We start from the raw sequence: 57,671 nt of genomic DNA on the forward strand, positions 1-57,671 counted from the left end.
CCAGGCCATTTGTATCAGACAGTATACTATGCCGGGACAGATCCCGACCCGTTAAGAAGCATTTTTAATTTTGGCGGATACGTGGAAGGATGGGCAACTTATGCGGAAATGTGCAGCTATTACCTGTCCTCACTGAGTAAAGAGCAGGCTACACTGCTGCAGAAAAACAGCTCCATTGTACTCGGGCTCTACGCACTTGCGGATATGGGGATTCACTACGACGGGTGGAGCAGGATTGACACGGTGGCATTTTTCAAAAATTATGGGATCAAAGACGCGAAAACAATAGAACGTATTTATGAACTTATTATAGGTTCGCCGGGAAATTATCTAAAGTATTATATCGGTTATGTAGAATTTTTGGAACTGAAAAAAGAATGGGCCGCAAAAAAGGGGAATCATTTTTCACAGAAAGAATTCCACGAGGCAGTGCTGTCTGTAGGACCGGCTCCTTTTGCTCTCGTGGAAGAATATATGTGGAAAATGCCTGTTGATTAGAGGAACAGCCGGAAACCACGGTGATTCATTATCTGAAAATCATGGAAGAATATGATAGAACGCATACTGATTCTTGCCATTTTGCTTTGAAAGGTACAGCGCTTCATCCGCGTGCTTAAACAGCTCCCTGAAAGTGCATCCGTCTTCCGGGGCCAGAGCGATGCCTATGCTGGCTCCTATTAGGGGGAGTTCCCTGTCAGCCGCAGTGTTTATCGCATTGATTGCTTCAAGAAACTGTACAATACGGTCCCGGGGGACGTCGTCACTTGAACAGTCGGGGAGAAAAATTAAAAACTCATCGCCTCCGATGCGCCCAATAATATCCGAAGAGCGGAACGTTTCCTGCAGTACGGCCCCTACTTCTTTGAGCACCTGATCGCCGCAGTCATGCCCACGGGAATCATTGACCAGTTTAAAATTATCAATGTCGATGACTAAAAGTGCACCCTGGGCATTGGCGAGGGAAAGATGGGAAGTAATCTTTCTCTCACAGAATCCGCGGTTCCAGAGACCGGTCAGCTTATCCGTATCTCTTTGCATTTCCAGAATGTTATTAGACATGATCTGCCGGAAATTGAGGTAGTTGAACTGGTGTGAAGTAAAAATGCTGAGCAGATAAAACACAACGGTATTTATAATATCATAAGAGGCAGTGTAAGGAGTCTTATATATTTTGGATAACATACAAAAGATCACACAGAATATGCCCATAAACATGCAGATGCGGGACGGTATGTCAACGATAAAGAGGGGAAGCCCCACAAGAAATACTATAAAGGCTACTGCGTTGAGCTCCGGCTGCATAATGGTACCTAAATAGACTGAGACCCCGAGTATGATGGCAGCCATAGTATAAAGGGCAGCAGGTATTAGCCTTTTATGCGCCTTCAGGGATGTTTTCGCCAGGATATTCAGAAAAACGGAAGCTGCGGTAATAATAGTATACGGAACCGTTGCTTTCAGGAAGTTTTCCAGAAAAAGGCTGACCAAAATGAGCGGAACGCCCATTAAGAATCCCAGAGTTGTTATAAGACGCAGGCTTTTCAGATTTCTGTCTGCAATATCTTCATAATAAGTATGATAATTTTCAACAAAATAGTTACTATATGGAATCATAATGATAACCCCCGATTAAATATACTGATACATTGTTTCTATTCTATCATATAAAGTACGTAATATTATGAATAAAATAAAAAATTTTAGGAGGGAACCTATGCTGAATTACTTATGGGCGGGCATGATTATAGTCGGTGTTATCTTCGGGGCTTTTAACGGGAAGATGCCGGATATTACGAATGCGGCGCTGGACTCTGCAAAAGAGGCAGTAACCCTGTGCATCACGATGATGGGAGTGATGTCTTTTTGGGTGGGTATGATGGAGATTGCAACAAGGGCTGGGATTATTGAGATTGCTTCTAAGAAGCTGCGGCCGCTGGTACGGTTTTTGTTTCCGGATATACCGGAGGGGCATAAGGCGAATGATTATATTACGACAAATTTTATTGCAAACTTTCTGGGACTGGGCTGGGCGGCTACTCCTGCAGGACTGCAGGGGATGGGGGCGCTGGCAGATCTGGAGAGGGAGAGACAGGAAGGGCGGGCGCCGGGTGCAGCGCAGAAGCCAGGGGTCGCCTCGGATGAGATGTGTACGTTTTTGATTATGAATATTTCATCATTGCAGTTGATACCGGTGAATGTGATCGCTTACCGGAGCCAGTACGGGAGCGTGAATCCCGCGGGAATTGTCGGGGCGGGAATTGTGGCCACGGCGGTGAGTACGGTGGTGGCTATGGTTTATTGTAAGATGAAGGCGAAGAGGCGGAGGGCTTGATTGCCCTCTGCTTTTGTAATCATATATTTTCATAAACCACCTGCTATTCAGATATGTTTACAGCCGGCTTATAAAGGGCTTACTTTGATTAGCCCACCTGTCACGACGAAACAGATCACTTGTTACGGAGTAGTAACCAATTATGTATCGTCCTCTTATAATAGATGTGGCACACTCGGTATGACTACTATTTTGCTGTCTGAATTGATTTTCATGATCAGGGAGCAGTCATTGTTGTATATTGGCATAAGATGAATAAGCGAAATAAAACATGTATTATCTGCTAAGCGGGAGAACCAAGGATAATCTCTACACCTGCTTCTTTAAGTCTGGTTACATAAGTGGGATCCAGGCCGCTGTCAGATATCAGGCATGTGATCTCGTTGATATCTATTGTTTTTTCGATGAACGGTTTTACAGAAAATTTAGTTGAATCAGCCAGGATATAGCATTTTTTTGCGCACTTAATCAGGCTTTGTTCTGTTCTGGGATCAATATCGAGAGAGGTAATTCCCACATCAAGATCCACAGAGTCACAGCCGGAATATGCTTTGTCCACCTTCACAGTGCTAAAAAAGGCTTCGGATGTAGGACCAAAACACGCACCGTTGCGTTCGCGGATCTGGCCGCCGCAGACATAAAGCTTTATGTTGGGATGGAACAGAAGAAGGTTTGCTACAGGGATGGAGTCCGTAACGACAGTCAAATTTTTCTTATTTGTAATTTTAGACGCAAGAAGAAGAGCCGTAGACCCACTGCTGATGGCAATAAAATCGCCGTCTTCAATCGTTTCAGCTGCGGCGGCAGCAATCTCCTGCTTCTTATTAAAATTGACAATCCCATCAAAGATATCCGGCTGAACCGTTCTCGTATTAAAATCTTTTGGATAATCCGCCTTGATTGCGCCACCGTGGGTGCGCAATAGTAATCCTTTTTCATGCATACTTTGGAACTGAAGGCGTATTGTAGAAACGGACAAGCCTGTGAGCTCGGCTGCTTCAGCAACAGTTATCCTGCCATTCTTTTGAAGTAAATCTAATATCACTTTTTCTCGTTCTTCGTAAAAAGAACCGTGTGTTTTGCCTGCCATATAATTCTCCAAATAATAAAAGGTTAATCTGTGAATGCATTGTAACTGTTCATGATTCTGAGCAGTTATAATGTATTTTATAATTATATCATTGGGAATGTTGGAAAACAAGTGAAAATGATAATTCACTGTTTTTCATCAGCGATATTAATTGATAATCAGTTATATTCAATTAAAGAACACAGCATAATTAACAAATATCGATGATTTAAATTGGTGATAATAACAAATACAATTAAAAACAATAAAAAACGCTTGATATTAATTAAAAACGGTGATAATCTAAAGATAGACACCCGGGGAACAGTTAATAAAATTTAGAAACAGTGTGAATAATTCATATTGAGAAAGGATGAGTGGCTATGGCGGGAAATAACAACAGATATTCTAAAGAATATCTCCAGGAAGCAGAGATACGACTTGAGGAAATGGAAGATCCCAATTATGAATTTCCAACTCCATTCAGTAAATTAGATTGGATTCTGGCAATTGCAACAATTATAGTATCCGGAGCACTGCTTATTGGCGGATATTGGATGTAATATAAAGGGATTTTACTGTATATGAGGAGGAATAAAATGGCAAAGAATCGAAATAGTTCAGATGATCAATATACAAAAGAAGCAACATTTGGCACACTGCCGGTTCGCAGATCAGAACGTCAGTATGGAATGTTAGATGCATTCCTCGTGCTCAGTGGGTACGGCGTAGCAACCTGGTGTTATACGCAGGGAACTTTTCAGGCGGCTTACTGTAATTTTAAACAATTGTTGACAACTACCTTTGCAGCAAACATTTTTGTACTTGCGTTATATTTATTGCCGGTACTTTTTGCGACAAAGTATGGTATCGATATGTGGCAATGGCTTAAGTCTACATTTGGCACAAAAGGAGCCGGAGTTGTTGCGTTAGTTCTCACTGCGGTTAATTTTCCATGGTTTGGACAATGTGCAGAGATATTTGCAAACACAATAGACAATTTGATTCGAATGGCAGGCATGACCCCTCCGGCATTCTTACATAAACCAATGGGTCTGCTTTGCATTGCATTGGGTACAATTATTGCAATTGCCGGACCATTGGTAATTAAGTGGGCAAACCGCATTATCGTTCCATTGCTTCTTCTGGTTGGTGTTGCTATTTGTGTTGTAGCATTTACTTCCGTACCACTTGGCGATATTGTTGCATATAAACCGGATCTTTCATTTCTTGGTGGTGACAGCGGTGCAGCTTATGCAATCGCGTGTGAGGCCGGTCTTGCATTTGGGATGTCCTGGTGTGCAAGTACTGCGGTTACCCCGCGTTTGTGTAGAAAAGAAAGGGACGGTTATTGGGCTACAATCGGAGCATATGGTGTGGTTGCCCCATTTTTTGTAATGGCAGGCGGGGTACTCGGTATTGCAACCTTTATAAAGACTGGCGTTATGGGGAATGATATTACAGAAATGCTGGTAACACTCAGCAGTCCTATCATGGCTCTCACAACATTAGCGCTGGTTATATTTGCGAATATTGCAACGCAGGGGACTGGATCATATATGTGGTCTGTAGTTCTCAAATCCACATTCCCAAAGGTAAAGTTCAATATAATTGCTATTGTTCTCGGTGTTTATGCCGGAATTATGGTTATATGGGGACAGCTCCTTGATTATATCGGGGCAATGATTACAATTGCGGCATTCTTCTATGGACCAGTCATGGGGATTATGTTTGTTGACTATTTCTTTATTCGTAAAAGAAAAGTTTCGCTGCGTGCGGTCTATGAACTCGAAGGACATGACTGCTACAAATACACCAAAGGATTTAATGTGGTGGCATTTGGATGCGCTATCATAGGAATTATCGGCGACCTTCTGATTTTCGATCCAATTGGATATGTGCCCAAAAGCCCGGTCTTTAATTTTGCAACATGTACATTTTTTGGATTTATACTTACAGCGGTTTTATTCTTTATTGCGAATCAGATTCCGGCAATCAAGAAGTATATGATTCGTGACCGTGAAGATATAACTGTATAAAGCTTTATATGAAAAGAGGAAATGATAAAATGAAACCTGAACTTATAATTATGTTAACATACAATGATGTAACAGTATCGAATGCTTCCGAAGTTTTTGAATCCTGTAAGGACTTGCCTATAACCCGCTGGGGATTTAAAGATGTTGGGCTTAAGAAAGAAGAGATGATTGCGCTGAATCGTGAAATGAAGGCTGCCGGCAAGACAACATATTTGGAAGTAGTTACATATACGGAGGAAGGCTGCTTAGAAGGTGCGAAGTTAGCCGGAGAATGTGGCTTTGACTTTTTGACCGGGACAGTTTATTATTCAAGTGTAGACAGTTTGCTGCAAAAATATGGATTAAAATATTTTCCTTTTGCCGGCAAAGTCGGCGGAAGTCCGGTGGCATTAACAGGAACAATTGAAGAGATTGCAGCTGACGCTGTCAGACTCATTGAAGCTGGTGCTGACGGTGTAGACCTTACGGCATATCGTTATGTGGATGGAGATCCTCTTGAACTGGCACGCGCGGTAGGGGAAAAAATAGGTATGGATAAGCTTGCAATAGCAGGCAGCGTAGGGAACAAGGAGCGAATGGCTCAGATGGCCAGGCTGGGGTGCCATTCCTATACGATGGGAAGCGCATTGTTTGATTCTAAGTTTGTAGAAAACGGAACGTTCCGGGAAAATCTGGAATACGTTCTTAATTATTGTAACCAATAGGCGGATATAAGAATAACGCAGAAAGGCTGTAAAAGTGAGATATATTCTTGGCATAGATATAGGAACGACTGCAATTAAGGCGGCAGTGATAGGTGAAGATGGAAAAGTATATGGCGAAGAGACATGTGAATATGTGCTGACAACGATGCCGTCCGGTGAGGTTGAGGCAGACTTACAATTATATTCAGAGGCATTTTCAGGTGCGGTCAGGGGAGCGGTCCGAAATTCAAACGCTGATAAAAAGGATATAAAATGTATAGGGTTCTCTTCAACAGCGGAAACATGTGTGTTCCTAGATGAAAATAATAAACCGCTTTGCAAAGTAATTGCGTGGATGGATATGCGGGGAACCAAAGAGGCAGAATATCTGTCAAAGCATTTCAGCAAGAAAGATATTATCAGTAAGGTAGGATTTGATAATATATATGCGATCCATCCAATCAGTAAAATATTGGCAGTGAAAAATAAATCTCCGGAAGTATTTTCCAACACCAGGATGTTTGCACAGATTAAAGACTATTTTGTTTATGTACTTTCGGGAAGATTTATTACGGAATATTCCGTAGCCAGCGATCATGGTTTTTTCGATATAACGAACAGATGCTATTGGCAGGAAATGCTGGATTTTGTCGGCATTGACAGAAAGTATCTTCCGGAACTTGTTGAGCCGGGAACGGAAATCGGAAAAATAACAGAAGAAGCAGCAGAAGCATTTGGGCTGGATCCGGATACTGCGATTAATGTAGGGGCATTTGACCAAGCCTGCGGGGCAATCGGAGCAGGAAATATAAAGCCAGGAATCGCCTCTGAAAGCACAGGATCGGCGCTTGTAACTGTTGCGACCATTGAAGAATTAAGCCCTGATTCAAAAGGTGATGTACCGACACTCTGCAGTGGCATTGCGGGGAAATATATATATCAGCCATATTGTACAGGGGCTATGATTACAAAATGGTTTAGGGATGCATTTTGTGAGCAGGAAAAAGAGCTGGAAAAGGAGACAGGGCTCAATGCATATACGCAGATGGATCAATTAGTGGAATCAACGCCTCCGGGTGCGGATGGCCTGATTATGCTTCCATATTTTCAGGGGTCTGGTATTCCAGAACTTAATGAAAAGGCAAGCGGTGTCTACTATGGTATAAATGCAGGACATACAAGAGGGCATTTTATCAGGGCTATTATGGAAGGGCTTGCAATTGCTTTGAAAAGGATGCTTGAATGTGAAAAAGAGCTCGGGGCGGCCATGGATGAAATCCGTTCACTCGGCGGCGGCTCTAAATCAAAGGCCTGGTGCCAGATTAAGGCGGATATACTCGGGATTCCGGTTAAGGTGATTAAAAATAGCGGCAGCACTCCATGTATGGGGTGCGCAATACTTGCCGGAGTAGCAAATGGGATATGGGCATCAGTAGAAGATGCGGCGGAGAAGTTTGTGGAGATTAAGGAGACTTATTATCCTAATCCAGAAAACGCAGAGGTTTATGCGGAAGCTTATCAAAAATATGTGGAGATTACAAATGCACTTAATCCTACATTCCGATAACGCAGGCGTGAATAGTAATGACCGCTCGTTACTTTTTATAATCCAGCCAGTATCAGTAAATCGGAGGTTAGTCTCGTCGACTAACCTCCGATTTAGTTGTTGGTTGGAGTGTGAAAAGTAAGGATCACTCAATTAAATATAAGGAGAAATTAGATAAATTATTGCAGCTATGATAATATTATGATAAAATTAAGATAAAATAAAAGGATAAAGGAGCATCACATATGATACAGATACGTCCTGTTTCTGACCTTCGAAATAAATTTCCAGAGATTGAGGAAATTGTAAACGGAGGAAAACCTGTCTATCTAACGAAAAATGGTTATGGCGCAATGGTGGTCATGAGTTTAGAGCAGTATGCGAATCTAACCGACAATATCGAAAGAAAATTGGATGAAGCCGACAAAATGGCCGAATATACGGATGAACGACTTTCACATGAAAGCGTTTTTGGACATGTCAGGGATGTGATTAATGGAAAATAAAAAGTATAGGCTGCAGTATCTGCCATTATTTGAGCAGGATTTAATTGAGACAGTTCATCACATTACGTATGTACTGAAAAATCCAGATGCTGCCTTGCGTTTGGCAGATGATGTGGAAGCCGCTATATTAGAGAGGCTTTCAAATCCACTTGCATTTGAGCCGTTTCGTTCGGCGAAGGAAAGAGAACTTTTATATTATCGGATTTATATTAGAAACTATGTAGTCTTTTATGTTGGTATAGATGATGTTATGGAAGTTCGGCGGCTCATATACAGAAAGCGAGATATAGACAGGCACTTATAAAGATATAGAACACAAAAGTTGGTTTACCATATATAAACTACTTTTTATAGTTACCAATATTCCGATAACTTATTAGGATGTTGGTAAGTAGAAATGAGAATAATTCCTGGTAATGTTTCATTAAGGATCAAAATTTGCCGAGGGTACCCGCTAAGACATTAAAATAACATAGGTTAGGGTCATAGATTAGATATAATTAATATGATCGCGAAAGATGTAACAGGGGATGTTATAAAATCTATTTCAATTAAAAAATAGATATTTTATAACATCCCCTGTTTGGAGTTTTATTGACTTTCCTCTATTTATTCTTCAATCCACACTATTTTTCAATCCACACTATTAAAATATTTTATTATGTGAACTTCAAATAATGACTATAACTATTGGCCATTATAAAATACTTAACATTATATTACAAGCATAAAATTAAATAAATTCATAAAAAGAGGTAAGTATTGAAATTATATTTATAATGTGATACCATCAGTTGTAAGAAAAGAAATCCTGGAGGTATATCCCATTTGAAATTATTGGCACATATTACTACATACAAAGGCAAGCGGAAAGAGCAGTCTTTAAAAGAACACAGCTATAAGACCGCCAAGTACGCTTCAGAATGTCTGTCAAACAGAAAGTTTTCCAATACTGCCTATCTTGCAGGCCTTCTGCACGACATAGGAAAGGCAACCCAGCTTTACAATGAGTATTTGGAGAAAGCATTCCAGGGAGAAAAGGTACAGCGTGGCAGTGTAAACCATACTTTTGCAGGTGTTATTTATCTTTTTGAAAAGTTCCATACAGATGTTAACTCACCGATGGAAAAGCTGACATGTGAAATTACCGCAACGGCTATAGGTTCCCATCATGGGCTGTTTGACTGTGTTGACCTGGATGGTAACAATGGTTTTATACATCGGCTGCGGAAAGACAGGTCATCGCTGTGCTATGATGAGGCTGTCAGTAGTTACTTTGAACAGGTAGCTGATGAAAGCGAAGTGCAGATGTATTTCCAAAAGGCTGTAAAAGAGATTACGGACTTTTTCGAAGAGGCAAGAATAACATACAATAATAATGGTTATAAAACATTTTTTCAAATAAGTATGCTGTCCAGGCTGATTCTGTCTTCAGTGATAGAAGGGGATCGAAGGAATACTGCTGAATTCATGAGTCAATGGAAGGAGGATGAAAGGGAAGATATAAACTGGGATAAGTGGCTGGCCTACTGTGAAGACCAACTATCAAAGCTGGATACGTCATCTACGCTTAACCGTATCAGGCATGATATTTCAGGACAGTGCATTGCTTTCGCAGGCAATCCCCCGGATATCTATCGTTTGAATGTACCAACCGGTGGCGGAAAGACATTAAGTTTGCTGAGATACGCACTGGCACATGCACAAGAATTTAATAAAAAACGGATTATCTATAGCATTCCGCTGCTCAGTGTGCTGGATCAGAATGTCCGGGTAATACGTGATTATGTTCCGGATAAAGAGAAGGTATTGGAACACCATTCTAATGTAGTGCATGAAAAAGACAAGGGAGAAGAGCTGGATCCATATGAGCTGCTGAAGGAAAGCTGGGGTGCCCCGGTTATCGTATCAACACTGGTTCAGCTGCTGGACATTTTGTTTAAGCACCAGACCTCTGCAATAAGACGGATGCAGGCATTATGTGACAGCGTGGTTGTGATAGATGAGGTTCAGTCATTGCCGGTGAAGGTAACGGAAATGTTTAATACGGCAATGAATTTTCTGAAGCAGTATTGTAATGCAACAATTATTTTATCTTCTGCGACACAGCCCTGCTTTGAAGAGCTGAAGTGGCCGATCCATCTGGCAAAGGAGCCAGACATGGTTCATCTGGATTCATTACAGCTTCGGACATTTATCCGGGCACAGGTGATTGATTGTACAAGCCCTTACGGGATGGACTTAGATGAGTGTACAGAATTTTGCGGCAATTTGGTAAAAAAGCACTCTTCGGTTCTGATCGTATGTAATACAAAATCACAGGCACGAAAACTGTTTCGGCGTCTGCAAAAGGAAGCCAAACAGTTAGGCGGCTATATATTACATCTTTCCACATCCATGTGCCAGGAACATCGTTCAAATGACCTGAAAGAACTGCAAAATAAATTATCTCTGCTGCAGGATGACGTAAGAAATGGAGGCGGGCAGCAGAAGGTGATTTGTGTTTCCACACAGGTAATCGAAGCAGGAATGGATATTTCATTTGAAGCAGTAGTGCGTGTTCTTGCGGGAATTGATAATCTGGTACAGGTTATTGGAAGATGCAACCGAAGCAATGAGTACGGAAATATCGGAAAGGTCTATTTGATTCATCTTAAAAATGAGAACCTGGGTATGCTGCAGGATATCAAATACCGGCAGATTTGTACCCGGAAAGTGTTGGAATTAAGGAAGCAGATTGGTGAAACCTTCTCAATCAGCGGGCAGGCAGTACATAGATATTATCAATACCTGTTTGAAGAGATTCGGGGCAAAGTACGGTATCCGGTGAAGTCTTACGGAACGGAGATTTATCTCATGGATCTATTGTCAAATAATAATGGGAGTGCTAACGGGAAAGAAAACGATGGATATCTGCTGCATCAGCCATTTAAAACGGCCGGCCAGATTTTTGAAGTATTTGATAAGGATACCATAGACGTGCTGGTCCCGTATCAACAGGGAAAGAAGCTGATTGAGCAGCTCAAAAGTATGGAGGAAAAGCAGTTTTATCTGGAGAACTTTAAAGAAATTATGCAAAAGGCAAAAAAATATACGGTCAGCATTTTTGAGAATGAGAAAGAAAGGCTTGAGAGACAAGGCGTACTGCATGGTATACTGGAGAACAGAATTTTTGTTCTGGATGATAAGGCATATCATAAAAGCTATGGATTGATGGACATGGAAGAATACGGGGAATAAAGGAGGAAAAGATGGAGCACAGAAATTCAGTAGAGTTTGAAGTGACGGGAAAGTACGGGATGTTTGCAGATCCCGTCACCCGGGTCGGCGGAGAAAAGTTTAGTTATCAGGTTCCGACCTATGAAGCGTTGAAGGGGATTTTACATAGTGTATACTGGAAGCCGACTCTGATTTGGATCATTGACAGTGTGCGCGTCATGAATCCTATTCAGACAGAGACAAAGGGCATCCGTCCTATAAAATATTATAATAATAAAAACGATCTTTCTTATTACACATACTTAAAAGAGTGCAGATATCAGGTGAAGGCACATTTTATAATGAACGAGAACCGACCGGAGCTGGAAAAGGATCGCAATGAGCACAAGCATCATAATATTGCCAGACGCATGATTGAAAGGGGCGGCAGGAGGGATATCTTTCTTGGAGCGAGAGAGTGCCAGGGGTATGTAAAACCCTGTGTGTTTGGCCAGGGAGAGGGATTTTATGACGATATTCCCGAGATCAACTTCGGTACAATGTATCATGGGATCACATATAGTGACGAGGCATATTCGGAAGAGACAAGAGGAAAGATGTCTGTACGTTTTTGGCAGGCTGTCATGAATAACGGGGTGATTGCATTTATACCTCCCTGGAAATGTATCCACAGGCCGGTGCGTGAGATGAATATCAAAAAGTTTGGCGTGAAGCAGGAGAACTTTTCTGTGATCCAAGAGGAAGAGGTGATGTAACAGATGTCCTGGATGAGCCAGATTTATAAAACGTATGAAGAAAATGTAGGAAAGGGACAGAATCCGGACGAACAGATGACTCCGGTGGCGCATATGAACGCAAATGCACAGATTGAGGTTACACTGAGCAGGCGGGGAGAGTTTCTGGGCGCAGCAAAGGTAGAAAAAGAAGATGCGGTTACGCTGATTCCCGTCACAGAAGCATCTGCCGGAAGAAGCTCGGGGAAGACGCCCCATGCATTGTGTGATACGCTTTCCTATGTTGGGGGGGATTATTGTCATTATTGTGAAAATGAGAAGGAGAGGAAAAGCGCCGAGGCCAAGTATAAACTCTATATGGAAGCCCTGAAAAAGTGGACGGAGTCAAAATACAGCCATCCCAAAGTTGAGACAGTACACCAATATTTGTTAAGAAAAGAGCTGATTCGGGATTTGGTGAAAGCGGGAGTAGTTGAGCTGAAAGAGGATGGTACATTCCAAAATAAAAAATTAAGCGGGAAGCCTTATGAAAAAGCACTGGTCAGATTCAGAGTACAGAGCACAGAAAAGGAAGCTGACGGCACATGGCAGGATGCATCACTGATTCAGGCCTATACGGAATATTATTTTGCCAACCAGGATGGGAAAAGGGATATCTGTTATTTTCTGGGACAAGAAAGCGCAATTTCCCAAAACCACCCCAAGGGAATTGTGGCGGCTAATTATGGTGCGAAACTTATAACTGCAAATGATAAGCAGGGTTATACTTACAGGGGAAGGTTTCAAGATGAAGAGCAGGCCCTTGCATTTAGCTATGAGGCGTCTCAGAAAATACACAGTGCGCTGACATGGCTTGCAAAGCAAAACGGAGCCTATGCGGGGACGCAGGACAAGAGGCTTTTTATCTGCTGGAATCCTGAGGGGAAAAAGGTACCGTCCATATTTGGGGATCTGGGACTTACGGGGGATGATTCTGTGGAGGCTGTGGAACCGAACTACCGGAAAAAGCTGATCAAGACATTTCAGGGATACAGAAATCAGTTTGATGAATCAGATTCCGTAGTGATCATGGGACTGGATGCGGCCACCACGGGGCGCCTTTCTGTTACGTACTATTATCAGTTAATGGCCTCCGATTTTTTCGATAGAATTACATACTGGGGAGAGACTTGTAACTGGTTGCTTTTGAAGTTTGACGGGCAAAATCATCCTTATTACGGTATCGAGACGCCTACTTTTGAAAGAATTGTAAAATGTGCGTTTGGACGTGAAAGGGATAGCTCCCATGGAAAGAGCAGATTCATTGAAATAGGTGATAAGCTCCTGAAGGAACAGATACAGAGGTTGGTGAAATGCATGGTAGAAAAGCAGCCTGTCCCGTACGATCTGGTACAGGCGCTGGCGGTACGTGCATCCACGCCGATGGCTTACACAAGAGGAAACAGGGAAAGAGTCTTATCGACAGCGTGTGCAATAATCAGAAAATACTATTACGAGAGAGAAACGGAAAAGAAAGGGGAAGAGGAGTATATGAAGCTGAATTTAGAAAACCATGACAGAAGTTATCTGTTTGGAAGATTATTGGCTGTGCTGGAGAAAGTGGAGAGGCTGACCTACGACAGGGATGAAAAACGTGAGCCCAATGCGATCCGTCTGCAGTCGGCTTACGTCAATCATCCAATGCAGACGTGGAAGATATTAACAGATCAGTTGAATCCATATCTTCAGAAGCTGCACCCAGAGGCGAGAAAGAAATATAAGGATATGATTACCGATATTGTTACTGCCCTTGAGGAAAAGGATGAACAGCAATTGAACAGGGGATTAGAAGAAACATATCTGATTGGATATTATCTGCAGCGGGCAGAATTGAATAAGCGTGTAGATATAAAGACAGGAAAACAAAATACAAATGATCATGAGGAGGCAGGAGAAAATGAGCATCTTACAGAATAAGATTGATTTTACAGTGTTAGTTAAGGTCATCAATGCAAACCCAAATGGTGATCCGCTTAATGGAAACCGTCCAAGGACAACGTATAGCGGTCAGGGAGAAATATCCGATGTATGTATAAAACGGAAAATCAGAAACCGTCTGCAGGATATGGGAGAAAATATTTTTGTACAGTCAGCAGAACGCAGTGATGATGGTTATACGTCTCTGAGTGAAAGGGCTTCCCAAAATATAACCAATTACCAGTCGGATGATGACTATGCAGAACAGGCATGTAAAAAATGGATAGATGTACGTACCTTTGGGCAGGTATTTGCCTTTAAAGCAAAAGATAAAAAAGAGGGTGTTTCAGTAGGGGTGAGGGGTCCTGTGTCAATTCATCAGGCTTTAAGCTGTTCACCGGTAGATATTAACAGCATGCAGATTACAAAAAGCGTCAATGGGGAACCATCTGAAAAAAGAGGCCCCGACACAATGGGGACGAAACATCTGGTTGAATTTGGACTGTATAGAATTAAAGGTTCTGTAAATGTCCAGCTGGCAGAAAAAACTGGGTTTTCGGAGGAGGATGCCGGAAAGCTGAAGGAGACGCTTTGTACACTTTTTGTAAACGATGCATCTGCTGCAAGACCTGATGGAAGTATGGAGGTTGTGAGCGTATACTGGTGGAAACATAATAACAAGATTGGACAGTATTCGGCAGCCAAAGTGCACGACTCATTAAAAATATCCTTGAAAGAAGGAGTAGTGATTCCGTCTTCGGTCGAGGATTATGAGATTAGGCTGGAGGAATTACCGGCATTGGAAGCTGAGGTGATTTCGGGAATGTGATTAAGTCCACGGCGGTGAGTACGGTGGTGGCTATGGTTTATTGTAAGATGAAGGCGAAGAGGCGGAGGGCTTGATTGCTCTCTGCTTTTAAATTTAATTAGTAAAGATGACTAAAAAAGAACGATTATTATTGTGAATAATGGACAAAATATAAAATTTTGTTGACAAATTTAAATACAAAGAGTTATAATCCACTTATAAATGAAACGTTTCAATTAAAGCATAGAGGTAAAGAATGTCAGCAATAAAAAAAGAAAAAACAACAATCACTCAGGTAGCAAAATATGCAGGTGTGTCAATTGGAACTGTTTCAAATTATCTGAATGGAACTGCTCAGGTTTCCCCACAGAAAGCGGAGAATATCCAGGCCGCGATCGATAAATTACATTATACCCCGGATACGGTTGCAAGCTCTTTAAGGAGGAAGAACAGCAAGACGATATATATCCTGACGCCAAATCTGAATAATACATTTTACACCCGGATTATCAGTTCCTATATGGCATATGCGTACCAGGCGGGATATACGGTACAGATTTCCGGTTATGAATACTCTGCCGAAGTGGAAAAGAAGCAATTGGCTGCTCTTGAAAACTGTAAACGGGGAACCATTGTAATCATCTTCAATGGCAGTAAAGATGAGGCGGAGATCAGGAGGCTTATGCAGAATGATATCCATGTCATATTAGCCGACCGGAATGCAGAGGGCTTAAATGTATCCAGTGTATCATTTGATAACCAGGATATGTTATATACAATTGTAGAAATGTTAAAGAAAAAGAATTACAAAAGAATTGGCTTGTTTATAGAACCTGTTACTTTATCGAATTTACAGAAAAGATATGAACATTTTTTAAAGGCTTCCGAAAAATTTGGCTATAAAAATCCTTTAGATAATGTATTTACGGATAAAAGTCTGGCTCTTAATAAATTACACAGCAGTTATATTTTTATGAAAACAATTCTGGAAAATCATAAGAAAAAAGATTTGCCGGATGCCTGGATTGCCTCATCGGATTACCTGGCGATTGGTATGATGCGGGCAATGAATGAATTGGGATACCGTGTTCCACATGATTTTGGGATCATAGGTTTTGATAATCTGGATATTTCAGGGTATGTAAACCCAAGGCTTACGACTGTGGAGCAGAATCAGGAACTGTTCGGCGAAATGCTATGGAAGGTAACAAAGAAGCTGGTTAAAACACAGGAGAATCAACATTTGGTAATTCCACAAAAATTAGTTGAAAGGGAATCCTGTTAAAATAATATGTATTGCGTAAGCGGTACATTTATTTTTATAAAATATTGAAACGTTTCAATCTGTACTTCATCAGGTATGTCAGTTATTATTTTTTTACACACATTTTGAAACGTTTTAATATAGAAACCCAAAAATATTAAAGGAGGAACAGGAAATGAAAAAAGGTATCGCAGCATTATTATGTGCAACAATGGTATTGGGTCTAACGGCTTGTGGATCTGATACAAAGGAAACGTCCGGAGAGAAAAAGACAGAAGAAACAGCGGCATCAGAAAGTGTGTCATCCTTGGCGTCAGACGAGGCCGTAAAAAAGGCCTCAGAGGAGGGGTGGGAGATTGCCGTAGTGCCGAAGGATTCTACAAACCCATGGTTCGTAAGAATGAATACAGGAGTAGAAGAATTTGCGGATCAGACAGGTGTCAACTGCTACCAGATTGATACAGGTGAAATTGATGCAACGCATCAGGCTCAGATGGTCGAAGATTTGATTGCCCAGGGTGTAGATGCAATTTGTGTGGTTCCTGTAGATGTGCAATCCATGGATGTGGTACTTAAAAAAGCCCAGGATGCAGGAATTGTAGTAATCGCCCATGAAGGCGCAGAACTGAAAAATGTAGACTATGACATCGAGGCTTTTTCGAATGCAGGGTATGGCGCTTTTATTATGCAGAATCTTGCAGAAGCGATGGGAGAAGAAGGTGTGTATACCACTATGGTGGCATCGTTGACAAACGGCTCACATAATGAGTGGGCGGATGCTGCAGTTGAATATCAGAAAGAACACTATCCTAAGATGACTCTGCTGGAAGAAAATCCGCGTGTGGAATCAAATGATAATGGAGACACAGCATACAATGCAGCAAAAGAACTGATTAAGACCTATCCGGATCTGAAGGGTATTTTAGGTACTTCTTCCTACGACGCACCGGGTGTCGCAAGAGCAATCCAGGAGCTGGGACTGCAGGATAAATTCTTTACTACAGGGACAGGCATGCCGGCAGATAATGCGGAGCTGCTTAAATCGGGTATTATTAAATCTCTGACGTTATGGGATCCGGCCATGTCCGGCGAAGCTATGGTTTCACTGGCTTGTAAAGTCCTGGCGGGAGAGAGTATCACAACACCATTAAACCTGAATGTAGACGGATATACAGAGATGTCCGAACGAGAAGGTTCTAAAACCGTACTGGAAGGCCAGGGCTGGATCACAATTGATGCAGACAATGTAGATAGTTTTGGTTTCTAATAAACTTTGAGAATCGGAGCGCCGTTTCGGCGGCGGTTCGATTCTTTTAAAAGCGAAGAGGAGGACGCATATGTCAGAGTGTTTGTTAAAGGCAGAGCATATTCAAATATCATTTGGAAGTGTTCATGCACTCAAAGATGTTTCATTGGAAATCGTTCCTGGAGAAATTCATTGTCTGGCAGGTGAAAACGGCTGCGGGAAATCTACACTTATTAAAATCATCTCGGGTGTACACCAGCGCAGCGGGGGGACCATCGAATTTGATGGGAAAAAACTGGAAAAGATTACACCAATTGACGCAATCAATATGGGGATTCAGGTTATTTATCAGGATTTCTCTTTATTCCCTAATTTGACTGTAGCAGAAAACCTGGCATTAAATTCAGAATTAGCATCAGGCAAAAAAACAATCAGTTGGAAGAACGTAAGGAAAATCGCGGAAGAAGCAATTAAAAAAATCAATATGGATATTGATTTGGATGAAAAAGTAAGCCGTTTATCTGTTGCCCAAAAACAAATGGTAGCAATCAGCAGAGCGCTTATGTTCAATGCAAAATTGATTATAATGGACGAACCAACGACTGCATTGACTAAAAAAGAAGTAGATGCACTATTCAAAATCATATTAAAACTGAAAGAACAAGGGATTGCAATTCTCTTTATCAGCCATAAATTAAATGAAGTATTTGAAATATCAGACCGGTTTACAATCTTTAGAAATGGAGAGATGGTGGCAACTGGAAGAACGGATGAATTAGATGATAAGAAATTTACCTACTATATGACAGGACGTGAATTCGCAGACAAAACTTTTGTTCCTGAAAAGGTGACAGATACACCTATTTTTGAACTAAGGAATCTTTCTTTGGAAGGTTCATTTAAAAATATCAGCCTTACTTTACGGGGCGGTGAAATCCTGGGGATTACAGGTCTTCTGGACTCAGGCCGTACGGAACTTGCGCTGTCTATGTTTGGGCTGAAGCCCGCTACATCGGGGGAGATCATCCGAAATGGAAAACCTGTAAAAATCACAAATCCGAGAGAGGCCATTGCCAACAAAATAGGATATGTACCAGAAGACCGTCTGTCGGAAGGGTTGTTTTTACAGAGATCCATTGGTGACAATATTATTATTTCTGAGATCGATTCTTTAAAGAAGAAAAATGGCCAGTTTGATCTGAAAAAAAGAGATGAAGAAGTAGACCGATGGGTAAAAGAATTCGAGATAAAAACAAAGAATCCGGATAATCCCGCAACCACCTTATCAGGCGGAAACCAGCAGCGCATAGTTTTGGCAAAATGGCTGGCATGTAATCCGGATGTTCTGATCTTAAATGGCCCGACAGTCGGTGTCGATATTGGATCGAAACATGATATTCATGCAATCCTTCAGCGATTAGCCCAAAAAGGCCTGGGTGTTATTATTATTTCTGATGATCTCCCGGAAGTAATACAGAACTGTTCACGCCTTTTAGTCATCAAAGAAGGTTCTATAGTTGCCGAATATGATACTCAGCAGGTAAAAGAACAGATGATTATTGATGCAATGATGTAAGGAGACAGGCGAATGAATAAAAAATTAAAATCAACATTTAAATCCAATGAAATATACATATTTTTCATTATAATTGCGTTAGGAATCTTGGTGCAGATTCGCTCGGGACAGTTTTTTACCGGAAATAATATGGTGGATTTGTTAAGTGCGATGATTGTACCCGGAATGTTTGCGGTGGCGGAATTCTTAGCGATCATTGCCGGAGGCATTGATGTATCTTTTCCGGCATTGGCTTCTCTGTCTGCATATGCATCCACCAGGATTTTGCTGGACCAGAATTATGGCGGCAATGTGGTTCTGGCTTTTGTGATTGCCATGGCGATTGGCGCGCTGTTAGGCGCTGTAAATGGTTTTCTGATTGGTTATCTGAATCTCAATGCTATGATCGTTACATTAGGTACTTCCAGCGTATTTCAGGGATTCATGCAGGGAGCACTGCGGGCAAAACAGTTATCTGTTATACCAGCTGGTATGAAAGAATTTGGGACAAATTCGTTTATCACAGCAACAAACAAAACGAATAACCTGACTTCCATCCTGCCCTACACTTTTATTATTTTGTTGATTGTTTGTGCAGCGATGTTCCTTATCCTGCGGTATACGATTTTTGGACGTGGTATCTATGCGATCGGAGGGAATCCGGTCAGCGCACATACGGTAGGATTCAATGTAAAACGAACAAAATTTTTCATGTATATTATCATTGGCATGATTGCAGCAGCAGGCGGTATCTGCCGTGTATGTATGATGCAGCAGATGCACCCGACCAACATGCTTGGAATGGAAATGAATATTATTGCAGGTGTTGTGCTTGGCGGAGTTGCGCTGACTGGCGGGGCCGGAACCCTGATCGGATGCATACTGGGTACATTTTTGATTATACTGGTTCAGAACTCCATGATTCTCCTGGGCGTGCCGACTACATGGAGTAACGTGTTTGTTGGAATCGTAATTGTTGTGGGCGTGGCATTAAGTGCATACCAGTCTATCAGGACTGAAAAAGCAAAAAGTAAGATGGTAAAGGAGGCAGCATAATGGAGAGAGTAAAATGTTTTTATTCAAAAAACCGGGAAGTGAGCCGTCTTTTTATTATTATGATTGCCTGGCTGATCTTTATGCTGCTGACACAGGCCGGTAAGTTTTTTACAGGTGCAAATTTCCTGACTATGGCAGGACAGTTCCCGGAGTATGGCCTGATGGCATTAGGAGGCATGCTCTGCATGATGACCGGAGGAATTGATTTATCAGTAGTTGGAACAGCCAATATGACAACGATTATCAGTGTCTACGTGCTGAACTGGATTTTTGGTGTAGACGGAACGATGCCGGCAGGCTTCTCTGTTGTGATATTTCTGATTGCCATACTTACCGGCTGTGTGATAGGGGCTTTTAATGGTTTTCTGATTTCGGAATTAAAGGTGCCGCCTATTTTGGCCACCTTAGGAGTAAATCAGCTGATTACCGGTTTGTGTATTGTTATTACAGGGGGGGCGGCTGTATCTTCCTTCCCAAAACAATTTTGCGATATTTTTTCAACGAATTTGTTTGGCATTATTCCGGTTCGTGTAATTGTCTTCATACTGGCGGCTGTTATGATCTGGTTTATGCTGGAGAGAAGTACCTATGGGACGAAATTGAGGTTATATGGATCAAGCGCGCATGTAGCGGAGTTTTCCGGAATAAACACAAAGAAATTAGTTTTTAAAACCTATATGGCTTCGGCTGTTTGTGCCTCTGTAGGCGGTCTGATGATGCTTAGTACATACGCATCTGCAAGAGCAGATTATGGGAGTAATTATACCATGCAGTCAATTCTGCTGATTGTGTTGGGCGGTGTCAGCCCGAATGGCGGGAAAGGCAGATTATCTGGTGTGGCTGCGGCAATCATTCTTTTAAAATTTATAGAATCAGGTATTAACCGTTTCAGAAGCGTTTCCACATACTATGTAACACTGATTTGGGGCGCGGTTTTAATCCTGGCTCTTGTAATAGATTATTTTAGCGCACGTCCTAAAAAAGTAAAATAGTATGGGAGAATAACTATGAGCAGAAAAGTTTTTGGGCAGATTGGCCGGCTTAAAAAAGATAAAATCCAGGAGTATAGAAAGCTGCATATGGATGATGTACATACACCGCATTGGGAAGGGGTGCTGCGCATGATTCATGACTGCAATATACGGAACTACAGAATCTTTATGAAAGATGATTTAGTTTTTGGATATTTTGAATATGTTGGAGACGACTATGAGGCAGATATGGCAAAGATGGAAGCTGATGAAGTAACCAGGCAGTGGTGGAAACTTACGCGCCCCTGTTTTACAGAATATTCAGCTTCCAGTAAGGAAGCATTTTATGAGGACATGGATCAGATCTTTGATTTTGCAGAATAGAAAGTAGAGGCGATTATAATGAAAACAATTAAAGACAAACAGATTCTTGTTGGAGCAGATTTTGCAGGATTTCCATTAAAGGAGGCAGTTGTAGCTCATTTGAAGGAATATGGATGGACCGTAACAGATGTAGGGGTTCAGTCTGAGGATGACAGTAACACAGAATTAATGTTTCACAGAATTGGACTTCGTGTTGGTTCCATGATATCGGAAAGAGAATTTGAACGCGCATTAATTTTTTGCGGAACTGGGATGGGGATCCATATTGCGGCTAGCAAGTGTCCGGGGGTATTTTCCGGCGTGGTGGAAAGTGTACCGGCGGCACTTCGTGCGATTACAGGGAACGGAGTAAATGTACTGGCAATGGGAGCCTTTTATGTAGCACCTAAGATGGGATGTGATATTGCAGATGCGTATCTGAGTAATAATCTGGGTGATGGGTATGAGTGGTGGCCCAATTTTTATGAATTTCATAAACTTGCGTGTGATGAACTGAACAGCTTTGATTATAACAGATATAAAGAAAGCGGGTATAAACTTGAACATTTGGGAGATTATCCTTTAGAGCTGATGCAGGATCCGAGGCTTTTCGGCTGCAGGTAGAAATGAGAAAAATTATATACTTTAGAACAATAGAAAAGGTTTGATATGCTCCCTTCCGGGCAGCAAGTTGAAGTAATAAGGACTTGCGCTTGGGAGGGAGCATATTTTATGGGAAGAAATAGCAGGGGAGCGGCAGAGAGTATAAAAATACACCCCTAAAGTATAAAAAACGACTCTTATAAGGCAACTGGAATCCGTATATAATAGATTCAGGATATCCGAAGAAGAAACTCATTTAGCAGTGAAAAAGTGAAAAGTACGTGGGAGGGTTCATCATGAAAAGAAGATTAAAAAAATTGGCCGCTTTTGGTTTGGCAGCAGTTATGACAACTGGTTTGCTGGCAGGCTGCGGCAACGGACAGGCCGGCAGTGAGAAAACAGATTCCAAGGAAGCGGATAAGTCAGCAAAAAAAGAGACTACGCTGGAGGTCGAGGTTATCTATACGGGTCAGCCGTTGGATCAGTTCCGGGAAGTTCTGGATGGATTCACAGAAGAGACAGGAATTGGAATTGAATTGGTTACACCGGGTTCAGATTATGAGGCTGTTATGAAAACAAGGATGGCATCCGGAGAAATGCCGGATGTTTTTGTGACACACGGCTGGTCTATTGCAAGGTATAAGGAATACCTGACAGCCTTGAATGACGAAGAGTGGTACGACAGAATTGATGATCCGGTTCTGCCGATTATTTCTGACGAAGACGGCAGCATATACGTACTGCCTGTCAGCCAGGTGACAAACGGTGTTGTATATAATAAGACAGTGCTTGAGAATGCGGGAGTAAATGTCGGCGATATCCGCACTATGGACGATTTTAAAGATGCCTGTGAGAAGATTAAAGCTTCCGGCGTTACCCCATTTTTTGTGGGAGGAAAAGACACCTGGACTGCAGCGGTTCTCTATAATGCGATGGCGCCGGCATTTTATACCACAGAAGGCTGTAAATACCCATCAGGTGAGGAACTGAAAGATGGAACCTTCGACTGGGATACAAAAGGAAGCTGTGTTTTGGAAGAAATCGCAGATATGGTACAGGCTGGTTACTTTAACAAAGACCTTGTTACGGCTGATAATGCGGCAACCCTTACAGCTTTGGGTGAAGATGCCTGTGGATTTAGTACCGAGGTTGAGATTGTGAAAGTGTTAAACGTAGCTCCGGATGCACAGCTTGGGATTATGCCGATTCCGTGTACGACTGAGGAGGGCAAATCCCAGTATATGATTGGGGAAGGAAGCTGCTTTGGAATCTGGAAAGATACAGAAAAGATGGATGAAGCAAAACAGTTTTTAAATTACCTTGCAAAACCGGAAGTGGCAGACAAGATCATGGAATTGGACGGGGGACTGCCTGCTCTTAAGGATATGAATACGGAAAATGTAAGCTACAAGGCATTTTCAGAAAGCCAGGAAATCTTTGAAGGTGATATCTTCTACGATAATCTGTTTGACCGGGAATATTTCCCAAGCGGAATGTTTAATGCAGATGCCGATGCAGTGATCGAGGTATTTATGGACCCAACTGAAAAAGGGATTAACGCCGGACTGCAGCATTTAAAGAGCACGTTCCAGGATAAATATGTAGCAGCAGAGTAAGCGATGTAAAGGAGTGAAACCAAAGTGAGGAAACGAGCAGTAAAAATGAGCTGCTTTTACATTCCGGCCATTTGTCTGATTTTGTTTTTTGTGGTGAGGCCCTTTTGTGAAACGGTTTATGTATCTTTGTGTAAGTGGAATGGGTATTCGCCGGAAAAAATCTTCATAGGACTTGAAAACTACAAGGAAATGTTTTCGGACAAGCGTCTCCTGACGGCATTTATCAATACACTCATATACGGTTTTGTGTCCACTGTGCTTCAGAATATCATCGGATTGGGGGCGGCATTGTTTGTCAATTCCCGTTTTAAGGGCAATAACCTGATCCGTGTGGTGATCTATATGCCGATTATGATATCAAGCCTGATTATGGGGTACATCATGTATTTCTTTTTAACCTATGACAATGGTGTGCTCAACGACATTCTGGGGGTATTTGGCAAGGGGGCAGTGGATTGGCTGGCAGACGGAAGGAATGGAGTTCTGTTTATTACCATAATTAACACCTGGCAGTACGCGGGATATTGTATGATTATATACCTTTCCGGGCTTCAGAATATCTCGAAAACATATATTGAGGCGGCAGAAATTGATGGAGCAGGCTCATTTGCACGTTTCCGGTACATTACCCTGCCCATGCTGATTCCGGCCATCACAAGTGCTGTGATGATCGACCTGATCGGCGGACTGAAAATATTTGACGGCATTATATCATTAACAAACGGCGGGCCGAATTACAGCACACATTCGATGATGACGTATTTGAACAGCCAGTATTTTCTGGCGGAGAAAGCGGGTTATGCATCTGCCATAGGTATTACCACTTTTGTTATGATTATGGTGGTCGCTCTGTACAGCAATCACTATTTAGAGAAAAAGAGTATAGAAGCGTAAAGAAAGCGGGACGGTTAACAGATGAAAACAGGAACATTAAAAAAACAGATCAAACAGAATTGGTGGAAGTATCTAGTGGCGGCCGGCATTTTGATTATTTATCTGCTTCCGATTTATGTTGTAGTAGTTACATCCTTAAAACCTATGACAGATCACACGTCCAGGCTGCTGCCGCCCATGGAACTTCATTGGGAGAATTATATCAGGGCATTTCAAAACAGCAACATATTGAATGCCATTAAAAATTCCTTTATTATTACAGTTGGAACAGTTATGATTGTAGTGATTGTGGGCTGCCTTGCAGCTTATCCCATGGCGAGGAATAGAAACCGTCTCAGTAAGACCATGAAGACTTTTGTGCTGGGCGTGATGATGGTGCCGGGAATGTCTATGGTTGTAGGTATTTATTCCACCCTGGTCTCGATTCACGCGATTTCTACCTACTGGGGAATTATCGCGGTAAGTGCGGCGTTTGGACTGCCGGTGTCCATTTATATGTACAGTAACTTTATTATGGCAATCCCGACGTCTCTGGACGAAGCAGCCTATATGGATGGCGCCGGAATTTTAAGGACATTTTTTCAGATCATCCTTCCGCAGCTGAAGCCGGTGACGGCCACGGTTGTGCTGATGCAGGCGGTTTCAACCTGGAATGAATATGGATATTCCCTCTATATTCTGCAGAAGAAGGAAATGTATAATGTCACTCTGACCGTAAAGCAGTTTTTCGGGGAGCAGATGAAGGACTTAAACGGTGCAGCTGCCTGTGCGGTGATTGCGATTGTTCCGGTGGTGATTGCCTATTTATTTTTACAGAAATATTTTATCCAGGGCAGCCTGGACAGTGCGGTAAAAGGGTAGGGAAGAGGAAAGTGTTCCTATCCATGAGCCGTCACAATGAGACACGATACAAGGAGTAAATAAGATGAAAAAAATTGCATTTATAGGCGCAGGCAGCGTTGTATTTACCAGAAGCTTAGTGCGGGATCTGATGACGTTTCCGGCATTTCAGGATGCCACGATAGCCCTGATGGATATTGATGACGAAAAACTGATGTATGCAGCAAAATCTGTGGAAAAAATAATTGGATCAGGGAACTATCCAGCTAAAGTAATTTCTACCAAAAGTCGGATTGAGGCTCTTAAGGATGCCGACGGCGTTGTCAGTACCATCAATATAGGAGACCTTGATGTCTGGGCAAATGATATTACGATTCCCAAGAAATACGGTGTAGACATCAATGTGGGGGATACGAGGGGACCGGCCGGAATCTTCCGGGCGATGCGGACCCTGCCGGAGATGCTTGCTATCTGTAAGGATATTGAAACCTACTGTCCCGGGGCCATATTTTTGAACTATACCAATCCAATGGCAATGCTGTGCAGAGGGATGCAAGGCGAAACAAAGGTAAATGTGACGGGACTCTGCCACAGTGTACAGGGAACGGCAGAAATGCTGGCGAAGTGGATCGGAGCCGATATGGAGGATATTACATATACTTGTGCCGGCATCAACCATCAGGCCTTTTATCTGGATTATAAATGGAAGGGGGAGGATGCATACCCTCTGATTAAACAGGCGGCAGAAGAGCATTATCAGGAGGAGATCGTGCGAAATGAGATGCTCCGCCATCTTGGCTATTATGTGACAGAGTCCAGCGGACATGCCTCAGAGTATGTGGCCTGGTTCCGCAAACGTCCGGATCTTATTGAAAAATACTGTACTCACGGAACAGGCTGGAACCCCGGACACTATTTCATGGTGAAGGACGAGTACGAAAAAAGAGAACATACCTGGAAGAAAGAATTTTTGGAATGGGCCGACAATCCGGTCAATCTGAAACGTGGAAATGAGTATGCCGCGAATATTTTCAATGCCATGTTTGGTGATGGCATGCTGTATAAATTCAACGGGAATGTAAGAAACTTCGGGCTGATTGACAACCTTCCGGAAGGCTGCTGTGTGGAAGTGCCGGTACTTGCCTCCAAAGGTACGCTGGAGCCGATTCATGTAGGTCCGCTGCCTTCTCATCTCGCGCTTTTAAATAATGTGAGCGCCAGAATCGAAGAGCTGGCTGTAGAAGGGGCAATTACCGGAGATCCGCAGAAGATCTACCAGGCCTGCTATTTTGACCCATTGACGTCCGCAGTCTTAAGCCTTGCAGAGATTAAGTCTATGGTGAGGGAAATGTTTGAAGCAAATAAAGAATATCTGCCGCAATTCAAATACTACGAATAAATATAGAGGAGATTATAGAATGACATTTCGTGAGAACGTACTGGCAATCCTGCATTATGAAACATTTGAACACTTCCCGGTAGTTTCCTTTGGATATTGGGAAGAAACCTTGGACAAATGGGCGCAGGAAGGCCACATTACCCGGGAAGAGGCAGAAGGATACCGCAGGGAAGGGGACAATTCCCCCGCTGATAAGTCTGTCATGAAGCGGTTGGGATTCGATTTTATCTGGAATTCCTGTCTAAGCGCAAAAAATCAGATGTTCCCAGCCTTTGAAAAAAAGATTCTGGAAGAAAAACCAGATGGCAGCAGGATTGTAAGGGATGAGCAGGGACTGATTGTTCTGGAAAAACCGGACACCATTTCAATTCCGGCGGAAATTGGAACCTCCCTTATGGACCGGGGGGCATGGGAAGAACTTTATCTGCCAAAACTTCAGTGGAAGGAAACACGGGTGGACCGGGAATTTTTCAGAAATATTTCTTCTCAGGACAGTAGGGAAATCCCCATCGGCCTGCACTGCGGCTCTCTGATTGGGTATATGAGAAATCTGCTGGGGGTTGAGCAGTTAAGCTATCTGTATGTGGATGATGAGGACCTGTATGTGGAGATCATTGACACTATCGCAGAACTGGGGTATCAATGCCTGGAAGAGGTCTTAAAGACAGGAGCGGAATTTGATTATGCTCATTTCTGGGAGGATATTTGTTATAAGAATGGCCCGTTGGTTACACCAACCGTCTTTGAGGATTATGTGGCTCCTCATTATAAAAAGTATACGGCATTGCTGAAGCAGCATGATATTGACATCGTTTCTGTGGACTGTGATGGGTGTATTGACCGGCTGGTACCTATCTGGCTTGAGAACGGGGTTAATACCATGTTTCCCATTGAGGTGGGTACCTGGAATGCAAGTATTGGGCCATGGAGAGCACAGTATGGCAAAGAGCTCCGCGGCGTGGGCGGCATGAACAAGACGGTATTTGCCCGTGATAATAAGGCGGTCGACGAGGAGATAGAGAGGTTAAAGCCGCTGATTGAACTGGGAGGATATATCCCATGTCCGGACCATAGAATTGCGCCGGATGCTAAGTTCGAGGTGGTTCAATACTACTGTGAGAAAATGCAGAATTTGAAATTATAAAGAATGGGGCGCAATGGGGTCTGACCCCTTTGCGTACCATTTTCTGAATATTCTGAACATTTTCAGGGAGGGCATAATGAAAAAATATTCTTTGAAGGTATCTTTGTACCGGGCATTTGCCAGTTCTGTGCTTATGCCCTTCATTGTAATCAGTTTTATTTTATTGAACTTTTTTAACCATCAACTCTTAAACAGCTACAATACAAACAATAGGATTATTCTTCAGACTCTTACAAATCAGCTGGACAGTTCCCTGCAGAATGGAGAGCATTTTTTTCTGCAGTATTTGGCTGACACGAATATTGCCAGGTTTTATCAATATGTTAATAACAATAGAATTGATGCGTCGCAGGAGAATTTGTATGGTTATATCCGATATTCGGTCAAGTACAGAAGCGCATTGAATAAGTATCTGACCGTGTCGGACCCGATTCACAGAGGCATTGGATTTTTGCCGGAAAATGCGAATAAGGGAAATTTCTTTTATTTGAATAAGTATGGAGGATCAATCCTGCGGTATGAGGAGAATGCAGAGCCGTTGTATGAAGAGCTGACAAAGCTGTTATCTGGCGAGGTGAGATTTTTCCCCGGCAGCCTTATGTCCAAAAGTGAGGAATATCAAGAAGAGCAGCCTGTCTTTACCATGCTGTGTCCGGTGAGCAATCTGGAAACGGCATCCCGGCAGGGATATGCGTTTTTGGAACTGTCTCAATCAGTATTTTCAGACCTGAATGAAAAAATTACGCTGCCTGAGGGCGCTGGACTGGTTATTTATTTTCCAGACGGGACTCCGGCCTATGCCACAGAGGAAAGGTTTATCACAGAGCAGGATGATATGGAGGACACGAAAGAACTCATGGGCAGGAAGGTGAAGATAGAAGGAGATATACATTATCTGTACCATATGAAGGAGGAGAAATATGGGTTCCAAATTGATTATGTGCTGCCTCACAGCACCATATTAAGGGAGGCTAACCATACCTCATTTGTGATCCTGCTGTTTTGGTTTTGTGCTATGGCAGCGGCATTTTTTATTTTTATGAATTTAAGCCGCCGTATATCTGTCTCCACGGAAAGGATTGTCTCGTATATCCAGAAGTACCGGTTGGGAGATGAGGAGAGCAGCGGGAATATGCCTGCAATCCCTATAGAGGAGTTTTCGGAGATTTCTCTGGCAATGACGGAAATGACAGAGCGGATCACGGATCTTGTACAGCACGAGTATATCTGGAAAATGAATCAGCAGATGGCGGAATATAAGGCTATGCAGGCGGAAATTAATCCTCATTTCTTCTATAATGTAATGAACTCCCTTCAGGCGTTGAACCGGATCGGAGATACAAAAAATCTGGAAAAGGGGATTTTAAATCTTTCCCGGATGTTTCGGTATACCTGTGAACCGGGATATGATTCTACGGTTCAGAAGGAGTGCCGGTTTATCGAGAGCTATCTTATGCTCGAAAAGATCCGGTTTGAAGAGCGTCTGTATTATGACATTCAAGTGGAAGAACAGCTTCAGGACTTCTCTATTCCTAAACTTTTACTTCAGCCACTGATTGAAAACGCCATGCGGCATGGTATGGCACAGGATGGCAGCTCTTTAAGTATTGTGCTGCAGGTCTGCCAGGTAGAGAGTAAAAATGGGATGGCTTTTGTATGGATTCAGGTAGCGAATGACGGCATTCCATATAATGAACAGGACATCTGTACCAGGGAGCGGGTGGGAATTACAAGTGTGCGGGACCGCCTTTGTATTACGTATCCGGACTCTTTTTTCTGGTATGATAGAAAAGGAAGGTTTCAGACGGTCTGTAACCTGTTGATTGCAAAAGAAGAATAACTGTTACAAAAATCTATTATAGGGGGGAAGGCAGAGGTGAGTTATGAAGATCTTAATAACAGATGATGAGAGGCTGATAAGGCTTAGTTTATTGTCTATGCTGGAGGAATTGTATCCGGGGGTGCATCACATTTCACAGGCAAAAGACGGGGAAGAAATGATCCGTATGGTGGAAAAGGAATTTTATGATATTGTATTTCTGGATATTAATATGCCCAAAATCAATGGGCTGGACGCCCTGGAGGTATGCCGCAAAAAGTCGCCGGAGACTCAGTGGTGCGTTCTGACCGGATATGCGGAATTTGAATATGCGAAACGGTCGATCGGCCTTGGAGTCAAGGAATATCTGCTGAAACCTTTGGATATTGATCAACTGAAACAGCTTATGGAAGGTCTTATGAAAGAAAAGCAGGAAAAGCTTCAGAACCAGAATCAGCTGTTTGAAAACAGGGTAAGCCGGGCTTTTGCCCTGGCAGATATGGCAGGTGGGATTAAGCAGATGCAGCCTGCGGGAAAGGACAGCGTTTACAGCATATATATATTCTTCCTGGATACGGATGAAAATAAAAAGAGGCAGGAAATGTATGCAAAGCTGTATGAAAACCTTTCGGACTATTTGAAAAAAAATATAGAGTGCGGGGACCGCTATGCTTTGTTTTTCCTGCAGACCAGTGAACTATGTCTGATCATAGAAGGAAGAGAATATATGAAGCTGCATTCTTATCTGCGCCACCATCGGGATGTATTTGACACAGATGCGAGAATCGCAGCTGTGTGGGCGGCGGCAAAGGATTTTAAGGAGCTGTATATGGATAAACAGGTTATGCTGGCGCTTTCAAACGTGCGTATACTTGAGGAAAACTATAAGACGATAACCTTGCAAGAGTTAAATGAGCAGAGCAATTTGATGGAAAAGCAGTACTTATGTGAAAAAATAGAAATGCTTACGGCTAGTTATATGACAGGAAATTACGCAATGGCAAACGAATTGCTGCAGGAAATGGAGCGGGAGGATGGTCTGAAAGACAGTTTTCAAAAAATAGACAGCCGCCCACTGCGCTCCTATTTATCCGTGGTCTGGAAAAGCAGTTTTGAGGGGGAAGAATATGCAGATCTGCTCCGGCAATTCCAAAATCTTCTGCAAAATGCTATGTGGGATCATAACAGCGAAAATCAGGATATTGTACAGCAGATTAAGGAGTATGTGGCGGCTAATTATATGAATGACGTGACCATAGCGGAGATGGGGAACCGTTTTGATATTAGTCCGTCTTATATCAGCAGGATATTCCGGAACAAAACGGGGGAGAAATATATTGATTTTGTTACGGGGGTAAGGATGAAGAAGGCTATGGAGCTTATCCGGATGAGCCCTGCTTTATCGGTTAAGGAAGTAGCCGAACGTGTGGGATATATCAGTGAGAAGCATTTTTCCAAGACCTTTAAAAAATATTTTGACTGTCTGCCCTCGCATGCGGCAAAAGAATAAACAGTCTCTTAAGGAATACAAAAGATGTTGCAGAGTGAAAAACAAAGTTGCAGAATGAAAGCATATGTGCTATACTAAAAACAACAAACAGAACAAACGTTCCGAGGAGGCAGTTTTATGGCAAAGACAGAATTTCATGAACGGCTGGCGGGGTACCGGGCGGAAAGGGGCCTCACACAGACACAGATGGCGGAAAAGTTGGGAATTTCCAGATCAACCTATGCAAACTACGAAGTGGGAAAGCGTACCCCGGATTTGTGGATGCTGATCAAAATTGCAGATGTGTTTACCTGTTCACTGGATGAACTAGTGGGGCGGGATACTGCGATATCGAATACAGAAACCGTCTGTCCGACGGTAGTTCGCGAAACGGCATCTAGTTATGGTCCGTCAATAGGGCGTGAACCAATGTCCGGTAATCCGTCCACGATGAGGGAATACATGTCCGGCTATTATGCAGAACTGCAGACAGAAAAGCTGAATCGTCCGAATTCCCTAGAAAGGCGCAGGTGCCGCAGAGAGAAAAAGGGGCTGGGAAAAGGACTGGCAATTGGCGAGCAGGACTTTCGCAAACTGCGTGAGCTGGGGGGCTACTATGTAGACAAGACCATGCTGGTGGAACAGTTTTTGGATTCTTACGAGAATGTGGTTTTGATTACCCGTCCGAGACGGTTTGGAAAGACACTGAACATGTCTATGATGGCGGAATTTCTGGACTGTACGAAGGACGCGGAAAAGATTTTTGAAGGAACAGCGATTGCGCAGACGGAGACCTGGGAAGACCGGAATCAATATCCTGTGGTGTATTTATCCTTTTTGAATGTGAAAGGGGATGTGGAAAAAGGATTTTGGGGATGGCTGGTAAATGTACTGCTGGCAGAATATGAAAGATACCGGTTTGCTTGGGAAAGCGGGCAAGTGTCCGAAGCGTGCCGGAAAAGCGTGGAACAACTGCTGGAGGTTCTGTGGGAAATTAAGAGCGGCGAGATACAGAAAAAGTATGATATCACCGGAGCGATCCAACTGCTTTGCCAGGTATTGGAAGAGTACTTTGAACAGAAGGTATTCCTGCTTATTGATGAGTACGACACTCCGTTTATTGCTGCAAATGTGGGTGGTTATTTTGAGGAGATAAGAGGGGTTCTGGCTCAATTATTGTCATCTGCACTGAAGGGAAATCCGTATCTTGACAAAGCATTTTTGACAGGAATCCAGCGTGTGGCAAAGGAAAATATTTTTTCCGGGCTGAATAACCTGCTGGTCAGTACAGTTAATGATGCAGAGTATGCCCAATATTTTGGATTTACAGAGGAAGAGACGGCGGAGCTTTTGAATTACTATCATCTGGAATTGACAGAAGAGGTCAGGCAGATGTACGATGGCTACCACATTGGCGATGTAGATTTGTATAATCCCTGGTCGATCTGTATGTATGCACTTCGGAAGCGCCTGGATCCCTTTTGGGTAAACACCAGTGAAAACAGTATGATCTGCAATGCCATGGATCACTGCGGAGAGGACTTTCGGGAAGACTATGAGCAGCTGATTGAGATGGGAACTGTGACGACGAAGGTGGAACTGGAAAGTTCATTTTACGAAGAGGCAAGTACAGCATCACTTTGGGGATTGTTAATTAATGCCGGGATGGTGACAGTGAAAGAAAAAACAGATAGAGGGATGTGTAAAATTCGAATTCCAAATCATGAGGTTGGGAGGGCATTTGAAGATTTGACAGCACATCATTTAGGTGTATCGGGGAGCAAACTGTCACAACTGGGGGATACGCTTTGTCTGGAAAAGCTGGACGTATTTGCAGATGTATACCGACGTATCTTGCTTGAGCTGCCGTCCTATCATGATTTGAAGGACGAGAACAGCTATCATATGATGGTGCTGGGAATGTGTTCCTGTCTGTATGGCGAGTATGAGATCAAGAGCAACCGGGAGAGCGGTAAGGGAAGAAGCGACCTGATTCTGAAAAATATGACCGGAAAGTATGCCCATTACATACTGGAATTTAAATACACAAAAGAAGAGTCACAGAATCTGACCGGGCTTGCGGAAGAAGCGATCCGGCAGGTGAAAGAGAAAAGGTATGATGCGGGGATGAAGGGGAAGATCTTCTACATCGGGCTGGCACACCGGGGAAAAGAAGCGGAAGTGGTTTGGGAAGAAGTGTAGAAGGCCGCAGGAAGATCCACTAGGGACAGAAGGTAAAGAGAGGACAGGTGAACACAGATAGACTGCAGGAGTTTGATTTGTGGCAAAAGGACATGGGTATGGTGTTAAGGAAGAGATCAAATTTTATATTTCCCTGCATGACTTAGATGAAGAGCGGAAAATATAAAAAGTAATGCCTGGATAAACCAAAGATACCGGTGGATTTAAATGAAATCCAGCAGGAACAGCAGACGTGGCGGAATATTATCAGGTATGGGCGAAAGCACGGGAAGAGGGACAAGGCAGCTTTAGATGCTGCCTTGTCTTTTTGTAGGATTGGAAACAATAGTTGAAGATATAAATGGTTAAGCTTTAAACATATGCAGGCACAATTTAAAATGAAGGATATTCACTTATCGAATGCGAATAGGAATGGAATCATCTAATTTATCTCCGAAATCATTCTAAACTCCGTAGGAGACATACCGGCTATTTTTTTAAATGTATTAGAAAAATAGCTAACATCGTTAAAACCAACGGCCATGGCAACATCCCGTAATCTTAAGGAATCATCCTTTAAAAGTTTCTTCGCCTTTTCGATCCGTAACAAAGTTAGATGTTCAGTGACAGATTCTCCCGTTTCTTTTTTGAATAAACGGCTAAGATAACTGGCATTCAGACCAACAGCGTCTGCAATATCGGTAAGCCCAATCTGCTCATTATAGTTGTTTTCAATAAATTGTACCGCCTTTTTTATGGGGAGATTCTGGCTGTGTGAGGGGGAAGATGTATTATTTTCATCGCTGTAAAACAGGATTTTCTTATCACTTTTCGCATTATGTTTGAAACAATAACAGCATTCAAGGTAAGCTGTATTCAGCTCCGTGATAGAAGAATGCGGTGTACTGATCGCAGCTTTTAATCTGTATTCAGGGTAACTTTCTGCAAAAGTAAAAATCTGATTTAAGGAGGGCACGATGGGTGTATGCGCGAGTTTCCTTGTGTCATTTAAAACAATACACAAGTATCTTGAATGTACCGGAAAAATAACCGGTTTTACAGAGGCGAAAATTCCTCTGAGAAATCGAGCAATTGTGTTGATAAAATCTTCTTTAAGCTGGGCGGAGTCGCCAATAATGCGAATCTTTATGAGAATACAGTAAAAATCAGTGCCGGATACCTGATAAAGCCGTGATTTTTCAATAATTTCATCCGGTGAAAGCGGAACATCGTAGACAAGATCCTGGTAGAATTTTATCTGAAGCTCTTCCTGATTTTTGATAATTGTCTCCTGAATACTGTCAAACTGACGCTGCTTTTTTTGCTCCTCCTGTATGGCACTGATTGCCCTGCGGACAGCATTTTCTATCTTACTTAAGGGGTTGTCCTTTAATATAAAGTCGAATGCCCCATGACGCAGAGCCTCCTGGGCATACTTAAAATCTGAATATCCGGACAGGATGATTAATTTGGTGGAAGGGGCATATTTCCGGACATACTCTGCTAACTCTAAGCCGTTTTTTCCCGGCATCCGGATATCCGTAATTATAATATCCACACAGGCTGTCTGGAGAAATTCGACAGCTTCCAGCCCGTCGGATGCTGAGTGGGCAATCTGACAATCCAGACCCTCCCAGTCTATAAAAGTGCTGATCCCTTCCCGGATAATTAATTCATCATCTACAATCATGATTCGATACATAGAACATCCTCCTTTAAGCTCTGTCATGACAGCGGCAGTTTGACAGATATTGTAGTTCCCGCGCCCGGGGTGCTGTCAATGGTTATTCCATATTGTTCTCCATAGGTGTATTTTAAGCGTAAGTGTGTATTGATCAGACCGATGTGGTGTCCTTTTCCCTCGGATTTAGATAACGCAGAAGCATCTGGTTCGTTCAGCCGTCTAATTAGCTCTTCTGGGTGAAAACCAATACCATTATCAATGATTTGGAGCAGCATTTCCTGATCATCTGTGATATCTCCTGTAATCAATATTGTGCCTTCCTCAACCTTATTCTCCAAACCATGGACAACTGCATTTTCAACAAGTGGCTGAAGGCAAAGCTTCAGGATGAAATGGTCCATCAATTTTGTATCTACATCAATATCGTAAGATAGTTTTGGACCAAAGCGCACCTTCTGTATCTGCAGATAGTACCGGACATTCTGAAGCTCTTCCTGCAAAGTAATAAACTTTGTTGCGGGTGTATAAATATTGGCATTTAGTAAGCTGCTGAGTGCCGTAATCATCTCGTAACATTCCATATCCTGGTTTGCCCGGGCTTTCCAGCTGATTGACAGCAGTGTATTAAACAGAAAATGCGGGTTAATCTGCGCCTGAAGTGCTTTCAGTTCACTTTCTTTTAAGAGGACTTCATTGGCATACTTTTCATTTAAAAGCTTCTTGATCTGAGAGGACATCGTGGTAAAAGCCGTACTTAGGTTATCAAGTTCTGTAATCCCGTATACTGGCAGGGTCTGTGAATAGTCGCTTTGACTTAACCGCGTCATCCGTTTAATCAGTAAGTTAATATATCTGCTTACATACCGGGAAACTGCAAGGGCAAATACGATAACAAGCAGCAGCAGGCAGATAAAGATAACCAGATATCCTCTTAATTGACTATGAAGCTCCTGATAGATGGGATCCAGAGGAATCAGTACGCAGGCAGTAAGCGGATAATTCGTTAAAGTTTTCGTTTTGGCCAGATAGTTCCCCGAATCTTCCATCATCTGTTTCAAAGAGACCCCATGAACGGTTAAATTGGATATGGTTTTGCCCTGGAGCTCTTTTTTGCTGCTCATGATGACAGTACCTGATTCATCAAAGGCAAAACAAAGCGTGTCCGTGTACTTATCAAAGTCGTTGAAATTGGACATGAGTGATTCCTCGCTTAATTGGAAACTGAGCAGGCCTCTAAAAGCGCCGTCGGGATACCCATAATAGTCACGTATATAAAACAAGCTTCCGGAGTCATCCCGGGAATGCAGCAGGGTATGGATTCTTTCGGCACCCAGTGATTTACTGAGTGCTTCCCAATTTTCGGTAATCATGTTTAGAGAGGAAGAGTCCTCCTGACCGGGATGAACGCCATATTTCGGGTTACCTATATAATGATACGTATTAAAATCATTCGTAAGGGTAATTGAAGTCAGGATATTTTCGTTCCAAATCGTAGAGTAAAACATCATTTTCGTAAGGCGCTCATCGACAGATTCATTGAATGTGGTTTCATTGCCTGGAAAGATATAATTGTAAAGCTCGGGGTTAATTACCGGATCGCTGATGATGGAGTAATATGTATTCTTTACAGAGAGCAAAGTAGAGTCAAGAGAGCTGAAGGAGCTTTCTGCAGAGGAGCCGATATTTCTCTCAATTGTGTCAAAGGTGCTATTCCTCAGAGTTGCATAGAAGTAAACACCTGCAATCATACAGGGAGTAATCATACATAAGGAAATAATAAGGGTTATTATAACAAAAAGCGATACAGGTTTTTTTGAATGCAGCAGCAAATTGGACACCCCCATAAAAAGTAAAAATATTACATAATATAAAAATGTTTTACATGTTTCCAGATCAAAAGCATTATAATGTAAAAAATATATAAAAACAAGTAAAATCCACTGATTTATTTATAGATTATGCTGAGATATAATGAACTCATCAAAAATCAGAAAACAAAAAGGAGAAAAGGAATATGAAAGTAAAACGAATCATATCGTTAATGCTAGCATTTAGTATGGTGGCAGGATTAACGGCTTGCGGTGGGGAAGCAGGAGGAAAAGCAAAAAAGGAAGAAGGAAAGGTAAGTATTACAGTTTTTAGTGAATGGGTAGGGGCACATCCGTATGCAAAGTATTTCGCAGAGAGGGTGGAAAGCTTCGAGGAAGCCCATCCGGAGATTGATGTAAATGTTGAAGAGATTGCAGGTTCTACTACGGCCAATATGGATGCCAAATTAAAAGTACAGGTTTCATCAGGAGAACTCCCGGATGTATTCTATACTAATGACCAGAGCATTATCGATCTGGCCAAAAAGTCAAACTTACTTTATGACTTTAAGGAAAAACTGGATGCAGATGCCGAATTGAAGGATGAGCTGGATATGGAGGACATTGCATCATGGAATGAGGGGTCGGATCAGGTATATGGCATCTGCTCCCATAAAGACTTTTTCGGGTTTTTCTATAATAAGGAAATTCTAAAGGCAGCTGGTTATGAAAAATTTCCAGAGAGCTGGGATGAGCTTTATAAATTATGTGAAAAATTAAAAGAAGATGGAATAGCTGCTATGTCTCTGGAAACAAAGACAGCATGGTATTCAAGCCTTACACTTCTGGCAGCACTGGCCAGTGGAAGCGAAGAAGGGCAGGAGATGGCGAAGACGGTTGGGCTTACTGATTACAACACTCCGGAATTCATAGAAGCGGCGTCACAGCTCCAAAAAATGTTTATGGAATATTCAACAACAGATGCTCCGGGCTCGGATATTAGCGTTGCTTTAAATAACTTTACAAGCGATAAAACAGCGATTGTTTTGGATGGGGCTTGGAGGATTGCTGAACTAACGGAAGCTATGGGAGATAAGGTAGGAGAAGCATATCTTCCGGGCAAAGGGGCTGTATCTTACCCAGGGTATGCATGGTTCTCCGGCTCCAAGGATGAGAAGACGGCTGCGGCGTCCTATGAATTTATTAAGTGGTTTAACAACAAAGAGGATCAGACCATCCGTCTGGAACAGCTAGGTTTGATTCCGGCCTCTGTAAATATTGATTATGATTCTTTGGAACTGTCACCACTAATGATGGAGATTTTGGATATGAAAAACGAAGTTAATTATACAGTAAGCTCCTGTTGGAGAGTATACCCTGCCGCAGTGACCGCTATTATTCCTCAGGAACTCGCTGCATTGGGAACAGGACAGAGTACGCCTGAACAGTTTGCAGAGAATTTAACAAATGCATCAAACTAAACGTATCCCTGCAGGAGGAGTGTAACAGTTCAGGCGGGCCTGAACTGTTACAAATCCAGCCCATTGTAATTCGCCTGCGGCGATGGGGTACTGTGCGCCGGTGGCGCACGTTTAGTACGGATCGAAGCGGAGCGGAGATAGGCTGCCTGCAACCACCCTGTTTTCGTACGGTCTGCTCAGTAAATACGCAGACCTGTCTGAACTGTTACGGAGGAGCATCTATGAAATCAAAAAAAACTAAAATCTGGCTTGCAGCCTTTTTGGCTCCTACGCTGATCCTCTTTTTGGGGTTTTACGCATATTCCATTCTTACGGTGGGAATTACCGGATTTACAGATTGGAAGCTGGGGGAGCCCATAAGGTTCGCAGGTGCCGATAATTTTATAAAAATGTTTCAAGATTCCACTTTCCATATATCCTTAAAAAATACAATGGTATGGATGGTGCTGCATTGGGTCATATTAGTTGGAACCAGCCTTTTGGTGGCATTGGCAACGTTAAAAAAGTCACGCTTATCAAAAGCCGTGAGAGTAATCTATCTAATACCGAAAATGATGCCGCTGGCAGTGATCGGTTTTTTATTCTACTTCATGTTTAATCCATCTATCGGGCTCGTAAATGATTTCATTCGTAAAATAGGATTTGAGGATTTTAATGTAAACTGGTTTCAGGACGCAAGGACTGCATTTTTGGCGGTTACGGTGACGACTATTTTCTATGGGGGAGTTTTTATGCTGCTTATTTCTTCAGAGATAGCAGCAATACCCACAGAAGTATATGAGTCGGCAAAAGTAGACGGAGCTACGGAATCCCAAATCAACAGATTAATTGTGATGCCGTTGATCAAAAACATAGTGGGAACATGCCTGATTCTTGCAACGGTAGACTGCCTGAAAACGTTTGAAGTCATATATTTGACTACGAACGGAGGCCCGGGTGATTTGACAATGAATCTGCCGGTTATGATTTTCAGGACCGCAATGAATAATTCCAATTATGGATATGCCAATGCAATCGCATTTGTGACGATTCTGATTGGGGCAGCAGCAATGCTGTTAATTACAAAAGTGTTCCGTATAGGAAAAGATTAAGGAGTAGTTATGAAGGCAGAACAAATCATTGGAAAATTAGGAAGAATTGTTTTCTTGGTATTTATAATCGCAATATCCACTGTACCGCTCTTATGGACGTTGGTTTCTTCTTTTAAAACAAATAAAGAGATTATGGATTCTGCATTTTCGTTACCGGCATCTATCAATCTTGACAATTATATTATGGCATTTAAGTACTCACCATTGGGTACATACTTTTGGAATACATTTATAATCACCGTTTTCTGTATTTTTTTCGGACTAATCATATTCAGCATGTCGGCCTATGTGTTTGCAAGATTTGAGTTTAAAGGAAAAAACTTTCTTTTTGCACTTATCGGTATGTCAATGCTCGTACCTACATCTGCATTGATATTTCCAGTTTACAAGCTGATGAATGCAATGAACCTTTATAACACGAAAAGCGGGCTTGTACTTGTTTATATGGCAATCGCAATGCCGTCAGTATTGTTTGTCTTAAGAAGTTATTTCCTGACGATTCCCAAGGAAATGGAAGAAGCGGCTAGAATTGACGGTTCCGGGTTTATGAGAACCTATATTACCATTATGCTTCCGCTTGTTAAGCCGGCAATGGCAACGGCTGCGATACTGATATTTATGGCGAGCTGGAATGATTTCATTTACAACCTGATGCTTTCGTCAGGCAACAATGCAAGAAATGTATCGGTAGCATTGTCCCAGTTTTTGAGTATGTTTGGAAGCGACTATGGACAGCTGTTTGCGGCATCGTTTATCGTAGTGCTGCCAAGTATACTGCTCTATTGTCTGCTTCAGAAAAGAATAGAATCCGCACTTTTGGCAGGTGCAGTTAAGGGGTAACAGAATATGCAGATTGATTTAGCAAAATATAAAACTAATGTAAAATACGGAAAAGAGGTTATGGGGCCGTCAGGTGTCCCCGGCGCTTATGATGAGATGGCAGTGGATTGTCCCTTCGTATTTTATCACAATAATCAATACTATATGATGCATGTAGGGTTTGACGGAAAAGGATACCAGACAGGCCTGGCAGTAAGCCAGGATCTGCTTCATTGGAAGAAAGAGGAGATTATATTCAAAAGAGGGGAACAGGAAGGCTGGGATAAAGGTGGAGTCGCAGGCATGTGGATCCTGAAAGAAAATGATCTCTTCACAAAACCGTCCTTAAAAAAGGTGGATGGAAAGTACTGGATGATATACCATAGCTATCCGGATGAGGGGTACGAGGCTGGACCTGCCCAAATCGGACTTGCTTATACTGAGGACGAAACGCTGCATCACTGGACGCGTCTGGACAAACCGGTCCTGAGCTGGAAAGACGGTGATGACTGGGAAATGGCAGGGCTATATAAAGGCTGCCTGATCGAAAACGACGGAAAATATTATATGTTTTATAATGCCAAAGACAGCAAGGTATGGAAATGGCATGAACAGATCGGAATGGCGGTATCCGATGATATGTTGGAATGGAAACGGGTATCCGGGCAGCCGGTTATCTGTAATACAAAACCTGGCTGGGATTCGTACTTTTGCGCTGACCCCTGTGTGGTTAAGGATGGTGAATTATGGCTGATGTATTATTACGGATATGATGGAGAACATGCACAGGAGGGGATCGCATTTTCAGAAGACTTGTACCACTGGGAGAAGGTGGATACCCCGATTTTAAAACATGGGAATGCAGGAGAGATAGATGAACTGCATGCACATAAACCCTGCGTTATAGAAAAGGATGGAACCTTGTATCATTTTTATTGTGCTGTAAGGGAAAGCAGGCAAAATGACAAGGCTGTCAATATAGATCCTACCCAAGAGCAGGGAGAAGAAAAAACAGAGTATCGCTGCATATCTGTAGCAACAAGCCGGGTATAGCGAGTACCAAGTGTTTAGGGTTATATATATCGCCCTTTACAACAAAAAGATATGCCAGACGAATATAGAAATAGGAGCAACCGCCCGCAAAGTAGTTAGCCTCTCTGATTAGTAAAAAGCCTGCTTAGTACTGCAAAGTACAGAAGTAGGCTTCTTAATTTCGCTTATTATTCCTATCTATTTGGGCAAGCAGTGCAATATGAATGATATCAAAATCAAATTATCTGCGCCTTCGCTTCACAGAAACAACAGCAATCCCGCATGCTGCGAGCAATGCAATTATGTAGAATATCATGATACTGCTGTCGCCAGTTTTTGGGCTGACAGCTTTTGTAGCAGTTTTAGGCTTTTCAGTAGTCTGAGGTTTGGTTGTGTTATCCGTTTTCCCCTTATCATTGTTCTGGTTTGGTTTATTATTATCCGGTTTGTTATTTGGCTTATCATTTGGTTTATTACCCGCCTCGTCTTTCAGCGCCGGTATTGTTAAATTAATAGATACATAACTAAGCCCTTCACCTTTTGTTAATCTTAACGATCCTTCTTCAATCAGGCCATCCTTGTTTTCCTGGGCTTTGATCATTTTGAAGTCAGCATACCACTCGATGTTGATATCTTTACCTATTGCATTTTTTACGACATTATAAATATCATCTTTAGTTGTATTGTTCGATGGTACAAATGCATCTAAAGCGTCATATGCTGCCTGCTTTGCTTTTTCAATATATTCCTGGTCTGCGTTCGGATCATTCTGAGGCTCGTCAAGTTTAGGGATTATCAAATATACGGGTAGTATAGTGCATTCACTTCCTACGAATAACCGTATCTCGCCTGTGACAGCGCCTTCTTTTGTTGTAGTAGCTTGATGAATTTTCATTTCTGTGACCCAATCTACATCGGCATCAGGACCAATCGCATTTTTTACTAATTGGAGAATCCCTGGAGCATAGGCATTATTCGAAGGCTCTATAGCCTTTAGAGCCTTTTCAGCATTAGCTATTGCAATCTCCAGGAGCTCTGCATCGGTCATAGGCCTTTTGGGGATGGTAAAGTGCCAGGTAAAATTCTGACTGTTGTCTTCCCCTGCTGTCATTTGAAAGCTTATATCAAATGAGCCTTCCTCCTATAATTCTTCCTAACAGGTCCCGGGAATCTGTTCTCCCCGATTTTCTCCCCTAAATCAATTATTCACAGGACTGCCGGACATAGTTTTACTATCCTAGAATACTATATAAATCTCATTCTGGTGTGATTTAGAAGGTTTGTTGTTATTTGTTGTTGTTTTCTGCAAGGAGTTGGCTGTTTCTTGGGAATTGATATCTGCGTTTGGTTCGCAGCAATATAAATCTATAAAAGCACCCCCAGCTGAAATTATGTTTATCATTAGTATCATTTCAGCGGGAGGCGCTTTAGAGTGTGTTTGATGTGTCAGAGAACCGCATATTCCATAAAAGCTCAAGATATACTTAATATTTCATCTAATAATTCCTGATATAAGTCCATATAATCCTTAACGATATATGGTTTCAAAAGTACGGAAAGATTTTTCGAAATTGGTACCGGCGTAAGCCCTTCGTTATAAAAAGGCATGCATTCCATAAGCCAGCCAGCTGTCTGTGCTGTAAAGGATAGAGAAAGAATTCTTAATTCTTCAGCAGAAAATTCTTTATTAATAATGTCTGCATTTTGAAGCGTAATAAAACAGGAATTATAGTAATTATAAAGCTTTATCTGGAAGTCAAATCCCTTACTCTTAAAATAATCCGAGCTTTTTACAAGATCATTAAGATTTTTAAAATAGAACGGAAAACGCTGTTCATTCTCTTCTACCTTTTTAAATGACAAGATCAAATCTTTTAACAAATCCACACCGGAGAGTTCTGCATTGAGATATATCTGGAAATCTTCATGGAGTTCCGAAACGATCTGTATCACAATATCTTCTTTTTTAGGGAAATAATAAGTTAAGTTTCCTATTGTTGTACCCGCATGCTTAGCAATTTCCCGCATGCTTACCTGATCATATCCTTTTTGATTAAATAACTGTGCCGCTGCATCGCAGATGGCCTCTTTTCTATTGATACGCATTCTATATCACCTTTTTTCATCATAATCCCTATTCTATCAAAAGACCCGGAGAAAGTAAATGCTTAGGAGTATATGCAAAACTGAACAAATACGTAAATTTCCATATAATAGTACAATGTACTAAATAATGATTGACAAACAAATTAGTACAGTGTACTAAGAAAAGAACAAATAAACAACTACATACAGGAGGTAGAAAAATGGAAATCAGAAAACGTCCGCCAGCCCAAAACATGGGGAGAATTTTAGCCGGGGGAATGGCAGCAGAGGATTTTATCGTGTTAATGAACCGCACAGAGCTTAACTGTGAAACATTTGAAAAGGTATCCCCCGAGGATGCAGAGGATTTTGTAGCAGTGTGTGAAGATCTAGGCAATAAAGCAATTGCCTATGCCGAAGAACACGAGAAACTTGGTCATAAACAAACAGCAAGCGACTACTATTTTAATGCATGCTCTCTTTTCAGAATTGCAGATTATGGTATTCGTGGAGTGAATGAAGAAAAATTTAGAATTTATGGTAAATTAGTGGAGTGCTTCCATAAGAGTAAAGAGCTAACCTGTTATGAAAAAGTTGAGTTTGTTGAGATGCCGTTCGAGGGAAACAGCATGCCGGGGTATCTTGTGCTGCCGGATCATATTGATAAAGAGACGCCGGTGATTATTTATGTCCCCGGAGCAACCGGTTTTAAGGAGGAAAATTATACCGCGCCAAAAAAACTATGGGAACGGGGAGCAGTATCCAACATCTTTGACGGCCCGGGGCAGGGAGAGGCCCTATTAAACAGAAATATGTATTTAACGGCAGATAATTATGACAGGGCTATAAAGGCTGTCGTTGACTTTATTAAGGCGGATGGCAGATTCGGTAATAAGATTGGACTTATGGGAGTGAGTTATGGAGGATATTTAGCTGCCAGCGGCGCTATCTACTGCGGTGATGATATCAAGGCGCTGGTATCCCGCGGGGGATGCTCCAAAACAGACCAGCTCACTATGCATCCATTTGCGGGAATCGATAACTTCTACCTTTACGGTTTTCTTCCGAAGTTTCACGTTACAGACCCGGAAGAAGCTGCGGCTATAAGCCATCAGATGGACATTGAGGATAAGTTATATAAAATCAAGTGTCCATTGCTTGTTCAGCATACGGAAAAAGACCCGATTATCGGAACAGAAGGGGCAAAAGCGCTCTATCATAAATCTTCAAGCGAGGTGAAAGAGTATTGGGAACACGAAGGGAGTATGCATTGTGCAAATGATATAGAGCTGAAAGCATGTGCATACGCTGTTGACTGGATTTTAGATCAGTTAAAATAATCAGAAGCTACAATAAATCTATGCCTTAGGTGATTCATATTGTATACATGACACTTTAAAGATGAATACACACGCAGGAATACATACGCAGGCACATTATTATCAATGAATATTAAGACTGCACCACAGAAGGTTTATCGGTTGGCTTAGCTGACCGATAAACCTTTATTATAATAGGGAATTGCCCGGCAGACATTGTTCTTTTCTGCTCATATTGGTAATTGACAAAATGATATCATTATGATATCATTCATATATAAACAAGAATTACTTATTACCAGGAAGTGAAAGAGAGGGATTATTATGAATGAAAAGGCCCTTAGTACAAAAAAGAATGGCATGCTGGTTTTGATTATTACGATACTGCTCTATGCAGCAGCCATTGCAGGCTGTATCTTAGGCGGTGTGATCGTAAATGACGGCGGACTGCCGGTTCTGCTGATTATCAGCATAATCTGGCTTTGCATCGGATGGCTTCCATTCTGTGGCCTGAAGGTATTGAAACCGCAGGAAGCGTTGGTATTGACGCTATTCGGTAAATATGTTGGTACATTAAAGGATGACGGTTTTTACTTTGTGAATCCATTCTGCACCAGCGTGAACCCGGCAGCCAAGACAAAACTGAACCAGAGCGGCGATGTGGACGGCGGGGCACAGAAGGCATTCGCAGTCACTGTTAAAAATGAAATTTCCGTTGGGGAAGCTTCCAGCAAAAAGATTTCTCTGAAGATCATGACGCTGAACAATAACCGTCAGAAGATCAATGACTGCCTTGGCAATCCTGTTGAGATTGGGATCGCAGTTATGTGGCGGGTGACAGATACCGCAAAGGCAGTATTTAATGTAGACAATTACAAGGAATATCTGTCATTACAATGCGACAGCGCGCTCCGCAATATTGTACGGATTTATCCATACGATGTGGCGCCGAATGTAGATACTACCGGTGATGGCGTTGCGGATGAGGGAAGTCTGCGTGGTTCCAGTGAAGTAGTTGCTTCCAGAATCCGGGATGAGATTCAGCAGAAAGTAGCGGACGCAGGGCTGGAGGTTATCGAAGCACGTATTACTTATCTGGCGTACGCACAGGAGATCGCGGCTGTTATGCTCCAGAGGCAGCAGGCTTCCGCCATTATCGATGCAAGAAAGATGATCGTGGACGGTGCGGTCGGCATGGTGGAGATGGCCTTGGACCGTCTGAACGAAAAAGAGATTGTGGAACTGGATGAAGAAAGAAAAGCGGCCATGGTTTCCAATCTGCTGGTGGTGCTCTGCGGCAATCATGATACGCAGCCCATCGTAAACACGGGAAGCCTCTACTAAGTATGGCAGATTCCAAGAAGAAACAGGTTCCCCTGAGGTTATCCGAAAAATTGTACAATGCCATTGCCGCTTGGGCGGAAGATGATTTTCGCTCTGTGAACGGACAAATCGAATACCTTCTGACAGAATGCGTAAGGCAGAGAAAAAAAGATGGGAAATACGTTTCAGAGCATTTGGATGAACCACCGGAACTGGATATTACGTAGCGCAAAGGGGTCTGACCCCTTTGCCGAAAGGTTTGTTCTCTTTAAAGATTAATCAGTTATATAAGAGAGGTTTTCAGCATAATACTGGAAGCCTCTTTTTCGTTTAAGGCGGGGAATTTGAAAATCAACAGTGTTATTAATGAAAAAATTTACTGGGTGCAGGTAAAGCAGAATGATATAAGAATAAATAGTGAAATGTTTAAAAAGTTGAAACAGGTAGTCCAATTACAGTGTCTAATAAGTAGAAAGAGGCTGAGGGAGGGAAAAGAGTGGAAGAGCTGGTTCGAAAAGCAAAACAGAAAGACCCGGAAGCATTTACGGAGCTGATGCGGTTACACATGCAGAGCATGTATAAGGTTGCCAGGTCATACCTTTCCTCGGATGAGGATGCGGCGGATGCAGTGCAGGAGACGATTCTGACCTGCTATGAAAAGCTTCCTCTGCTGAAACAAGACAAATATTTCAAAACATGGATGACAAAAATATTGATGAGAAAATGTTGTGATATTTTAAAGCGACAGAAGGTCATTGATTTTAACGGAAAAACCGCGGAGCAGGGGGCTTGTGATAAGTCCTTTGAGGAATTGGAATGGAAAGAAGTCATTGGGCTTCTGGATGAAAAATACCGTCTGATCATGGTGCTGTATTATGTGGAAGGGTTTCAGACAGGGGAGATCGCCCAGATCCTGGGTATGAATGAAAATACGGTGCGGACCAGGCTGAAGCGGGGCAAGGAGCAGATGCAGGATGTATATGTAAAAAAATCAGGAAGGAGGAAACCGCATGGACGAAAAACGGGAGTGGCTGGGGAAGCTACAGGAAGAGGCAGAAATTCCGGAAGTCGTATGGAAAAAAGTTGAGCAGACATTTGATATAATCCGGGAAGAAGAAATATACAGGGAGATTCCCAGGCGTACAAATAAGAGCAAACGCAGGCGAAGCAAGAGGACAATGGCAGTTATCATTGCAGCGGCAGTGCTTATGGTCAGTACATTGACAGTTGGGGCCGCCAAATATTTTCACTGGAACGACAGCTTTTCTAAAAGATACAACATTGATCCTGAAACAGAGAAAAAGCTGAATGATTCGAACTCTGCGAAGGAAATGAACCAGTTTACAGAACATGACGGTATCAGGATAGAGGCAGTGCAATCCGTAGCAGACAGCTATGCGGCTCATATTGTTTTGATGATCCGGGGAAGCGAGGGGTTCCCGCTTGAGAGCCATATGGGGTTTGAGAGCATTGATGTGCAGGTGGAAGGGAATGAAATGATTGGCTGGGAGGGGAGATTCCTCAAAGAGGTGACCGAGGATTGGTCGGATGGAGTCGAATATGAAATTACGGTACAAGATCTCGGCGAAAAAGGGCTGTTAAACAAACCTATTAAGCTGTCATTTCACAAAATAACAGATGAATATACAGGAAAATTAAACCGAACCGCGCCGCCTGTACTGGTGGATACCTCCTGGGAGCTTACACTGAATCTGGATAATGAGGATACCGGTAAGGTATACGAGGTTAACCAGAAGATACCTGGAAGCGAAGCAGTCGCCAAATCGCTTCGTTTGTCCTCAATCTCTTATACTCTGGATATGGAATGGACGTATCAAAAAGAGACTTTGTCGGGCATTGATTCCAACACGGGTGAGGAGGCAGAATTTGAACATGTCAAGAACCCGCCAATGCTTATGGGGCTTGTATATGAGGATGGGAGTGTACGTGAAAATGTACTTCTCCATATGAGTGGACATTTTACCAATGAAGAAAGAACGGAGTACCGGGCGTATGGGTATAATTATGAGATGGCTGAGTATGAAAATGTGAGCGGGCTGCTCTTTTTTGTGGGAGAAGAAGTGGTACGTGTGCCGGTGGAGAAGCCGGATTAAAGAGAAGAACTTAAATGCCTTTTACAGGAGCAGTAGGACACGCATAAGTGAGACTGCTCCTGTTTTTATATGATAGAAAAGTGCTCGGTACTTTCCTGTTATATAAAACCCTCTGGGGGATGTACAAGCCTCGATAGGTATATAGCCGCAGGGCGGCATCACGGCGGTGCCAAAGTGTGCACTTTTACAAAATTAACATACCTTAATTTTTAGCGTTAGCTGAAAATCCGCCCGGCAGGGGCATTAGTTACGTGGTGCCCTTGGGTATACTTTACTTGGAAACCCCTACAAAATCTCAAATTCTTTGAATTAAACTTGCGAATAGGCATTGTCTTCAGTGGCGCGCTTTAAATCCTACAATCGGCCAGCCTCTATCAGAAGTCTGGTCAGATCAAGTACGTTCTCTGCGCCTTCAATTCGGCCTTCTTCCCTGCTGACTTCTCTTTCCTGGCGCATATGTTTTTCTTCATCATATTCTTAAATACTCACGCTTTTCGCCTCCGCTCTGTTTTTACTCAGGAAATCTGCCAGAATGCCATCTGGGATGCATTCGGTAATCGCTCTTTCCACAGCCTCCTCCAGTTCCATAATCTTTGCGTATGTGCGTATCTTTGTGGTAAATACAGAATAATCATGTAAAGTTTTGCAGCTATCCATAAGTTGTTGATTATAGCCCAGATTAATGTTCGACATTCTCAAGCACAGGTGCCTCCTCGTTTAGCATACATATCGGATAACTTTAATGTCTGCGATTCCGGTTGTTCATAATTACCATTGTAGAAGATTACAAACCTGGGGGCAGGTTGGGACTGCAGGTTGACTGGTGTTCATAAAGTGCCAGCCTTGAGTCAATAATAAAAGAGATATCATTATGCATAGACAAATATATAGCATTCTCCAAAGTATTAATTTGTAATAATTCGGGATCATCATAGTTAGTTTCGTTCATTGCATTATATAATTGAAGCAACTCCTTCTTATCACGGAATCTTAGTTCAAATAACCTGGACTTATAAAGACGGTTTGATTTTGGCTGCGCAGCAATACTCATATATTAGTGCCTCCTTAGTTTTTAGTGCAAGAGGCCTGAAAACATTGTCCAGTTTTATGAAACCTCGCTGCTATAGTTGTGGGTTTACAAGTATTGAGATTTCTGCGGTTGATTTCCTGTATAAGGAAGAATGGCTTCAGATGTGATGGCTGTCACTTAGAATAATTAGAAATATAATGCTTTAAACTAATTTTAGCATAGAGTAGTTTTTTTAACTAGTCTATTTGTAATATAAAATTGGAGTTTGGGAAATGAAAGTTACTATACACGCCCGAAGGGCGCGAAAACCAAGCAGCATTTCAGAAAAAGCAACGGTAAATCCATAGAGTATCTTTATACCACCCATTATATAAAGAAAAAAGAAAGTAGCCGGAAACTAACGACGGTGGAGAAAATCCGGCTAAAAAATTCCTAATAATCATATTTTAGAAAAAGGACTAATCCTCTTCTTTCAAGCATAATATACAGTACTAATGTATTGTACAAGCGTGAAAGGAGAGGGTATTTTGTTTGAGGAAAAGTCACTACATGAGATATCAGATATGCTGCATACGGACAGGGAAAAGGGCCTGTCGGAGGCGGAGGCAGCGAGGCGGCTTGGGGAAGACGGGCCAAATGTTTTAAAAGAAGGAAGAAAAAAAACGGCCGTAGAGTCTTTTCTGGAGCAGCTGAATGACCCGCTCATCTGTGTACTCCTTGTGGCGGCTCTTGTTTCCTTTCTGCTGAAGGAAGTGAGCGATGCAATTATTATCGCTATTGTGATTGTAGTAAATGCAACGGTAGGCGTGATTCAGGAAGGGAAGGCCCAAAAGGCACTGGAATCGCTTAAAAAGCTGACAAGCCCCAAGGCGGTGGTGAGAAGAGACGGTATGATACGGGAAATTCTGGCTTCGGATCTGGTAAAAGGAGATATTGTCCTTTTGGAGGCAGGAGCTCAGGTGGCAGCGGACCTGCGTCTTGTAAAGACCTGGAACTTGAAGGTGGAAGAGTCGGCACTGACAGGAGAATCCCTGCCCGTGAGTAAAGATGCGGCTTTTCAGGCGGACAAACCGCTTCCTGTAGGAGACCGGAAGAATGAGGCATTTATGTCCACCTTGGTGACCAGTGGAAGAGGGGAAGGCGTTGTAATAGGAGCAGGCATGGATACGGAGATTGGGAAAATCGCGGCAATCATCAGTGATGTCCCGAAAGAATTCACGCCGCTTCAGAAGAAATTGGCCGGATTGGGAAAGATGCTCAGTATCGTATCGGTTCTTCTATGCGCCGCCCTGTTTGCAATCGCAGTCTTCCAGAAACGTAACATCCTGGAAATGCTGATCACAGCCATATCGCTGGCCGTAGCTGCTGTGCCGGAGGGCCTGCCGGCTATTGTAACCATAGTATTGGCGCTTAGTGTTTCGAAGATGGTCCGGGTGAATACAATTGTAAGAAAGCTCCCCTCCGTTGAGACTCTTGGTGCGGTCAATGTAGTCTGCTCGGACAAAACCGGTACACTGACTCAGAATAAAATGACAGTTACGAGATATTTTGTAAACCAAAACATTTACAAAAGCAGCCAACCGGCGCCCAATATGCCGGAAGAGTTTGTGGAAGGATTAACATTATGCAACGACGCGGTTATAACGGATCGGGAAGAACTGGGAGACCCGACAGAGCTTGCCCTGCTCCGTTTTGCCCAGGGATACCGTTCCAAGGGCGAGGCGCAGTCTTCGGGACGTTCCCAAAAAGAAGCGCTGGAGGCCAGAATGCCGCGGGTAAACGAGAAGTCTTTTGATTCCCAGCGCAAGATGATGACTACGGTACACCAAAGTACACAGGGGCTTAAGGCTTATACAAAAGGCGCACCCGAGGTTATATTGGGAAGGTGCAGTAAGATCCTGATCAATGGAAAAGTACAGTCCCTGACAGATACCCACCGAAGACAGATACGGCAGGCCGTAGATGACTTCTCAGCCCAGGCTCTGCGAGTACTGGCAGTCGCAGTTAGGAAGGGCGAAAAGGACGTAAAAGAACAGGATATGACCTTTATCGGACTCGCAGGGATGATCGACCCCGTCAGGCCGGAGGCAAAGGCAGCGGTGGAGCGCTTTAAAAATGCATCTGTACGTACCGTTATGATCACAGGTGATCATATTGATACCGCATTTGCAATTGCAAGAGAGCTTGGAATCGCAAAGAAGCTGGATGAATGTATGACAGGAGAGGAACTGGAAAAGACATCCGATGTCCAGTTGAAAGAGAAATTAAAAAGGACCAGCGTATTTGCAAGAGTTTCGCCGGAGCATAAGGTGCGGATCGTGAAAGCGCTGAAAGAAACCGGAAACATTGCGGCTATGACCGGAGACGGTGTGAATGATGCTCCCTCACTCCGTATGGCGGATATCGGGATCGCGATGGGGGTTACCGGAACGGATGTAGCCAAAAATGCGGCAGATATGATTCTGACAGACGATAATTTTGCTACAATAGAAAAAGCCATAGAAGAAGGACGCAGTATCTATGAAAACATCAAGAAAACGGTACTGTTTCTATTGTCTTCAAACTTTGGCGAAATCATCACGATGTTCACCGCTGTCATCCTTGGGCTTGCATCCCCCCTCAAAGCCAGCCATATACTATGGGTCAATCTGATCACAGACTCCCTGCCGGCGCTGGCGCTGGGTGTCGATAAAAACGATAAGGAAGCCCTGATGAAGATGCCTCCCAGAAAGGCAAATGAAGGCTTATTTTCAAATGGGGGAACCGCCTGCACCATTTTTTACGGCTGCCTGATTGCGGCCATAAGCCTGACCGCATTCCTGAAAGTTCCCTGGGACATACTCGCCTCGCAGCAAAAAGCATTTACCCTGGCCAATATCTCAGTTATCTTTGCCGACGCGGATCTGCTGGCCAGAGCACAAACCTATGCATTTACCGTACTGGGAATGTCTGAACTGTTCCATGCACTAGGGATGAAAGATATACACACTTCTGTATTTTCCAGAAAACGGGATTTTAACGTGGTGATGCTTGCTTCTTTTGGTGCGGGGTTCGTCCTGCAGGCCGCGGTAACCGAGATCCCCTATCTTACCGCTATGTTCGGGACAGCGGCTCTGTCCCTCGGAGAATGGGTATCCCTGATTATCCTGTCTGCATTCCCAATATTGGCGCATGAGATATTCGTGCTGCTGGGAGTGACACATTTTGGATCGGCCAGCGTCAAACAAAAACTGGCCTCAGAAAACAAAAAAATCAGCCCGCAAGCGGATGGGGTTAAATAAGAACGGATATATCCGTAAAATACAAATAAGACGCGCTTTTCGCAGGAAAGCGTGTCTTATTCGTCTATATTACGATATTTTGCAAAGGGGTCAGACCCCTTTGAGTATACATTGTTCCGCAGCTTGCTGGGGATTCGCCCGCAGGGCATGAGTTACGGGGCGCCCTATGGGTTTAATTTTTTCCCCAGCATCTCCGGATTCGAAGCATAAGTCAGTGCAGTATCCCGGGATATTTTTCCATCTTTATAAAGCTTTAGCAGACTTGTATCCATTGAAACCATGTCTTCCTTAACAGAACTATAAATAATGCCGTCGATCTGATGCACCTTATTATCCCGGATCATGTTCCGGATTGCAGGGGTAACGGTCATAATCTCGAATGCCGGCACTACGTTTCCATCCACTGTAGGAACCAGCTGCTGAGACACAACGGCATTGAGCACCATGGAAAGCTGTACAGCGATCTGCCGCTGTTGATTCGACGGAAATACATCGATAATACGGTCGATGGTATTTGCGGCGCCGATGGTGTGCAGGGTAGAGAAAAGCAGATGCCCTGTCTCTGCGGCAGTCATGGCGACGTTGATCGTCTCGTAGTCGCGCATTTCCCCAAGCAGGATCACATCGGGGCTCTGGCGGAGTGCAGCGCGCAGGGCGGTGACGTAATTGTCTGTATCCACGTTAATTTCACGCTGGCTGACAATGCTGCGGTTGTGGCGGTGCAGGAATTCCAGCGGATCCTCCAGGGTGATGATGTGTTCATCCCTTGTCTTGTTGATCTGATCAATGATGCAGGCGAGCGTGGTAGACTTGCCGCTCCCGGCGGGGCCTGTAACAAGTACCATGCCTTTGCCGCTGTTACCAAGCTGGATGATATAATCTGGAAGCCCAAGCTCTTTTGGATCCGGCAGGATGAACGTGATAACGCGGATGACCGCGGAGAGTGCGCCTCTCTGTTTATAAGCGCTGACACGGAAGCGGGAAACGCCCTGGATGGCGAAGGAAAAGTCATCATCCCCATGCTTGTGGAGCTGGCTGATATCGCGGTTGTCTGCCAGGCGGTATATCTCCACCAGCAAACTTTCCGTATCCGGGGGGAGAAGCCTGTCTTCATATATACGGTTGATGACACCGTTCTTCCGGCAGGAGACAGGCAGCCCGGCTACGATAAAAATATCGGATGCACCATTGGCCACAGCCTGTTCCAGTATTGTTTTTGCGTCCATAAATCTATTCTCCTTTAATTCGTAACAGTTCAGGCAGAGCTGACGGTTACTTCAATTTCACTATTTAATAAGTTTTAACGTATTATCTCCCTTCCATTCTGCCTGGGAAACGACTTTCCACTGTGTAACCCGGTAGAAGCCGGCCTCTTCTTTGTCTGCAGGCAGCAGTTCCAGTACCACAGATAAAAATTGTTTGTCATTAACCGGCACCTGGTAAGACACGGAAGGTTTTTCAGCAGAAATGTTCAGCTCCAGCACAACATCATCGGTATCCACAACCGGCGTCAGTGCAGAGAGCTTCTTCTCTACTGTTGAATAATAGGTTCCGCGGGCATTTTTGTAAGCCTCCGCAAGAACTGTATCAATCTGATCCAGTATGGTTTCGGCCTGGCTGGAAGCCCTGTAATAGTCGGTTTTGCGTTCCGCCAGCCTGCTGCTGAAACCGTAGTCGCTGCGTGCGCTGGAGAGGGACAGGGTCGCAAATGTTACCAGGCACAGCACCAGAAAAATAACCAGCAATAAGGAGGAACCGATATTTACAACGGGAGAATGTTTCTTATTTCCATTCATGATTTATCCCTCCTTTGCAGATGATGGGAGATATCCAGTGAATAGATGTCCTTCCCGTCAGTTAGTCTCTTCATGGTTATTTTGGCGTGAAGCATAAAATCTTCCTGGGAAAGGGATATGTCCAGCGTGTAGGCGGCATCATTCTGCCCGGTACGGGAAAAGTTCTCATCATAAAAAATTGCCGCCTTTTCCATACCGATAACTTCTGAATCCGGATATTCCGAACAGATCAAATCGATTGCTGACTGCTGATCCGAAGAGGCATTCATAAGTTCCGCAATGCTGGATACTTCATTGGCGGAAACCTGGAGTTCACGCGATTCCTGGCTCAGCAGATGTGATTTTACAAAAAATTGTACGCAAACGGCACTTGCAATTGAGAAAAACAAGATTGCAAGAATCAGTTCCAAGAGGAACAGACTGGAAGATTTGGCCCGGTTTCTGCGTGTCATAGTGCTCTCCTTTTCTATATATTACTGTGCTTCGGTGCTTCTTGCCGTTACGACAGAGGCAGCATTCTGCCCCGCATCGTCTGTACAGGTGAAGCGGAAGGTATGATCACTTACGGCCTCCATCTCAAAGGACTTTACCTGCAGGATCGGCCTGCCCCGGGAGGCATCAGCCTGTACGCCTTCTTTTACAAATAGCTCTTTTAACTCATGTTCATCGGTGTAGATATAAGTAAAGTAAGATGCCCCATCGTATTCCTGCTCCAGGATAAGCGCATCCAGTCCGTCAAATGTCCCCAGTGAAACACTCCCGTTCTCATCACTCTGATGGATCTTTTCGCTGATATAGGACAGTGATGTGCCGGCCGTATAATTCAGAGACGAATGTTCGGTGGCAGAGCGGTATATATTGGTGGCAAGAAGGATGACTGTCAGTGCGGACACCGCAAACACAAAGAACAGCGCTACTGGAAATAAGAAATCAATCATGTGGTTCTTCCGGGTTCGAAAACGCATAGTCAGTCTCCTTTCTCAATGATTGTTACATCGGGCAGGATGTTGGTGCCGACAATTTTATAATCAACAAAAAATCTATCTTCATCGTAAGTAATACCATAATGTTCCTTCAGATATTCCAGGCTTTCCGGATAACTGCCCTCCACGGCATAACAGTAAGTGATACTGCGGTTCAGCGCATTTTCGAGGCTTTCTCTCTGACGGCGCACAGAACCGGAGGACAGCGATTCAATGCCCTGATAAAATAGAAGCACAATCAGCAGAAAAACGCAGACTGAAATGATAAACTTCCGATATGTATGCTGTTTTTTCTGATATTCAAAACGTGCCATAAGAACCTCCGTTTAAATACTGGACATGATTCCCATTAGAGGAAGCATGACAGAAAGTAAAATTACGCCGACGATCAGGGAGAGCGCTATGACAAGTGTAGGCTCCAGGACGGCAAGGCTGTTATTCATACGGGTATCAATATCATCCTGATAAAGCCCTGCAATATTGTCCATCACCTGATCCATAGAACCAGTTTTAGCGCCGATAGAAGCCATTCTGGCATACATTCCGGTTAAAATACCTGTGCCGTGCAGCGCTTCTGCCAGATCCTGCCCTTCATCGATAAGGCTTTGGCAGGCATCAATCTTTTTCTGAAAATGCACGTCGTCATTCAGGGCGCTGACCAGTTCCATGCTGCGCTCCGGATTCAGGCCGCTGCTGAGCGTGAGAGCCATACCGCTGGCAAACCTGCAGGCAGCGATCTCTTCATAAATAACACGGGTAAACCTAAATTTATAACCAATATTACGGGACATCTGTTTTCCACTGGCCGTTCTGGTGCCGAAAAGAATCAGTGCCGCGATGACGACCAGAATGGCAACAAATACGATAGAATAATGATTGATAGCATTGCCAATCCCCATAAGCGTCCGGGAAAATCCGGTCATCTCGGTGCCCAGCTGGATAAATACCTGATTGAAGATGGGCATAACTTTCACAAGAAGCACAATGATGACCACTACCATCATACCGGCCATAATAAGCGGATAGGTTACCGCATTTTTAATACTTTTGGCTATAGAGTCCTCACGGTCGTAATGCTCGCTCAGTGCAGACATGACCTCGTCAAGGGTGCCTGTCTCCTCGCCGATCTGTATCATATGCAGCATATAGGACGGGAAAAGCCTTGTATTCTCAAGCGCCTGATACATGCTTCCGGTTTCCTGCATGTGATCCAGAATTGCCTGCAGGATGTCTTTTTCACCTGCGGAGGCGGTGTCCTCCAGCATGATTGTAATACCTTCCAGAGAGGAGATGCCCGACTTTAATATCAGGGCAATCTGCCCACAGAAGGCAGAAATCTCCATATTTGTAAATGGTTTTTCCTGTACTTGCTTCTCCATAGTGTGTCCTCCGTTATTTTTGAATAGGAATAAACGTTGTTATAAGAATAAAATTGCTAATAAGAATACTTTACTGTGTAATGACTGCCGTCTCCTATGTATTTTCCGACTGCCTTCCTGCTGTTATTTGCGGCAAGAGTCGGATCCATAAGGGACCAGCTTTTGCCGTCAAACTGGATGATCTTATCAACCCAGCCCTTTTCCTTCAGGTAAACGCTTACCCATGCGTGGTATGCTTCTCCCGAATATCCGACTTCCAGTCTGGTCGGAACTGACTGTGAGCGAAGCATAGCGGCCATCAGCGAGGCGTAATCGAAACAAATGCCCGTCTTATCTTTTAAGGTCTGATCCAGGTTGGGCAGGTAGTCGGTCGGAATGTTTTCCGCTTTCTTATCATCATATACAATATTCTCAATGACGTAGTGATACACGTTCTGTACATAACTAAGGTCATCGGAGGACTTATCAGAAATCTCCCTCCCCAGCTTAACGGCCTGGGAATCCTCTGTAAACCACACGTATTGATTGGGATACAGGAAAGGCTTAAACTCATCACTGATATTGACTTCTATATCCTGGGAAAATGCGAGTGCATAGAGGTCGTCCCGGACATTTTCCAGGATATCCAGGTGATAGGAGCCGTTTCCTCCTGTAAGGGGAAAGGTTTCATAAGAACCTCCGCCCAGTGTGTAAGTGTAAACGGTTCCGTCAGGTATCGTGATCTGCAGTTTGACCTTGGCGGCGCTGCCGCCGTATTGTACCATAACGTAGCCTTCGCCTGTATTGGATGCATCAATAGAAATAATTTCATTTCCATAAACGGTTGAACCCGATGCCTGCGGAGTAAGAATCTGGAGCGCGCTCTGCCTTTTTTTACCAGTCGAAGCGGAGGCGCTTGAAATGTCGCCGTTTCCCTTCGAACAGCCGGAAAAAGAGGAGGCCGCAATCATAATGAGCAGAACAGCACTTAATAAACGTGAACTCTTTTTCATTACATCAGGCCTCCTCTCAGGGTTTCTGTATTATTCCCTGATTGTCAGAATCAGGTGAAGCGTATTGCCGGCCTTGTCCGGCACATAAATGTTAAGCGATTTCTCAGGATAATCAAATATAA

At 43.1% G+C, this 57,671-nt stretch carries 53 protein-coding genes (2 of these 53 cut by a window edge); 37 read left to right on the top strand and 16 right to left on the bottom strand.

The window, feature by feature from the left end; genetic code table 11:
• Nucleotides 1-498 carry the 3' end of a DUF885 domain-containing protein gene (locus MWG26_RS00300; RefSeq protein ID WP_025653931.1) on the top strand. 1,254 nt of this gene lie to the left of the window's left edge, so only the last 498 of its 1,752 coding nucleotides appear in the window; its start codon lies off the left edge, out of view; its stop codon occupies nt 496-498.
• Between the two features lie 39 nt (nt 499-537).
• Here the strand turns inward: MWG26_RS00300 and MWG26_RS00305 are convergent, their stop codons facing one another.
• Nucleotides 538-1,614: a GGDEF domain-containing protein gene (locus tag MWG26_RS00305; RefSeq protein ID WP_025653932.1), complete on the bottom strand. Its 1,077-nt coding sequence runs from the start codon at nt 1,612-1,614 to the stop codon at nt 538-540.
• A 100-nt stretch (nt 1,615-1,714) separates the two neighbouring features.
• Here MWG26_RS00305 and MWG26_RS00310 point away from each other — a divergent pair, with 100 nt between their 5' ends.
• The gene (locus tag MWG26_RS00310; protein ID WP_025653933.1) at nt 1,715-2,332 is read left to right on the top strand and encodes a nucleoside recognition domain-containing protein; all 618 of its coding nucleotides are present in this window, start codon (nt 1,715-1,717) and stop codon (nt 2,330-2,332) included.
• Between the two features lie 283 nt (nt 2,333-2,615).
• Here the strand turns inward: MWG26_RS00310 and MWG26_RS00315 are convergent, their stop codons facing one another.
• Nucleotides 2,616-3,422 (bottom strand): DeoR/GlpR family DNA-binding transcription regulator, encoded by an 807-nt coding sequence (locus MWG26_RS00315; RefSeq protein ID WP_025653934.1) that lies wholly within the window; start codon nt 3,420-3,422, stop codon nt 2,616-2,618.
• Nucleotides 3,423-3,784: 362 nt separating this feature from the next.
• On the opposite strand from MWG26_RS00315, the gene MWG26_RS00320 reads away from it, so the two are divergent.
• From MWG26_RS00320 to MWG26_RS00440, 25 genes are all read left to right on the top strand, one after another.
• Nucleotides 3,785-3,964, top strand: coding sequence for a hypothetical protein (locus MWG26_RS00320; RefSeq protein WP_025653935.1), 180 nt, complete (start codon nt 3,785-3,787; stop codon nt 3,962-3,964).
• 36 nt (nt 3,965-4,000) lie between these two features.
• Nucleotides 4,001-5,440 (top strand): cytosine permease, encoded by a 1,440-nt coding sequence (locus tag MWG26_RS00325; RefSeq protein WP_025653936.1) that lies wholly within the window; start codon nt 4,001-4,003, stop codon nt 5,438-5,440.
• A 50-nt stretch (nt 5,441-5,490) separates the two neighbouring features.
• Nucleotides 5,491-6,144 (top strand): beta-keto acid cleavage family enzyme, encoded by a 654-nt coding sequence (locus MWG26_RS00330; protein WP_244062678.1) that lies wholly within the window; start codon nt 5,491-5,493, stop codon nt 6,142-6,144.
• A gap of 34 nt (nt 6,145-6,178) precedes the next feature.
• Nucleotides 6,179-7,690, top strand: a complete 1,512-nt coding sequence (locus MWG26_RS00335) for a xylulokinase (protein ID WP_025653938.1) — start codon at nt 6,179-6,181, stop codon at nt 7,688-7,690.
• 224 nt (nt 7,691-7,914) lie between these two features.
• Entirely contained in the window at nt 7,915-8,175 is a 261-nt protein-coding gene (locus tag MWG26_RS00340) for a type II toxin-antitoxin system Phd/YefM family antitoxin (RefSeq protein ID WP_025653939.1), read from the top strand.
• Nucleotides 8,165-8,479, top strand: coding sequence for a type II toxin-antitoxin system RelE/ParE family toxin (locus MWG26_RS00345; protein ID WP_117441054.1), 315 nt, complete (start codon nt 8,165-8,167; stop codon nt 8,477-8,479). Before MWG26_RS00340 ends, MWG26_RS00345 begins: the two co-directional genes overlap by 11 nt.
• Before the next feature lie 524 nt (nt 8,480-9,003).
• On the top strand, nt 9,004-11,415 hold the full coding sequence (gene cas3 / locus MWG26_RS00350) for a CRISPR-associated helicase Cas3' (protein WP_117441053.1): 2,412 nt from the start codon (nt 9,004-9,006) through the stop codon (nt 11,413-11,415).
• An 11-nt stretch (nt 11,416-11,426) separates the two neighbouring features.
• Nucleotides 11,427-12,149: a type I-C CRISPR-associated protein Cas5c gene (cas5c, locus tag MWG26_RS00355; RefSeq protein ID WP_025653942.1), complete on the top strand. Its 723-nt coding sequence runs from the start codon at nt 11,427-11,429 to the stop codon at nt 12,147-12,149.
• Nucleotides 12,150-12,161: 12 nt separating this feature from the next.
• The gene (gene cas8c / locus MWG26_RS00360) at nt 12,162-14,084 is read left to right on the top strand and encodes a type I-C CRISPR-associated protein Cas8c/Csd1 (RefSeq protein ID WP_244062679.1); all 1,923 of its coding nucleotides are present in this window, start codon (nt 12,162-12,164) and stop codon (nt 14,082-14,084) included.
• Nucleotides 14,065-14,913, top strand: coding sequence for a type I-C CRISPR-associated protein Cas7/Csd2 (cas7c, locus tag MWG26_RS00365; RefSeq protein ID WP_025653944.1), 849 nt, complete (start codon nt 14,065-14,067; stop codon nt 14,911-14,913). Before cas8c ends, cas7c begins: the two co-directional genes overlap by 20 nt.
• 235 nt (nt 14,914-15,148) lie before the next feature.
• Nucleotides 15,149-16,177: a LacI family DNA-binding transcriptional regulator gene (locus MWG26_RS00370; RefSeq protein ID WP_025653945.1), complete on the top strand. Its 1,029-nt coding sequence runs from the start codon at nt 15,149-15,151 to the stop codon at nt 16,175-16,177.
• A 154-nt stretch (nt 16,178-16,331) separates the two neighbouring features.
• Nucleotides 16,332-17,423 carry an autoinducer 2 ABC transporter substrate-binding protein gene (locus tag MWG26_RS00375; RefSeq protein ID WP_025653946.1) on the top strand — a complete coding sequence of 364 codons (1,092 nt, stop codon included), beginning with the start codon at nt 16,332-16,334 and terminating at the stop codon, nt 17,421-17,423.
• Between the two features lie 70 nt (nt 17,424-17,493).
• Nucleotides 17,494-18,978 carry a sugar ABC transporter ATP-binding protein gene (locus MWG26_RS00380; RefSeq protein WP_025653947.1) on the top strand — a complete coding sequence of 495 codons (1,485 nt, stop codon included), beginning with the start codon at nt 17,494-17,496 and terminating at the stop codon, nt 18,976-18,978.
• A gap of 12 nt (nt 18,979-18,990) precedes the next feature.
• Entirely contained in the window at nt 18,991-20,013 is a 1,023-nt protein-coding gene (locus MWG26_RS00385) for an ABC transporter permease (protein WP_025653948.1), read from the top strand.
• Nucleotides 20,013-21,005: an ABC transporter permease gene (locus MWG26_RS00390; protein WP_025653949.1), complete on the top strand. Its 993-nt coding sequence runs from the start codon at nt 20,013-20,015 to the stop codon at nt 21,003-21,005. Before MWG26_RS00385 ends, MWG26_RS00390 begins: the two co-directional genes overlap by 1 nt.
• Nucleotides 21,006-21,020: 15 nt before the next feature.
• Entirely contained in the window at nt 21,021-21,368 is a 348-nt protein-coding gene (locus tag MWG26_RS00395; RefSeq protein WP_025653950.1) for an L-rhamnose mutarotase, read from the top strand.
• Nucleotides 21,369-21,386: 18 nt separating this feature from the next.
• Nucleotides 21,387-21,971, top strand: coding sequence for an RpiB/LacA/LacB family sugar-phosphate isomerase (locus tag MWG26_RS00400; protein ID WP_025653951.1), 585 nt, complete (start codon nt 21,387-21,389; stop codon nt 21,969-21,971).
• A gap of 275 nt (nt 21,972-22,246) precedes the next feature.
• Entirely contained in the window at nt 22,247-23,566 is a 1,320-nt protein-coding gene (locus MWG26_RS00405) for an ABC transporter substrate-binding protein (RefSeq protein WP_025653952.1), read from the top strand.
• Between the two features lie 24 nt (nt 23,567-23,590).
• Complete coding sequence (locus tag MWG26_RS00410) at nt 23,591-24,460, top strand: carbohydrate ABC transporter permease (protein ID WP_025653953.1); 870 nt, start codon at nt 23,591-23,593, stop codon at nt 24,458-24,460.
• 21 nt (nt 24,461-24,481) lie between these two features.
• Nucleotides 24,482-25,321 carry a carbohydrate ABC transporter permease gene (locus MWG26_RS00415; protein ID WP_044926034.1) on the top strand — a complete coding sequence of 280 codons (840 nt, stop codon included), beginning with the start codon at nt 24,482-24,484 and terminating at the stop codon, nt 25,319-25,321.
• A 64-nt stretch (nt 25,322-25,385) separates the two neighbouring features.
• Nucleotides 25,386-26,699, top strand: coding sequence for an alpha-galactosidase (melA, locus tag MWG26_RS00420; RefSeq protein ID WP_025653955.1), 1,314 nt, complete (start codon nt 25,386-25,388; stop codon nt 26,697-26,699).
• Nucleotides 26,700-26,718: 19 nt separating this feature from the next.
• Nucleotides 26,719-27,843, top strand: coding sequence for a uroporphyrinogen decarboxylase family protein (locus MWG26_RS00425; protein ID WP_025653956.1), 1,125 nt, complete (start codon nt 26,719-26,721; stop codon nt 27,841-27,843).
• 76 nt (nt 27,844-27,919) lie between these two features.
• Complete coding sequence (locus MWG26_RS00430; RefSeq protein WP_025653957.1) at nt 27,920-29,683, top strand: sensor histidine kinase; 1,764 nt, start codon at nt 27,920-27,922, stop codon at nt 29,681-29,683.
• Nucleotides 29,684-29,726: 43 nt separating this feature from the next.
• Nucleotides 29,727-31,172 carry a response regulator transcription factor gene (locus tag MWG26_RS00435; RefSeq protein ID WP_025653958.1) on the top strand — a complete coding sequence of 482 codons (1,446 nt, stop codon included), beginning with the start codon at nt 29,727-29,729 and terminating at the stop codon, nt 31,170-31,172.
• Nucleotides 31,173-31,289: 117 nt separating this feature from the next.
• Nucleotides 31,290-33,353 carry an AAA family ATPase gene (locus MWG26_RS00440; RefSeq protein ID WP_025653959.1) on the top strand — a complete coding sequence of 688 codons (2,064 nt, stop codon included), beginning with the start codon at nt 31,290-31,292 and terminating at the stop codon, nt 33,351-33,353.
• 421 nt (nt 33,354-33,774) lie between these two features.
• On the opposite strand, the gene MWG26_RS00445 is transcribed toward MWG26_RS00440, so the two are convergent.
• The gene (locus MWG26_RS00445) at nt 33,775-35,034 is read right to left on the bottom strand and encodes a response regulator (protein WP_025653960.1); all 1,260 of its coding nucleotides are present in this window, start codon (nt 35,032-35,034) and stop codon (nt 33,775-33,777) included.
• A 23-nt stretch (nt 35,035-35,057) separates the two neighbouring features.
• Entirely contained in the window at nt 35,058-36,764 is a 1,707-nt protein-coding gene (locus tag MWG26_RS00450; RefSeq protein ID WP_162149248.1) for a sensor histidine kinase, read from the bottom strand.
• Nucleotides 36,765-37,030: 266 nt separating this feature from the next.
• On the opposite strand from MWG26_RS00450, the gene MWG26_RS00455 reads away from it, so the two are divergent.
• The 4 genes from MWG26_RS00455 to MWG26_RS00470 all read left to right on the top strand — a co-directional run bounded on the left by MWG26_RS00455 (nt 37,031) and on the right by MWG26_RS00470 (nt 41,268).
• Entirely contained in the window at nt 37,031-38,305 is a 1,275-nt protein-coding gene (locus MWG26_RS00455) for an ABC transporter substrate-binding protein (RefSeq protein ID WP_025653962.1), read from the top strand.
• Nucleotides 38,306-38,526: 221 nt separating this feature from the next.
• Complete coding sequence (locus tag MWG26_RS00460) at nt 38,527-39,396, top strand: carbohydrate ABC transporter permease (protein ID WP_025653963.1); 870 nt, start codon at nt 38,527-38,529, stop codon at nt 39,394-39,396.
• 9 nt (nt 39,397-39,405) lie between these two features.
• Nucleotides 39,406-40,236, top strand: a complete 831-nt coding sequence (locus tag MWG26_RS00465) for a carbohydrate ABC transporter permease (RefSeq protein ID WP_025653964.1) — start codon at nt 39,406-39,408, stop codon at nt 40,234-40,236.
• Between the two features lie 6 nt (nt 40,237-40,242).
• Complete coding sequence (locus MWG26_RS00470; RefSeq protein WP_025653965.1) at nt 40,243-41,268, top strand: glycoside hydrolase family protein; 1,026 nt, start codon at nt 40,243-40,245, stop codon at nt 41,266-41,268.
• Nucleotides 41,269-41,488: 220 nt separating this feature from the next.
• Here MWG26_RS00470 and MWG26_RS00475 read toward each other — a convergent pair whose 3' ends face one another.
• Both MWG26_RS00475 and MWG26_RS00480 read right to left on the bottom strand, forming a co-directional pair.
• The gene (locus MWG26_RS00475; protein ID WP_025653966.1) at nt 41,489-42,358 is read right to left on the bottom strand and encodes an LPXTG cell wall anchor domain-containing protein; all 870 of its coding nucleotides are present in this window, start codon (nt 42,356-42,358) and stop codon (nt 41,489-41,491) included.
• 362 nt (nt 42,359-42,720) lie between these two features.
• Entirely contained in the window at nt 42,721-43,353 is a 633-nt protein-coding gene (locus MWG26_RS00480) for a TetR/AcrR family transcriptional regulator (RefSeq protein ID WP_025653967.1), read from the bottom strand.
• A 200-nt stretch (nt 43,354-43,553) separates the two neighbouring features.
• Between MWG26_RS00480 and MWG26_RS00485 the strand changes: the two genes are divergently transcribed.
• From MWG26_RS00485 to MWG26_RS00505, 5 genes are all read left to right on the top strand, one after another.
• On the top strand, nt 43,554-44,672 hold the full coding sequence (locus tag MWG26_RS00485; protein ID WP_244062680.1) for an alpha/beta hydrolase family protein: 1,119 nt from the start codon (nt 43,554-43,556) through the stop codon (nt 44,670-44,672).
• A 303-nt stretch (nt 44,673-44,975) separates the two neighbouring features.
• The gene (locus MWG26_RS00490) at nt 44,976-45,995 is read left to right on the top strand and encodes an SPFH domain-containing protein (RefSeq protein WP_117441050.1); all 1,020 of its coding nucleotides are present in this window, start codon (nt 44,976-44,978) and stop codon (nt 45,993-45,995) included.
• A gap of 2 nt (nt 45,996-45,997) precedes the next feature.
• Complete coding sequence (locus MWG26_RS00495) at nt 45,998-46,201, top strand: type II toxin-antitoxin system antitoxin (RefSeq protein WP_025653970.1); 204 nt, start codon at nt 45,998-46,000, stop codon at nt 46,199-46,201.
• 269 nt (nt 46,202-46,470) lie between these two features.
• Nucleotides 46,471-47,061: an RNA polymerase sigma factor gene (locus tag MWG26_RS00500; RefSeq protein WP_117441049.1), complete on the top strand. Its 591-nt coding sequence runs from the start codon at nt 46,471-46,473 to the stop codon at nt 47,059-47,061.
• Nucleotides 46,985-48,088, top strand: a complete 1,104-nt coding sequence (locus MWG26_RS00505; RefSeq protein WP_025653972.1) for a DUF4179 domain-containing protein — start codon at nt 46,985-46,987, stop codon at nt 48,086-48,088. The genes MWG26_RS00500 and MWG26_RS00505 overlap by 77 nt, the downstream gene beginning before the upstream one ends.
• Nucleotides 48,089-48,565: 477 nt before the next feature.
• On the opposite strand, the gene MWG26_RS00510 is transcribed toward MWG26_RS00505, so the two are convergent.
• Nucleotides 48,566-48,787, bottom strand: coding sequence for a hypothetical protein (locus tag MWG26_RS00510; RefSeq protein ID WP_309295945.1), 222 nt, complete (start codon nt 48,785-48,787; stop codon nt 48,566-48,568).
• A gap of 85 nt (nt 48,788-48,872) precedes the next feature.
• Nucleotides 48,873-49,139 (bottom strand): hypothetical protein, encoded by a 267-nt coding sequence (locus MWG26_RS00515; RefSeq protein WP_049915251.1) that lies wholly within the window; start codon nt 49,137-49,139, stop codon nt 48,873-48,875.
• Nucleotides 49,140-49,645: 506 nt separating this feature from the next.
• Between MWG26_RS00515 and MWG26_RS00520 the strand changes: the two genes are divergently transcribed.
• The gene (locus MWG26_RS00520; protein WP_275891935.1) at nt 49,646-52,399 is read left to right on the top strand and encodes a cation-translocating P-type ATPase; all 2,754 of its coding nucleotides are present in this window, start codon (nt 49,646-49,648) and stop codon (nt 52,397-52,399) included.
• Nucleotides 52,400-52,563: 164 nt separating this feature from the next.
• Here MWG26_RS00520 and MWG26_RS00525 read toward each other — a convergent pair whose 3' ends face one another.
• The 8 genes in view from MWG26_RS00525 to MWG26_RS00560 are tightly spaced (at most 60 nt apart) and all read right to left on the bottom strand, a layout consistent with a single transcriptional unit that may run on beyond the window.
• The gene (locus MWG26_RS00525; protein WP_025653973.1) at nt 52,564-53,625 is read right to left on the bottom strand and encodes a type IV pilus twitching motility protein PilT; all 1,062 of its coding nucleotides are present in this window, start codon (nt 53,623-53,625) and stop codon (nt 52,564-52,566) included.
• 60 nt (nt 53,626-53,685) lie between these two features.
• Nucleotides 53,686-54,195 carry a hypothetical protein gene (locus MWG26_RS00530; protein ID WP_025653974.1) on the bottom strand — a complete coding sequence of 170 codons (510 nt, stop codon included), beginning with the start codon at nt 54,193-54,195 and terminating at the stop codon, nt 53,686-53,688.
• Complete coding sequence (locus MWG26_RS00535) at nt 54,192-54,647, bottom strand: type IV pilus modification PilV family protein (RefSeq protein ID WP_025653975.1); 456 nt, start codon at nt 54,645-54,647, stop codon at nt 54,192-54,194. Before MWG26_RS00535 ends, MWG26_RS00530 begins: the two co-directional genes overlap by 4 nt.
• A 21-nt stretch (nt 54,648-54,668) precedes the next feature.
• Nucleotides 54,669-55,160, bottom strand: coding sequence for a DUF4860 domain-containing protein (locus tag MWG26_RS00540; protein WP_025653976.1), 492 nt, complete (start codon nt 55,158-55,160; stop codon nt 54,669-54,671).
• A gap of 2 nt (nt 55,161-55,162) precedes the next feature.
• On the bottom strand, nt 55,163-55,492 hold the full coding sequence (locus MWG26_RS00545) for a hypothetical protein (RefSeq protein ID WP_025653977.1): 330 nt from the start codon (nt 55,490-55,492) through the stop codon (nt 55,163-55,165).
• A 12-nt stretch (nt 55,493-55,504) separates the two neighbouring features.
• Complete coding sequence (locus tag MWG26_RS00550) at nt 55,505-56,557, bottom strand: type II secretion system F family protein (protein ID WP_025653978.1); 1,053 nt, start codon at nt 56,555-56,557, stop codon at nt 55,505-55,507.
• Nucleotides 56,558-56,613: 56 nt separating this feature from the next.
• On the bottom strand, nt 56,614-57,549 hold the full coding sequence (locus MWG26_RS00555) for a transglutaminase-like domain-containing protein (RefSeq protein WP_025653979.1): 936 nt from the start codon (nt 57,547-57,549) through the stop codon (nt 56,614-56,616).
• A gap of 30 nt (nt 57,550-57,579) precedes the next feature.
• Nucleotides 57,580-57,671: the 3' end of a hypothetical protein gene (locus tag MWG26_RS00560; RefSeq protein ID WP_025653980.1), read on the bottom strand. It continues 634 nt past the right edge of the window; the window shows 92 of its 726 coding nt (coding positions 635-726); its start codon lies off the right edge, out of view — the gene reads right to left on this strand; the stop codon is at nt 57,580-57,582.

The organism is Faecalicatena contorta (assembly GCF_022835095.1).
In the GTDB taxonomy this organism is placed as follows: Bacteria; Bacillota; Clostridia; order Lachnospirales; family Lachnospiraceae; genus Faecalicatena; species Faecalicatena contorta.

What these genes read in the sequence shown, in the direction of transcription:
- MWG26_RS00305 (WP_025653932.1), bottom strand. Translation starts at nt 1,614, where the DNA reads ATGATTCCATATAGTAACTATTTTGTTGAAAATTATCATACTTATTAT.
- MWG26_RS00310 (WP_025653933.1), top strand. Translation starts at nt 1,715, where the DNA reads ATGCTGAATTACTTATGGGCGGGCATGATTATAGTCGGTGTTATCTTC.
- MWG26_RS00315 (WP_025653934.1), bottom strand. Translation starts at nt 3,422, where the DNA reads ATGGCAGGCAAAACACACGGTTCTTTTTACGAAGAACGAGAAAAAGTG.
- MWG26_RS00320 (WP_025653935.1), top strand. Translation starts at nt 3,785, where the DNA reads ATGGCGGGAAATAACAACAGATATTCTAAAGAATATCTCCAGGAAGCA.
- MWG26_RS00325 (WP_025653936.1), top strand. Translation starts at nt 4,001, where the DNA reads ATGGCAAAGAATCGAAATAGTTCAGATGATCAATATACAAAAGAAGCA.
- MWG26_RS00330 (WP_244062678.1), top strand. Translation starts at nt 5,491, where the DNA reads ATGTTAACATACAATGATGTAACAGTATCGAATGCTTCCGAAGTTTTT.
- MWG26_RS00340 (WP_025653939.1), top strand. Translation starts at nt 7,915, where the DNA reads ATGATACAGATACGTCCTGTTTCTGACCTTCGAAATAAATTTCCAGAG.
- MWG26_RS00345 (WP_117441054.1), top strand. Translation starts at nt 8,165, where the DNA reads ATGGAAAATAAAAAGTATAGGCTGCAGTATCTGCCATTATTTGAGCAG.
- cas5c (WP_025653942.1), top strand. Translation starts at nt 11,427, where the DNA reads ATGGAGCACAGAAATTCAGTAGAGTTTGAAGTGACGGGAAAGTACGGG.
- cas8c (WP_244062679.1), top strand. Translation starts at nt 12,162, where the DNA reads ATGAGCCAGATTTATAAAACGTATGAAGAAAATGTAGGAAAGGGACAG.
- cas7c (WP_025653944.1), top strand. Translation starts at nt 14,065, where the DNA reads ATGAGCATCTTACAGAATAAGATTGATTTTACAGTGTTAGTTAAGGTC.
- MWG26_RS00370 (WP_025653945.1), top strand. Translation starts at nt 15,149, where the DNA reads ATGTCAGCAATAAAAAAAGAAAAAACAACAATCACTCAGGTAGCAAAA.
- MWG26_RS00375 (WP_025653946.1), top strand. Translation starts at nt 16,332, where the DNA reads ATGAAAAAAGGTATCGCAGCATTATTATGTGCAACAATGGTATTGGGT.
- MWG26_RS00380 (WP_025653947.1), top strand. Translation starts at nt 17,494, where the DNA reads ATGTCAGAGTGTTTGTTAAAGGCAGAGCATATTCAAATATCATTTGGA.
- MWG26_RS00385 (WP_025653948.1), top strand. Translation starts at nt 18,991, where the DNA reads ATGAATAAAAAATTAAAATCAACATTTAAATCCAATGAAATATACATA.
- MWG26_RS00390 (WP_025653949.1), top strand. Translation starts at nt 20,013, where the DNA reads ATGGAGAGAGTAAAATGTTTTTATTCAAAAAACCGGGAAGTGAGCCGT.
- MWG26_RS00395 (WP_025653950.1), top strand. Translation starts at nt 21,021, where the DNA reads ATGAGCAGAAAAGTTTTTGGGCAGATTGGCCGGCTTAAAAAAGATAAA.
- MWG26_RS00400 (WP_025653951.1), top strand. Translation starts at nt 21,387, where the DNA reads ATGAAAACAATTAAAGACAAACAGATTCTTGTTGGAGCAGATTTTGCA.
- MWG26_RS00405 (WP_025653952.1), top strand. Translation starts at nt 22,247, where the DNA reads ATGAAAAGAAGATTAAAAAAATTGGCCGCTTTTGGTTTGGCAGCAGTT.
- MWG26_RS00415 (WP_044926034.1), top strand. Translation starts at nt 24,482, where the DNA reads ATGAAAACAGGAACATTAAAAAAACAGATCAAACAGAATTGGTGGAAG.
- melA (WP_025653955.1), top strand. Translation starts at nt 25,386, where the DNA reads ATGAAAAAAATTGCATTTATAGGCGCAGGCAGCGTTGTATTTACCAGA.
- MWG26_RS00425 (WP_025653956.1), top strand. Translation starts at nt 26,719, where the DNA reads ATGACATTTCGTGAGAACGTACTGGCAATCCTGCATTATGAAACATTT.
- MWG26_RS00430 (WP_025653957.1), top strand. Translation starts at nt 27,920, where the DNA reads ATGAAAAAATATTCTTTGAAGGTATCTTTGTACCGGGCATTTGCCAGT.
- MWG26_RS00435 (WP_025653958.1), top strand. Translation starts at nt 29,727, where the DNA reads ATGAAGATCTTAATAACAGATGATGAGAGGCTGATAAGGCTTAGTTTA.
- MWG26_RS00440 (WP_025653959.1), top strand. Translation starts at nt 31,290, where the DNA reads ATGGCAAAGACAGAATTTCATGAACGGCTGGCGGGGTACCGGGCGGAA.
- MWG26_RS00445 (WP_025653960.1), bottom strand. Translation starts at nt 35,034, where the DNA reads ATGTATCGAATCATGATTGTAGATGATGAATTAATTATCCGGGAAGGG.
- MWG26_RS00450 (WP_162149248.1), bottom strand. Translation starts at nt 36,764, where the DNA reads ATGATTGCAGGTGTTTACTTCTATGCAACTCTGAGGAATAGCACCTTT.
- MWG26_RS00455 (WP_025653962.1), top strand. Translation starts at nt 37,031, where the DNA reads ATGAAAGTAAAACGAATCATATCGTTAATGCTAGCATTTAGTATGGTG.
- MWG26_RS00460 (WP_025653963.1), top strand. Translation starts at nt 38,527, where the DNA reads ATGAAATCAAAAAAAACTAAAATCTGGCTTGCAGCCTTTTTGGCTCCT.
- MWG26_RS00465 (WP_025653964.1), top strand. Translation starts at nt 39,406, where the DNA reads ATGAAGGCAGAACAAATCATTGGAAAATTAGGAAGAATTGTTTTCTTG.
- MWG26_RS00470 (WP_025653965.1), top strand. Translation starts at nt 40,243, where the DNA reads ATGCAGATTGATTTAGCAAAATATAAAACTAATGTAAAATACGGAAAA.
- MWG26_RS00475 (WP_025653966.1), bottom strand. Translation starts at nt 42,358, where the DNA reads ATGACAGCAGGGGAAGACAACAGTCAGAATTTTACCTGGCACTTTACC.
- MWG26_RS00480 (WP_025653967.1), bottom strand. Translation starts at nt 43,353, where the DNA reads ATGCGTATCAATAGAAAAGAGGCCATCTGCGATGCAGCGGCACAGTTA.
- MWG26_RS00485 (WP_244062680.1), top strand. Translation starts at nt 43,554, where the DNA reads ATGGAAATCAGAAAACGTCCGCCAGCCCAAAACATGGGGAGAATTTTA.
- MWG26_RS00490 (WP_117441050.1), top strand. Translation starts at nt 44,976, where the DNA reads ATGAATGAAAAGGCCCTTAGTACAAAAAAGAATGGCATGCTGGTTTTG.
- MWG26_RS00495 (WP_025653970.1), top strand. Translation starts at nt 45,998, where the DNA reads ATGGCAGATTCCAAGAAGAAACAGGTTCCCCTGAGGTTATCCGAAAAA.
- MWG26_RS00505 (WP_025653972.1), top strand. Translation starts at nt 46,985, where the DNA reads ATGGACGAAAAACGGGAGTGGCTGGGGAAGCTACAGGAAGAGGCAGAA.
- MWG26_RS00515 (WP_049915251.1), bottom strand. Translation starts at nt 49,139, where the DNA reads ATGAGTATTGCTGCGCAGCCAAAATCAAACCGTCTTTATAAGTCCAGG.
- MWG26_RS00525 (WP_025653973.1), bottom strand. Translation starts at nt 53,625, where the DNA reads ATGGACGCAAAAACAATACTGGAACAGGCTGTGGCCAATGGTGCATCC.
- MWG26_RS00530 (WP_025653974.1), bottom strand. Translation starts at nt 54,195, where the DNA reads ATGAATGGAAATAAGAAACATTCTCCCGTTGTAAATATCGGTTCCTCC.
- MWG26_RS00535 (WP_025653975.1), bottom strand. Translation starts at nt 54,647, where the DNA reads ATGACACGCAGAAACCGGGCCAAATCTTCCAGTCTGTTCCTCTTGGAA.
- MWG26_RS00540 (WP_025653976.1), bottom strand. Translation starts at nt 55,160, where the DNA reads ATGCGTTTTCGAACCCGGAAGAACCACATGATTGATTTCTTATTTCCA.
- MWG26_RS00545 (WP_025653977.1), bottom strand. Translation starts at nt 55,492, where the DNA reads ATGGCACGTTTTGAATATCAGAAAAAACAGCATACATATCGGAAGTTT.
- MWG26_RS00550 (WP_025653978.1), bottom strand. Translation starts at nt 56,557, where the DNA reads ATGGAGAAGCAAGTACAGGAAAAACCATTTACAAATATGGAGATTTCT.
- MWG26_RS00555 (WP_025653979.1), bottom strand. Translation starts at nt 57,549, where the DNA reads ATGAAAAAGAGTTCACGTTTATTAAGTGCTGTTCTGCTCATTATGATT.